Annotated in this window: 50 protein-coding genes (1 of these 50 running past the window's edge); 28 read left to right on the forward strand and 22 right to left on the reverse strand. The window is 64.4% G+C overall.

Features of this window, described 5'->3' with window-relative positions:
* Positions 1-43 precede the first annotated feature (43 nt).
* Positions 44-1873: a translational GTPase TypA gene (gene typA, locus DH08_RS25635; RefSeq protein WP_192181936.1), complete on the forward strand. Its 1830-nt coding sequence runs from the start codon at positions 44-46 to the stop codon at positions 1871-1873.
* 67 nt (positions 1874-1940) lie between these two features.
* Here typA and DH08_RS25640 read toward each other — a convergent pair whose 3' ends face one another.
* Entirely contained in the window at positions 1941-2867 is a 927-nt protein-coding gene (locus tag DH08_RS25640; protein ID WP_192181937.1) for an SMP-30/gluconolactonase/LRE family protein, read from the reverse strand.
* A 233-nt stretch (positions 2868-3100) separates the two neighbouring features.
* On the opposite strand from DH08_RS25640, the gene DH08_RS25645 reads away from it, so the two are divergent.
* Complete coding sequence (locus tag DH08_RS25645; protein WP_192181938.1) at positions 3101-4141, forward strand: LacI family DNA-binding transcriptional regulator; 1041 nt, start codon at positions 3101-3103, stop codon at positions 4139-4141.
* A gap of 15 nt (positions 4142-4156) precedes the next feature.
* Here DH08_RS25645 and DH08_RS25650 read toward each other — a convergent pair whose 3' ends face one another.
* The gene (locus DH08_RS25650) at positions 4157-5191 is read right to left on the reverse strand and encodes an L-idonate 5-dehydrogenase (RefSeq protein ID WP_192181939.1); all 1035 of its coding nucleotides are present in this window, start codon (positions 5189-5191) and stop codon (positions 4157-4159) included.
* 15 nt (positions 5192-5206) lie between these two features.
* Positions 5207-6127 carry a 2-hydroxyacid dehydrogenase gene (locus tag DH08_RS25655; RefSeq protein ID WP_192182084.1) on the reverse strand — a complete coding sequence of 307 codons (921 nt, stop codon included), beginning with the start codon at positions 6125-6127 and terminating at the stop codon, positions 5207-5209.
* A gap of 176 nt (positions 6128-6303) precedes the next feature.
* Here DH08_RS25655 and DH08_RS25660 point away from each other — a divergent pair, with 176 nt between their 5' ends.
* From DH08_RS25660 to DH08_RS25690, 7 genes are all read left to right on the forward strand, one after another.
* Positions 6304-7041, forward strand: a complete 738-nt coding sequence (locus DH08_RS25660) for an SDR family oxidoreductase (protein ID WP_210328886.1) — start codon at positions 6304-6306, stop codon at positions 7039-7041.
* The gene (locus tag DH08_RS25665; RefSeq protein WP_192181941.1) at positions 7010-7585 is read left to right on the forward strand and encodes a gluconokinase; all 576 of its coding nucleotides are present in this window, start codon (positions 7010-7012) and stop codon (positions 7583-7585) included. The genes DH08_RS25660 and DH08_RS25665 overlap by 32 nt, the downstream gene beginning before the upstream one ends.
* Before the next feature lies 1 nt (position 7586).
* Complete coding sequence (locus tag DH08_RS25670; RefSeq protein WP_192181942.1) at positions 7587-8474, forward strand: NAD(P)-dependent oxidoreductase; 888 nt, start codon at positions 7587-7589, stop codon at positions 8472-8474.
* A gap of 80 nt (positions 8475-8554) precedes the next feature.
* A complete protein-coding gene (locus tag DH08_RS25675) occupies positions 8555-10051 on the forward strand; it encodes a sugar ABC transporter ATP-binding protein (RefSeq protein WP_192181943.1) in 1497 nt (498 codons plus the stop codon).
* 18 nt (positions 10052-10069) lie between these two features.
* Positions 10070-11119 carry an ABC transporter permease gene (locus tag DH08_RS25680; RefSeq protein ID WP_192181944.1) on the forward strand — a complete coding sequence of 350 codons (1050 nt, stop codon included), beginning with the start codon at positions 10070-10072 and terminating at the stop codon, positions 11117-11119.
* 46 nt (positions 11120-11165) lie between these two features.
* A complete protein-coding gene (locus tag DH08_RS25685; protein ID WP_192181945.1) occupies positions 11166-12281 on the forward strand; it encodes an ABC transporter substrate-binding protein in 1116 nt (371 codons plus the stop codon).
* Between the two features lie 119 nt (positions 12282-12400).
* Positions 12401-12736 carry a hypothetical protein gene (locus tag DH08_RS25690; RefSeq protein WP_192181946.1) on the forward strand — a complete coding sequence of 112 codons (336 nt, stop codon included), beginning with the start codon at positions 12401-12403 and terminating at the stop codon, positions 12734-12736.
* A gap of 42 nt (positions 12737-12778) precedes the next feature.
* On the opposite strand, the gene DH08_RS25695 is transcribed toward DH08_RS25690, so the two are convergent.
* On the reverse strand, positions 12779-13402 hold the full coding sequence (locus tag DH08_RS25695) for a DUF1062 domain-containing protein (RefSeq protein ID WP_192181947.1): 624 nt from the start codon (positions 13400-13402) through the stop codon (positions 12779-12781).
* A 392-nt stretch (positions 13403-13794) separates the two neighbouring features.
* Between DH08_RS25695 and DH08_RS25700 the strand changes: the two genes are divergently transcribed.
* The gene (locus DH08_RS25700; protein ID WP_192181948.1) at positions 13795-14409 is read left to right on the forward strand and encodes a LysE family translocator; all 615 of its coding nucleotides are present in this window, start codon (positions 13795-13797) and stop codon (positions 14407-14409) included.
* A gap of 5 nt (positions 14410-14414) precedes the next feature.
* On the opposite strand, the gene DH08_RS25705 is transcribed toward DH08_RS25700, so the two are convergent.
* The 3 genes from DH08_RS25705 to DH08_RS25715 form a co-directional block, all read right to left on the reverse strand.
* Positions 14415-14738 carry a YciI family protein gene (locus DH08_RS25705; protein WP_192181949.1) on the reverse strand — a complete coding sequence of 108 codons (324 nt, stop codon included), beginning with the start codon at positions 14736-14738 and terminating at the stop codon, positions 14415-14417.
* Between the two features lie 167 nt (positions 14739-14905).
* Positions 14906-15301, reverse strand: coding sequence for a hypothetical protein (locus DH08_RS25710; protein WP_192181950.1), 396 nt, complete (start codon positions 15299-15301; stop codon positions 14906-14908).
* A 3-nt stretch (positions 15302-15304) separates the two neighbouring features.
* The gene (locus tag DH08_RS25715) at positions 15305-15868 is read right to left on the reverse strand and encodes a peroxidase-related enzyme (protein WP_192181951.1); all 564 of its coding nucleotides are present in this window, start codon (positions 15866-15868) and stop codon (positions 15305-15307) included.
* A 137-nt stretch (positions 15869-16005) separates the two neighbouring features.
* On the opposite strand from DH08_RS25715, the gene DH08_RS25720 reads away from it, so the two are divergent.
* Complete coding sequence (locus DH08_RS25720) at positions 16006-20805, forward strand: NAD-glutamate dehydrogenase (RefSeq protein WP_192181952.1); 4800 nt, start codon at positions 16006-16008, stop codon at positions 20803-20805.
* An 85-nt stretch (positions 20806-20890) separates the two neighbouring features.
* A complete protein-coding gene (locus DH08_RS25725; protein ID WP_192181953.1) occupies positions 20891-22267 on the forward strand; it encodes an MFS transporter in 1377 nt (458 codons plus the stop codon).
* A gap of 43 nt (positions 22268-22310) precedes the next feature.
* Here the strand turns inward: DH08_RS25725 and purH are convergent, their stop codons facing one another.
* The 6 genes from purH to htpX all read right to left on the reverse strand — a co-directional run bounded on the left by purH (position 22311) and on the right by htpX (position 29441).
* Positions 22311-23927, reverse strand: a complete 1617-nt coding sequence (gene purH / locus DH08_RS25730; protein ID WP_192181954.1) for a bifunctional phosphoribosylaminoimidazolecarboxamide formyltransferase/IMP cyclohydrolase — start codon at positions 23925-23927, stop codon at positions 22311-22313.
* A 192-nt stretch (positions 23928-24119) separates the two neighbouring features.
* A complete protein-coding gene (locus tag DH08_RS25735) occupies positions 24120-24755 on the reverse strand; it encodes a hypothetical protein (RefSeq protein ID WP_192181955.1) in 636 nt (211 codons plus the stop codon).
* A gap of 48 nt (positions 24756-24803) precedes the next feature.
* Entirely contained in the window at positions 24804-25187 is a 384-nt protein-coding gene (locus DH08_RS25740; protein ID WP_192181956.1) for a restriction endonuclease, read from the reverse strand.
* A complete protein-coding gene (locus tag DH08_RS25745; protein ID WP_192181957.1) occupies positions 25184-26902 on the reverse strand; it encodes a heparinase II/III family protein in 1719 nt (572 codons plus the stop codon). Before DH08_RS25745 ends, DH08_RS25740 begins: the two co-directional genes overlap by 4 nt.
* 146 nt (positions 26903-27048) lie before the next feature.
* A complete protein-coding gene (locus DH08_RS25750; protein WP_192181958.1) occupies positions 27049-28437 on the reverse strand; it encodes a transcription antitermination factor NusB in 1389 nt (462 codons plus the stop codon).
* The gene (htpX, locus tag DH08_RS25755; RefSeq protein ID WP_192181959.1) at positions 28428-29441 is read right to left on the reverse strand and encodes a zinc metalloprotease HtpX; all 1014 of its coding nucleotides are present in this window, start codon (positions 29439-29441) and stop codon (positions 28428-28430) included. Before htpX ends, DH08_RS25750 begins: the two co-directional genes overlap by 10 nt.
* Before the next feature lie 102 nt (positions 29442-29543).
* Here htpX and DH08_RS25760 point away from each other — a divergent pair, with 102 nt between their 5' ends.
* Positions 29544-29765 carry a DUF1674 domain-containing protein gene (locus DH08_RS25760; protein ID WP_192181960.1) on the forward strand — a complete coding sequence of 74 codons (222 nt, stop codon included), beginning with the start codon at positions 29544-29546 and terminating at the stop codon, positions 29763-29765.
* Between the two features lie 149 nt (positions 29766-29914).
* On the opposite strand, the gene DH08_RS25765 is transcribed toward DH08_RS25760, so the two are convergent.
* The gene (locus DH08_RS25765) at positions 29915-30580 is read right to left on the reverse strand and encodes an HAD-IA family hydrolase (RefSeq protein WP_192181961.1); all 666 of its coding nucleotides are present in this window, start codon (positions 30578-30580) and stop codon (positions 29915-29917) included.
* A gap of 170 nt (positions 30581-30750) precedes the next feature.
* Between DH08_RS25765 and DH08_RS25770 the strand changes: the two genes are divergently transcribed.
* Both DH08_RS25770 and DH08_RS25775 read left to right on the forward strand, forming a co-directional pair.
* Complete coding sequence (locus tag DH08_RS25770) at positions 30751-31620, forward strand: transglutaminase-like domain-containing protein (protein ID WP_192181962.1); 870 nt, start codon at positions 30751-30753, stop codon at positions 31618-31620.
* Between the two features lie 290 nt (positions 31621-31910).
* Positions 31911-33272, forward strand: coding sequence for a pilus assembly protein (locus DH08_RS25775; RefSeq protein WP_192181963.1), 1362 nt, complete (start codon positions 31911-31913; stop codon positions 33270-33272).
* A 304-nt stretch (positions 33273-33576) separates the two neighbouring features.
* Here the strand turns inward: DH08_RS25775 and DH08_RS25780 are convergent, their stop codons facing one another.
* Positions 33577-34326 (reverse strand): MOSC domain-containing protein, encoded by a 750-nt coding sequence (locus DH08_RS25780; protein ID WP_192182085.1) that lies wholly within the window; start codon positions 34324-34326, stop codon positions 33577-33579.
* Positions 34326-36281: an acetate--CoA ligase gene (gene acs / locus DH08_RS25785; protein WP_192181964.1), complete on the reverse strand. Its 1956-nt coding sequence runs from the start codon at positions 36279-36281 to the stop codon at positions 34326-34328. The genes DH08_RS25780 and acs overlap by 1 nt, the downstream gene beginning before the upstream one ends.
* Positions 36282-36584: 303 nt before the next feature.
* On the opposite strand from acs, the gene DH08_RS25790 reads away from it, so the two are divergent.
* A complete protein-coding gene (locus tag DH08_RS25790) occupies positions 36585-36857 on the forward strand; it encodes an usg protein (protein ID WP_192181965.1) in 273 nt (90 codons plus the stop codon).
* 162 nt (positions 36858-37019) lie between these two features.
* Complete coding sequence (locus tag DH08_RS37515) at positions 37020-37526, forward strand: GNAT family N-acetyltransferase (RefSeq protein ID WP_428339213.1); 507 nt, start codon at positions 37020-37022, stop codon at positions 37524-37526.
* On the opposite strand, the gene DH08_RS25795 is transcribed toward DH08_RS37515, so the two are convergent.
* Both DH08_RS25795 and DH08_RS25800 read right to left on the reverse strand, forming a co-directional pair.
* The gene (locus DH08_RS25795) at positions 37453-38487 is read right to left on the reverse strand and encodes an aldo/keto reductase (RefSeq protein WP_192181966.1); all 1035 of its coding nucleotides are present in this window, start codon (positions 38485-38487) and stop codon (positions 37453-37455) included. The genes DH08_RS37515 and DH08_RS25795 overlap by 74 nt on opposite strands.
* Positions 38488-38531: 44 nt before the next feature.
* A complete protein-coding gene (locus DH08_RS25800) occupies positions 38532-39713 on the reverse strand; it encodes an MFS transporter (RefSeq protein ID WP_192181967.1) in 1182 nt (393 codons plus the stop codon).
* A gap of 122 nt (positions 39714-39835) precedes the next feature.
* Between DH08_RS25800 and DH08_RS25805 the strand changes: the two genes are divergently transcribed.
* On the forward strand, positions 39836-40741 hold the full coding sequence (locus DH08_RS25805) for a LysR family transcriptional regulator (protein ID WP_192181968.1): 906 nt from the start codon (positions 39836-39838) through the stop codon (positions 40739-40741).
* 40 nt (positions 40742-40781) lie between these two features.
* Here DH08_RS25805 and DH08_RS25810 read toward each other — a convergent pair whose 3' ends face one another.
* Both DH08_RS25810 and DH08_RS25815 read right to left on the reverse strand, forming a co-directional pair.
* On the reverse strand, positions 40782-41831 hold the full coding sequence (locus DH08_RS25810) for an aldo/keto reductase (protein ID WP_192181969.1): 1050 nt from the start codon (positions 41829-41831) through the stop codon (positions 40782-40784).
* Between the two features lie 106 nt (positions 41832-41937).
* On the reverse strand, positions 41938-42600 hold the full coding sequence (locus DH08_RS25815; RefSeq protein WP_192181970.1) for a YggS family pyridoxal phosphate-dependent enzyme: 663 nt from the start codon (positions 42598-42600) through the stop codon (positions 41938-41940).
* A 147-nt stretch (positions 42601-42747) separates the two neighbouring features.
* Between DH08_RS25815 and leuS the strand changes: the two genes are divergently transcribed.
* Both leuS and DH08_RS25825 read left to right on the forward strand, forming a co-directional pair.
* A complete protein-coding gene (gene leuS / locus DH08_RS25820) occupies positions 42748-45372 on the forward strand; it encodes a leucine--tRNA ligase (protein ID WP_192181971.1) in 2625 nt (874 codons plus the stop codon).
* Positions 45359-45934: an LPS assembly lipoprotein LptE gene (locus DH08_RS25825; RefSeq protein WP_192181972.1), complete on the forward strand. Its 576-nt coding sequence runs from the start codon at positions 45359-45361 to the stop codon at positions 45932-45934. Before leuS ends, DH08_RS25825 begins: the two co-directional genes overlap by 14 nt.
* Before the next feature lie 221 nt (positions 45935-46155).
* Here the strand turns inward: DH08_RS25825 and fsa are convergent, their stop codons facing one another.
* Positions 46156-46812 (reverse strand): fructose-6-phosphate aldolase, encoded by a 657-nt coding sequence (gene fsa / locus DH08_RS25830; protein ID WP_192181973.1) that lies wholly within the window; start codon positions 46810-46812, stop codon positions 46156-46158.
* Positions 46813-46903: 91 nt separating this feature from the next.
* On the opposite strand from fsa, the gene DH08_RS25835 reads away from it, so the two are divergent.
* The 8 genes from DH08_RS25835 to DH08_RS25870 all read left to right on the forward strand — a co-directional run bounded on the left by DH08_RS25835 (position 46904) and on the right by DH08_RS25870 (position 55710).
* The gene (locus DH08_RS25835; protein ID WP_192181974.1) at positions 46904-49087 is read left to right on the forward strand and encodes a primosomal protein N'; all 2184 of its coding nucleotides are present in this window, start codon (positions 46904-46906) and stop codon (positions 49085-49087) included.
* 31 nt (positions 49088-49118) lie between these two features.
* A complete protein-coding gene (locus tag DH08_RS25840) occupies positions 49119-49814 on the forward strand; it encodes an aspartate/glutamate racemase family protein (RefSeq protein WP_192181975.1) in 696 nt (231 codons plus the stop codon).
* A gap of 95 nt (positions 49815-49909) precedes the next feature.
* Complete coding sequence (locus DH08_RS25845; RefSeq protein ID WP_192181976.1) at positions 49910-50305, forward strand: AGROH133_08824 family phage infection protein; 396 nt, start codon at positions 49910-49912, stop codon at positions 50303-50305.
* A 235-nt stretch (positions 50306-50540) separates the two neighbouring features.
* Complete coding sequence (locus DH08_RS25850) at positions 50541-51101, forward strand: F0F1 ATP synthase subunit delta (RefSeq protein ID WP_192181977.1); 561 nt, start codon at positions 50541-50543, stop codon at positions 51099-51101.
* Positions 51101-52630, forward strand: a complete 1530-nt coding sequence (gene atpA / locus DH08_RS25855; protein WP_006206552.1) for a F0F1 ATP synthase subunit alpha — start codon at positions 51101-51103, stop codon at positions 52628-52630. Before DH08_RS25850 ends, atpA begins: the two co-directional genes overlap by 1 nt.
* A gap of 33 nt (positions 52631-52663) precedes the next feature.
* The gene (locus DH08_RS25860) at positions 52664-53548 is read left to right on the forward strand and encodes a F0F1 ATP synthase subunit gamma (RefSeq protein WP_192181978.1); all 885 of its coding nucleotides are present in this window, start codon (positions 52664-52666) and stop codon (positions 53546-53548) included.
* Between the two features lie 69 nt (positions 53549-53617).
* Positions 53618-55189 (forward strand): F0F1 ATP synthase subunit beta, encoded by a 1572-nt coding sequence (gene atpD, locus DH08_RS25865; protein WP_192181979.1) that lies wholly within the window; start codon positions 53618-53620, stop codon positions 55187-55189.
* A 113-nt stretch (positions 55190-55302) separates the two neighbouring features.
* Positions 55303-55710, forward strand: a complete 408-nt coding sequence (locus DH08_RS25870) for a F0F1 ATP synthase subunit epsilon (protein WP_006206555.1) — start codon at positions 55303-55305, stop codon at positions 55708-55710.
* A 351-nt stretch (positions 55711-56061) separates the two neighbouring features.
* Here the strand turns inward: DH08_RS25870 and DH08_RS25875 are convergent, their stop codons facing one another.
* Positions 56062-56998, reverse strand: partial view of a mannitol dehydrogenase family protein gene (locus DH08_RS25875; RefSeq protein ID WP_192181980.1) — the 3' portion only. The gene runs 563 nt beyond the window's last position; 937 of the gene's 1500 nt are visible here — the last part of the coding sequence; its start codon lies beyond the right edge, outside the window — the gene reads right to left on this strand; it ends in the stop codon at positions 56062-56064.

Here is a 56998-nt window from a genome sequence, read left to right on the forward strand (position 1 = left end):
GCGCCTTTGGGCCTGCTGCCTGTAACGCTCCCGAGACCGTAAAATGAAAATTCGTAATATCGCGATCATCGCGCACGTCGACCATGGAAAAACCACCCTCGTCGACCAGCTGCTGAAGCAGTCCGGCTCCTTCCGCGACAACCAGCGTGTCGCCGAACGCGCCATGGATTCCAACGACCTGGAAAAGGAACGCGGCATCACCATCCTGGCCAAGGCGACCTCGGTCGACTGGAAGGACACCCGCATCAACATCGTCGACACCCCCGGCCACGCCGACTTCGGCGGCGAGGTCGAGCGCATCCTGTCGATGGTGGATTCGGCCATCGTGCTGGTCGACGCCGCCGAAGGGCCAATGCCGCAGACCAAATTCGTCGTCGGCAAGGCGCTCAAGGTCGGGCTGAAGCCGATCGTCGTCATCAACAAGATCGACCGGCCGGATGCCCGCCATGTCGAGGTGGTCAACGAGGTGTTCGACCTGTTTGCCGCGCTCGACGCCACCGACGAGCAGCTCGATTTCCCGATCCTCTACGGTTCGGGCCGCGACGGCTGGGTTTCGGAAAACCCCGAGGGCCCGAAGGACCAGGGCCTGGCGCCGCTGTTCGACCTCGTCATCAAGCATGTCCCGGCGCCGACAGTGCATCCCGGCCCGTTCCGCATGATCGGCACCATCCTGGAAGCCAATCCCTTCCTCGGCCGCATCATCACCGGCCGTATCGAGAGCGGCACGTTGAAATCCAACCAGCCGGTCAAGGTGCTGCACCATGACGGCACGCTGGTCGAAACTGGCCGTATCTCCAAGATCCTCGCCTTCCGAGGCCTCGAGCGCCAACCGATCGAGGAAGCGCAGGCGGGTGACATCGTCGCCATTGCCGGCCTGTCGAAGGGCACTGTCGCCGACACGTTCTGCGACCCGGCGGTGACCGAGCCGCTGCATGCGCAGCCGATCGATCCGCCGACGGTGACGATGTCGTTCCTCGTCAACGATTCACCGCTGGCCGGCACCGAAGGCGACAAGGTGACCAGTCGCGTCATCCGCGACCGCCTGCTGCGCGAAGCCGAAGGCAATGTCGCGCTGAAGATCGAGGAATCGCCCGACAAGGATTCGTTCTTCGTTTCCGGGCGCGGCGAATTGCAGCTGGCCGTGCTGATCGAGACGATGCGCCGCGAAGGTTTTGAGATCGCCGTGTCGCGTCCGCGCGTCGTCATGCAGAACGGCGACAACGGCGAATTGCTGGAGCCGGTCGAGGAAGTCGTCATCGACGTCGATGAGGAGCATGCCGGCATCGTCGTGCAGAAGATGTCGGAGCGCAAAGCCGAGATGGTCGAACTGCGCCCGTCCGGCGGTAACCGCCAGCGCATCGTCTTCCACGCGCCGACACGCGGCCTGATCGGCTACCAGTCGGAACTGCTGACCGATACGCGCGGCACCGCGGTGATGAACCGGCTGTTCCACGCCTATCAGCCCTACAAGGGCGAATTGCCGGGCCGCACCAACGGTGTGCTGATCTCCAACGAACAGGGCGAGGCGGTGGCCTACGCCATGTGGAACCTGGAAGACCGCGGCCCGATGGTCATCGACCCGGGCGTCAAGGTCTATCAGGGCATGATCATCGGCATCCACAGCCGCGACAATGACCTCGAAGTGAACGTGCTGAAGGGCAAGAAGCTGACCAACATCCGCGCCGCCGGCAAGGACGAGGCGGTCAAGCTGACGCCGCCGATCCGCATGACGCTGGAGCGCGCGCTGGCCTGGATCCAGGACGACGAGCTGGTCGAGGTGACGCCGAAGACCATCCGGCTGCGCAAGCTCTATCTCGACCCGAACGAGCGCAAGCGTTTCGAGAAGTCGGCCAAGGTGGTCGGCGCGGCGTAAGTTTTTTCGTCGAAGCATTTTCAGGGAGGGAGCACGCGCGTGCTCCCTCCCTTTGTTTTGTCTGGCGTCACCCCAGCGTTGAACCGTTTGCGGTGACGTAGACCGCGTACAGCGACGTCGTCGCGGTGATGAAGAGCCGGTTCCGGCGGGGGCCGCCGAAGGTTAGGTTGGAGACGGCCTCCGGGATGTGGACCTTGCCGATCAGCGTGCCGTCCGGGTCGTGGCAATGGACGCCGTCGCCGGCGCTGCACCACAGCCGTCCCTTGGTGTCGACACGGAACCCATCGAACATCCCGTTCGTGCAGGTGGCGAAAACCTCGCCGTCGCTCAGCCTGCCGTCATCGCCGACCTTGAAGCGGCGGATGTGGCGCGGCCCGTCCGGCAGATGCGAGGCGCCGGTGTCGGCGACATAGAGAAGCGTTTCGTCGGGTGAAAAGGCGAGGCCGTTCGGCTTGGCGAAATCGTCGGCGACTCGCGCCACTTTGCCGCTTGCCAGATCGGCCCGGTAGACGTGACAGCCGCCGATCTCCTCTTCGCCATACTCGCCCTCGTAGTCGTGCATGATGCCGTAGGACGGATCGGTGAACCAGATTGCGCCGTCGCTCGATACCACGACATCGTTGGGCGAATTGAAGCGTTTGCCTTCGAAGCGGTCGGCGATCACCGTCACCGACCCGTCGAACTCGGTGCGCGTCACCCGTCGCATCAGGTGCTCGCAAGAGACGAGCCGCCCTTGCCGGTCGACCGTGTTGCCGTTCGAATTGTTGGCGGGCTGGCGAAACACCGAGACGGCGCCGGAGGTTTCGTCCCAGCGCATCATGCGGTTGTTGGGGATGTCGGACCAGACCAGATAGCGGCCCGGTGCAAACCATGCCGGCCCTTCGTGCCAGCGTCCACCCGTCCACAGCCGTTCGACCCGTGCATGGCCGACGAAGCAGCTGCCGAAGCGCGGATCCAGCACCTCGAATCCCGTACCTTCGATTTCTCCGAACATTCCGATTGCCTCTCTGCAGCGTTTCACTTTCCCGGCGCCGCGCGCTTTGCTAATCCGGATCGACCTTCGCGGCGTGGTTGTTGTCAGATCGATGTGATATCGATAACATACCTAACGCAATCCGATTTCCAAGGGGGATGCATGAACGACGCCGGACGCCCGATGCTGCTGCCGTCCAGTGGCGCGGCGTCCGTCTGGATCAGGGCGACACCGGCAGCTTGCGAGGAACACTGATGGGCAGGGCAGCATCGCCGAGACCAGGGGAGAACCAGGCGCCGACGATGGCCGACGTGGCCGAGCGGGCCGGTGTTTCCGCCATGACCGTCTCGCGGGCGCTGAAGGAAGGCAGCCGGGTCTCCCAGGCGACACGCGAAAAGATCATGGCCGCCGTCAACGAGCTCGGTTACGTGCTCGATCAGTCGGCCGGCAGCCTGTCGTCGCGTAAGACCGGGTTTGTCGCGGCGATCGTTCCCTCGATCAACAATTCGAACTTCGCCGACACGGCGCGCGGCATTACGGACGAGCTGGAAAGCACCGGCCTGCAGCTGCTGCTCGGTTACACCGACTACACCGTCGAGAAGGAAGAGAGACTGATCGAAGCGATGCTGCGGCGGCGGCCGGAAGGCATCATCCTGACCGGCGGCGCCCACACCGACCGCGCCCGCCGGCTGCTGGAGAGCGCCGGCATCCCGGTGGTCGAAACCTGGGAATTGCCGGCCAAGCCCATCGACCAGGTGGTTGGGTTCTCCAACGAAGAAGCGATGGGGCTGCTCGTCAAGACGCTGGCAAGGAAGGGCTACCGCAAGTTCGGCTATATTGGCGGCACGACGTCGCGCGATACGCGCGGCAGCCAGCGGCGCGAGGGTTTTGTCAGGGCCATCGAGGAGCTTGGCCTGCCGCCGGGCCGGCTGGTTTCCTTCGGCGTGCCGCCGATCTCCATCGAGCAGGGTGGCCAGGCCGTCGTCTCCATGCTCAAGCGCTGGCCCGACACCGAGGCGGTGCTGTGCGTATCGGATCTTTCGGCCTTCGGCGCGCTGATGGAATGCAAGCGCCGGGGCATGCGGGTGCCGCAAGACATCGCCATTGCCGGCTTCGGCGACTATGAGGTTGCCGCCTTCTGCCATCCCGGCATCACCACCGTGAATGTCGATTGCTATGGGATCGGCCGCGAGGCGGCGCGCCGGCTGATCCAGCTTATCCGCGGCGGCGAGAAGCAGCGCGGGCAGGAAATCGTCCTGACCAGTTATCGCATCGTCGAGCGTGAGAGCACCTGATTTTGCTATCATGCTCTAGCTAAATGCGATCTGGACCTTCATCGATTTGTTGCGGTCGCCGGCGATCTCGAACGCCGCGACTGCCTCGTCCATCGGATAGATGCCGGTCAGCAGCGGCTTGACGTCCACGCGACGGCGATTGATCAGGTCGACGGCAAGGGCGAATTCGTCGTGGAAGCGGAAGCTGCCGCGCATCTCGATTTCCTTGGCGACGATCTGGTTCTGCGGCAGCGACACATCGCCGCCAAGGCCGAGCTGCACGAGCACGCCGCGCGGCTTCAGCACATCGAGCCCCGCCCGTACCGCGCGCTCGTTGCCGGAGGCCTCGAACATCACGTCGAAACTGCCCTTGTCGGCATTGTAGGCGGCGAGCTTGTCGCCGTCGGTGGCGACATTGATGCTGCGATCAGCGCCGATCTCCTTAGCCTTCGCCAGCACGCCGTCCATGACATCGGTGGCGACGATCTCGCGCGCGCCATGGGCGCGTGCGGCGAGGATGCACAGCGCGCCGATCGGGCCGCAGCCGGTGACCAGGACCCGTTTGCCAAGCAGCGAACCGGCGCGGTTCACCGCGTGCAGCGTGACCGCGAAAGGCTCGGCGAAGGCGGCCTCGTTGATGGAAACATGGTCGGCGATTCTGTGGCATTGCCAAGCCTCGGCGACCAAACGCTGGCGGAACGCGCCCTGGATATGCGGCATCGGCATGGCGCTGCCGTAGAAGCGCATGTTGAGGCATTGGTTCTGCATGCCTTGCAGGCAGTAGCGGCAGGCGTTGCAGGGCCGGCTGGGCGAGATGGCGACGCGGTCGCCGACGGCGAGGCTCGAGACGCCGGCGCCAAGCGCCTTCACCGTGCCGGCGACCTCGTGGCCGAGGATCATCGGCTCGCGAAGGCGGACCACGCCGAAGCCGCCATGGTTGTAATAATGCAGGTCCGAGCCGCAGATGCCTCCGGCCTCGACGGCGATCTCGACCTGTCCGGCGTCAAGGATGCCCGGGTCGGTCTCTTCGATCCGCAGATCCTTGGCCGCGTGGATGACGATCGACTTCATGGCCGCGATCCTTTCTCAAACCACCGGCGTCAGCAAGGACTGTCCGCTGAAATGGGCGGCAAGGTTGTCGCGCACGAGCTGGCCCATGGCCTTGCGGGTCTCCACCGTGCCGCTGGCGTGGTGCGGTTGTAGCACGACATTGGCAAGCTGCAGGAAGCGCTCGTCGATGGTCGGCTCGTTCCAGAACACGTCGAGCCCGGCGCCCTTGATGGCGCCGGTTTCCAGGGCGGCGAGCAAGGCAGTCTCGTCGACCGTGCTGCCGCGCGAAATGTTGATCAGGATGCCGTCCGCTCCGAGTGCGGCCAGAACCGCCGCATCGATGATGTGCCTGGTGCTGTCGCCGCCGGCGAGCGTCACGATCAGGAACTCGCTCTGCCGCGCCAGCTCGACCAGATCGCCGACGAAGGCATAGGGCAGGTCGTCGCGCGCGTGCCGGTCGAAATAGGCGATAGTGCAATCGAACGCGGCCGCGCGCCTGGCCACCGCGGCGCCGACTCGGCCCATGCCGACAATGCCAAGCTTTTTTCCGCAGACGCGCGTGACCAGCGGCATGTTGCCCTTGCGCCAGCTGCCATTGCGCACATGGGCGTCGGCCTGCGGGATCTTGCGCGCCACGGCGAGCAGCAGCCCGATGCCGATATCGGCCACGTCCTCGGTCAGCACGTCGGGCGTGTTGGTGACGCGGATGCTGTTTTCCCTGGCATAGGCAAGGTCGATGGCATCGGTGCCGACGCCATAGCAGGAGACGATCTCCAGCTTCGGCAGCTTTGCCATCAGCGCGGCACTCGCGCCAAGCTCGCCGCGTGTCGCGATGGCACGGATTGCGCCGGCGTGGCTTGCGATCAGCGCGTCCTTGTCCTCGACCTGCCACAGCTTGTGGACGCGATATCTCGCTTCCAGGTCCGCCATGTCCCAATCCGGGTAGGGGCCGGTCATCAAGATCTCGGTCACGGCGTCGTCTCCTCCAGCAGCGGCAATTTTTCCATTGACTATGTTATCGATAACATTCATGTCAATAGGCACTGGCGGTGGCGCGGCGGAAATCGTATCCGCTTCAGGCGACATGTCCTCAGGAGGAGCAGGTGAGCGGTTCTTTGTTCGATTTGTCCGGCATGCGGGCTTTGATTACCGGCTCGGGGCAAGGCATCGGCCTGGCGCTGGCGGAAGGGCTGGCGCAGCACGGCGCCGAGATCGTGCTCAACGGGCGCGGCGCCGAAAAGGTCGCGGCCGCCGCCGAGACGCTGACGGCCAAGGGGCACAGGGCGCTTGGCGTGGTCTTCGACGTGACCGATCATGCGGCGGTCGCCAAAGGTGTCGAGGAAATCGAAACCACCATCGGCGCGATCGACATCCTCATCAACAATGCCGGCATGCAGTTCCGCACCCCGCTCGAAGATTTTCCCGCCGACAAATGGGATGAATTGCTGCGCACCAACATTTCGAGCGTCTTCTTCGTCGGCCAGGCGGTGGCGCGGTACATGATCCCGCGCAAGCACGGCAAGATCATCAACATAGCTTCGGTGCAAAGCGAACTGGCGCGAACGAACATCGCGCCTTACACGGCGACGAAGGGCGCCGTGCGCAACCTGACGCGCGGCATGTGCGCGGACTGGGCCAAGCACGGGCTGCAGGTCAATGCCATCGCACCGGGCTATTTCAAGACGCCGCTCAACCAGGCGCTGGTCGACAATCCCGAGTTCTCGGCCTGGCTGACCAACCGCACGCCGGCCGGGCGCTGGGGCGATGTCGGCGAACTGGTCGGCGCGGCGGTGTTCCTGGCCGGCCCGGCCTCATCCTTTGTCAACGGACACACGCTCTATGTCGATGGCGGCATCACAACCTGCCTTTGAGGCTTCGCTCATCGTCGTGATGGGTGTCAGCGGCTGCGGCAAGACCAGCGTCGGCATCGACATCGCCGCACGGCTTGGCTTCGCCTTCGTCGAAGGCGACACGCTGCACCCGCGCGGCAATGTCGAGAAGATGTCGCTGGGCATACCGCTGACCGACGACGACCGCTGGCCCTGGCTCGATCTGGTGGGCGCCGCCTTGCGCCAAGCGCATGAGGAGAGAAGCGGGCTCGTCGTGAGCTGCTCGGCGCTGAAGAAAACCTATCGGGATCGGCTTCGCCATGCGGCGGGCGGGCCGGTGTTCTTCGTGTTCCTCGCGGGATCGCGCAGTGTCCTGCGGTCCAGGATGGCCGATCGTCGCGGGCACTTCTTTCCGCCGGCCTTGCTCGACAGTCAGCTGGCGGCGCTGGAAAATCCGGCCGGCGAGGAACTGGTCGTCACTGTCGACATCGATGCTCCGGTCGACAGGATCGTCGATCGGGCGCTGAACGGGCTTGGCGCCCTCGGCGCCGCATCCGCTGCCAGAACCAGGAAAGAGGCTCATTGAGATGAGTGAAGCACCAGCAAAGGTCGCCCTTGTCGGCGCCGGCATCATGGGATCGGCAATCGCCACCCGGCTGATCGAGACCAAGCAGGCAGTCACGGTGTTCGACCTCGACAAGGCCAAGGTTGCTGCGCTGACCGCGAAAGGCGCTGCCGCCGCCGCGTCGGTCGCCGAAGCAGTACGGGCGAACGATTTCGTCATCCTCAGCCTCAACCATGCCGACATCGTGCGTTCGGTGGTGTTCGGCGACGGCGGTGTCGCGATTGCTGCTTCGCCTGAAAAACTCTTGATCGACATGTCGTCGATCGATCCCGCCGACACCGCAGAAATGGCTGGCAAGCTCGCGGCCGAGACCGGCATGAAATGGGTCGACTGCCCGCTTTCTGGTGGCGTTCCGGGCGCGCTCGGCGGCCGCTTGACGGTCATGGCAGGCGGCGAAACGGCAGACTTCGAGCGCGCCCGCACGGTGATGCAGCACCTTTGCGCCAACTACACGCTGATGGGGCCAAGCGGCGCCGGGCAGACGACGAAGCTGATCAATCAGCTTTTTTGCGCGGTTCAGTTCCAGGCTGTTGCCGAGGCGGTGAAGCTCGCCGAAGCCGGCGGCGTCGATCCCAAGGCGATCCCCGCGGCCCTCAAGGGCGGGCGTGCCGATTCCAGCATCATGCAGGAGTTTATGGCCAAATTCGCCGCCCGCGATTTCTCGCCGACCGGCCGCATCGACAACATGCTGAAGGACCTGGATTCTTTGCAGTCCTTTGCGCTGAAGACCAAGACGCCGTTGCCGATGACAGGCCAGTTGGTCGAGATCCATCGCCTGCTTTGCGCGGCTGGCCTGGGGCCAAAGGATTCGGCCGAAATGATGCGCCTGCTCGACGGCAAGATCGGCTGATTGGGAGCCTCTGATTTTGTTGCTTGACGCTCAGAAATGTTATCGATAACATCATTTGGCGATCTTGGGAGGAACGCGTTTTGGCCGAAGAGAAACTGATCGAGTTCAAGTCGATTACCAAGGAGTTCGGCGGCACCCGCGCGCTCTCCGACGTGACGCTCGATCTGTGCAAAGGCGAGATCCTTGCCTTGCTCGGCGAGAACGGCGCCGGCAAGTCGACGCTGATCAAGACACTCGCCGGCATTTACCGGCCGGATGGCGGCAGCATCCTGTTTCGCGGCGAGCCCTATCATCACCGCCCGCCGCAGCCCAACCAGCGCCAGCCTGTCGCCTTCATTCACCAGGATCTCGGCCTGATCGAATGGATGACCGTCGGCGAGAATGTCGGCCTCGCCCAGGGATTTTCACTGCGCTCCGGCCTCATCGACTGGCGCTCCACAGAAGAGCGGGCCCGCGAGGCGCTGAAGCTCGTCGGCTGCGATTTTGATCCGACGACGCGGGTCCAGGATCTGACCCGCACCGAGAAATCGCTGGTCGCCATCGCTCGGGCTTTGGCGACAGAGGCCGATGTGCTGGTGCTCGACGAACCGACCGCCAGCCTGCCCGCCGACGAGGTCGACCGGCTGTTCGACGCCATCCGTCCGCTCAAGCAGCGTGGCGTCGGCATGATCTATGTCTCGCATCGGCTCGACGAGATTTTCCGCATCGCCGACCGTGTCGCCGTGCTGCGCGACGGCCGGCTGGTCGGTCAAAAGAAGGTCGCTGACACCAGACCGGACGAACTGGTCGAGATGATCGTCGGCCGCCCGGTCAGCCAGGTCTTCACCAAGGCAGAGACGCAGGCCGGCGAGACGGTGTGTGCTGTCCGCGACCTCGTCTGCGCCGGGGCCGGGTCGGTGTCGTTCGACGTGCGCAAGGGCGAGTTGCTCGGCCTCGTTGGCCTGCGCGGCGCCGGGCAGGAACTGGTCGGCCGGGCGCTGTTCGGCTGCCAGGGCTTTTCCGGTTCGGTGACGATCAACGGCGTCGTGCCCGATTTGTCGAGCCCTATCGCCGCCATGGGCTCCGGCGTCGGCCTGATCGCTCGTGACCGGACCGAGGAATCGATCGCCGCCTCGCTGTCGATCCGCGAGAACAGCTTTCTCAATCCCGGCGCCGGCAAGCGCGGCCTGTTCTCGTTCCTGGCGCCCTACAAGGAGGCCGCGCTGGCGCGCGAGATCGGCGGATCGGTCGGGCTGCGTCCCAATGATCCGAGCCTGCCGATCGAGGCACTGTCGGGCGGCAACCAGCAGAAGGTGGTGGTGGGACGCTGGCTGCATACCGGCCGCAAGCTGCTGATCGCCGAAGACCCGACCGCCGGCGTCGATGTCGGCGCCAAGGCCGAGATCTACCGGCTGATCGGCCGCGCCCTTGAAGCCGGCCTCGCCGTCGTCGTGGTGTCGACCGACTTCGAGGAGATCGCCCATATCTGCCATCGCGCTTTGGTGTTTTCGCGCGGCCGGATCGTGCGTGAACTCACCGGACCCGAACTGACCACGTCCGCGGTGATCACCGCGGCATCGGCTTCCGAAGCCGCCTGACTGTCCCGGAGGATCTCCATGCCATCGATCGAATCCAGCGCACTCGAGCCGACCCGCGGTGAAATCGCCAGCCTGCCGGTAAGGCGGAAGATCACCCGTCTGCTGCCGGTCTATGGCCTGGTGATCCTGACCGTGTTGCTGATCCTGCTGTTCTCCATCCTGCTGCCGAATACATTTCCGACGCTGCTCAATTTGCGCTCGATCATCTCCGACAAGGCGATCATCGCGCTGCTCTCGCTGGCGGCCATGATCCCGATGGCCTCCGGGCGTATCGACCTGACCGTCGGCTACGGCATCGTGCTGTGGCACATCCTGGCAATCAGCCTGCAGACCATGTTCGGCATTCCCTGGCCGCTGGCGGTGCTGATCGTGCTTTTGCTCGGCGCCGCGACCGGCTTCCTCAACGGCCTGCTGGTCGAGGTCGCCCGTATCGACTCCTTCATCGCCACGCTGGGCACCGGCACCGTGCTCTATGCGCTGGCGCTTTGGCACACGGGTGGCCGGCAGGTCGTCGGCGTGCTGCCGGAAGGTTTTTATGCGCTCAACGGCACGATGGTGTTCGGGCTGCCGATCACCGGCCTCTATGTGCTGGCAATCGCCATCGCGCTGTGGGTTATCCTCGAATATCTGCCGGTCGGCCGCTACGTCTACGCCATCGGCGCCAATCCGAAGGCGGCGGCGCTGAACGGCATTCCGGTGCGCCGCTTCGTCATCGGGGCCTTCGTCTCGTCCGGCTTCCTGACGGCGCTGACAGGCGTGCTGCTGGCGTCCAAGTTGCGCATCGGCCAGGCCAGCGTCGGGCTGGAATATCTTCTGCCGGCACTGGTCGGCGCCTTTCTCGGCTCAACCACCATCAAACCAGGGCGCGTCAACGTCTGGGGCACGATGACCGGCGTCATCATCCTGGCCGTCGGCATCTCCGGCATCCAGCAATTCGGCGGCTCATTCTTCGTCGAGCCGCTGTTCAACGGCGTGACGCTGCTGGTTGCCATCGGCATCGCCGGCTACGCCCAGCGCAAGCGCGGCGCGGCCAGAATTGTCCGCAAACCAGATCCGTCCGGAGGCTGATTACCGGACGGTCAGTCTGTTTCAAAAACCCAAGGGAGGAACCAACATGCAGCGCAGAACATTCCTGAAATCGTCCGTCGCCCTGATGGCGGTGGCCATCGCCGCACCGGCCCTGTTCGCCGGCCAGGCACGGGCAGACGCGATGGCCGACGCCATGGCGGTCGTGCAGAAATACGCCCAGAAGGTCACCGCCTGGGACGGTCCGACCACCGGTCCGAAGGCGCAGGAAGGCAAGACCATCGTCGTGCTCGCCGGCGATCTCAAGAATGGCGGCATTCTTGGCGTCACCACCGGTGTCGAAGAAGCGGCCAAGGCGATCGGCTGGGAGGTTAAGGTCATCGACGGTGCCGGCTCGATCGGCGGCCGCACGGCGGCCTTCGGCCAGGCGATGGCGCTGAAGCCGAGCGGCATCGTCATCAACGGCTTCGACGCGGTCGAACAGGCGCCGGCGCTGGAACAGGCGAAGGCCGCCGGCATTCCGCTGGTTTCCTGGCATGCCGGGCCAGTGATCGGACCCGACGACAAGAACGGCGTGTTCGCCAATGTCTCGACCGACGCGATGCAGGTTTCCACGGCCGCCGCCGACTGGGCCTATGCCGATGCCAAGGGCAAGCCGGGAGTCATCATCTTCACCGATTCCACCTATGCCATCGCCATCGCCAAGGCCGACAAGATGAAGGCAGAGATCGAGCGGCTGGGCGGCAAGGTGCTCGAATATGTCGACACGCCGATCGCCGAGACGTCGCAGCGCATGCCACAGCTCACCACCTCGCTGCTGCAGAAATACGGCGATGCCTGGACGCATTCGCTGGCGATCAACGACCTCTATTTCGACTTCATGGGACCCTCGCTCGCCGCGGCGGGCAAAGCCGGCACCGACGCGCCGATCAATGTCGCCGCCGGCGACGGTTCGGAATCGGCCTATCAGCGCATCCGCGCCGGCCAGTTCCAGAAGGTCACGGTCGCCGAACCGCTCAACCTGCAGGGCTGGCAACTGGTCGACGAGCTGAACCGCGCGATCGCCGGGGAAAAATGGTCCGGCTATCTGTCGCCGCTGCATGTCGTGACGGCCGACAATGTCGAATTCGACGGCGGGCCGAAGAACGCCTTCGACCCCGACAACGGCTATCGCGACCAGTACAAGAAGATCTGGGGCAAGTAGGCATCCACCGGCGCGGGCGCATGACAGGCGCCCGCGTCCCTACCCAAATCCAACCGGTCCGACAGGCCGTACGGTTGTTCGCCGTACGGCCGCGGAATTCTGTCGTGCAAGGAGAGACCATGATCGTCCGCTATGCCCTGTTCGAGGGCGAGATTCATCCCGGCAGCGAGGCCGAGTTTCGTCGCTTCGTGAAGGAGAGGCTGGTGCCGCTGTGGACGCAGTTTCCCGGCGCGCAGGAAATCCGCGTCCTCGATGGCACGGCCCGCGACGAAGGCGCGCCAGTCTACGCAATGGTCCTCGCGATCCGCTATCCCGACATGGCCACGTGCGAACGGGCGCTTCAATCCTCGGTTCGGTTCGAGAGTCGCGAAGTGACCGGCGAGCTGTTGAAGATGTTCACCGGCCGCGTTCACCACCATGTCTTCGACATGAACGAATACGCGCCGGCGGGATGACCCTGCCGGGCGATCCGGCCGCGTACTCCCGTGCTTGCCGGCTCATCGGCCTGCGGCCGTCATGATGGCTTGCCGGTCGGGTTCGCTGGACAGATCGATACGGACCACCGTTCCGGTTCGGACCGGCTTGCGCAGAGCCTTTGCGCCGTCCGAGTCGACGGTCAGCAAGCGCCGCTCCTCCAGGGCCTGAAGGCGCGACCTGGAGATGTCGAGCTCGCCGGCGAGCAGGCGGTCAAGTCGCAACGACGTCATCGTTTCGAGGGTGAGCCGAAGTTCGAGCGCGGTTGCGGCTTTCGGTCCATCGCCGAGCCTCTGCTTGTGAACGGCGACATCTGGAAATTCCTCGATGCGCCCGACCTGGCCTCGCAGGGCCACGACATCGAAAGCGTGTTGGCGGGCGAGTGCCGCGTCGTTGCTCTCCAGCGCCTGCAGCAGGGCCGGTTCGATGTCGCGGCGATTGCAGCGCTCCAGAATGCCGAAATTCCAGGAATTGTCGCAATCGATGCAGCGGTAGACAAGCCAGGCGTCGATGCGCTTGCCGTTGGCGTTGACGCGGAATTTGCCGCTGCATTGATACGGCTTGGTGCCGCAGCGGTTGCAGTTGATGAAAGGTCGAGGCGCGATTTTGGGCGTGATCGCCCAGCGGATACGCAAGTAAGAAGACATGCCGATAAGCCCTTCCCGTCGGGAAGTTCGTCAGACCGGCGATGTCGAGAGCCCATGCGGGCACGGCGTGGCGAGAGGCTGCGGCGATTGGAAAACAGGCGTCACGGGCGGCTTGCGCGCGACAGCGGTTCAGCAGTGCCAAACCGGTCTCGAACCGCCACCCTGAGGAACACATGAAATGAAAACAGGCATCGCGGATGCGGTGCCACGCACTGTGTCGGGGGAGTTGACGAGACCGGCGGTTACGTAGGCAAAGTGAAACTCGAAAATCGTGTCGGGGCGGCATTTCTAGCCTTTGGGCGGGTGGTCCAGCAAGTCTCTCCTTGCGGCGCTACCGTCGCCGGGCCAGTTGAGCTAGTTATGGGCCGAACGTTTCAAACAGAGATCCCGCCATGCAGCTCACGTCGCTCCTGATATTTGCCGCCGCTCTATTCGTCGCTGCCGGCTCACCCGGACCGTCGATCGCCGCCCTTGTGGCGCGGGTGATCGCCAAGGGGTTTCGCGATGTGTTCCCGTTTCTGCTCGCCATGTGGATCGGCGAAGGCATCTGGCTGTCGCTGGCGGTGTTCGGGCTGGCGGTGGTGGCGCAGACCTTCCATTTCGCTTTCGTCATCGTGAAATGGATCGGCGTCGCCTATCTCGTCTATCTGGCCTGGAAGATGTGGACCGCACCGGTCGAGGCGAAGGAAGGCGAGATGCCGCGCGAGGATTCACCGGCAAAGCTCTTCCTCGCCGGCATGGCGGTGACATTAGGCAATCCCAAGATCATGATGTTCTATCTGGCGCTGTTGCCGACCATCATCGACCTCGCCTCGGTCAGCGTCGTCGGTTGGGTCGAGCTGACAGCGACCATGGCCGTGGTCCTGGTCGCCATCGATCTTGCCTGGGTGCTGGCCGCCGCGCAGGCCCGCAAGCTGCTCAAGAGCAAGCGCGCGATGAAGATCGCCAACCGCATCAGCGCCGGCACCATGGCCGGCGCCGCTGCTGCAATCGCCGCGCGCTCCTGAACACGTCACGTCATTTCGATGATCGGCGCGATCTCGACGCTGAAGGCCGGATCCATCAGGATCGGGCAATCCTTGGCCTTGGCGACGGCATCGTCGATGTCCTTCGCTTCGACGATCGTGTAACCGGCGGTCGGATTGCTGCCGCCATTGTTCTCGACCTTGCCGCCGGGCAGCACCATCTTCGACATGCCGACCGGATTGCCGCCGTCGACCACGGCCGAGCCGAGCTTGCCGTACCAGCCGGTCCAGGCGTCCATTGCGGCTTTCCGCTCGGCCTCGTCGGTCGGCATCTTGCCCGAGCCATGGTAGACATAGAGAAACTTCGCCATGTTCTCCTCCCTTGATCAGCGGCATCGAACCGGCATGCGGTCATGCCGCCCGCCGATCATCGGACCAAACAGGCGAACACGCAACGGGAATGCTTAATCGCAATATGCAAAATGGTGAGCAGCTAGACTTTGTCCAACAGGTTCATGCTATCCGACGTGCCTACCTTTCAGCCGGCGAAACATCCCAAGACGCCGCAAGCTGTGCATCGTACACCGACGTAAAGCCAGCGAACGCCGCCACGTGCCGGATAAATGGAGAAGCCGACGCCAATATTTGTGGCTTCGGAATCGCATTCGATGCACACCCGGCGCTCCGGCTTGGATTCGTCCCAAAACTCCTCACTGTCACAGATAAGATGTTCTAACCCGCAGGCCGTGCATGTCCGTCGCGCCACGCCTTCATCATCGTCGGCATCGAGAAGAAACGAGGTGGAACCGCATTTACATCGCGCGAGCCTGAAGTCGTGGACCTCATAGCCTTCGGTTGCGTAGGCGCTCAGGTATTCTGCGATATCGTTCGGTTCGCTGCCAATCCACCACTCGCCAGAAGTGTCTATCGCCATCGGTCACCGCGCCATGGCGTGGTAGTCGTCGTTGGGCCGCATGTCGATTGCCGCCGCCACCCGGTTCGACATGTTGAAGAAGGCGGCGGTCGAAGCGATGTCCCAGATGTCGCGGTCGGAGAAACCGGCCTTTCGCAACGCTGCCCGGTCGGCCTCGACGATCTTTGCCGGCTCTTCGGTCAGCTTGACCGCGAATTCGAGCATGGCGCGCTGCCGGTCCGACAGGTCGGCGGCGCGGAAGTTCATCACCATCATTTCGCCAAGCGTCGGGTCGCCGGAAAGCTGGCGCACGGCCGCGCCGTGCGCGGTCAGGCAGTAGTAGCAATGGTTGATCGAGGAGACGACGACCGCGATCATTTCGCGCTCCAGCTTCGACAGGCCGGAGTCGCCCAGCATCAGATCGTTGTACGTATCGGTGAAGGCGCGCAGCTTCTTCTCGTCGAAGGCATAGGACAGCAGCACATTGGGAACGAGGCCGAGCTTCTCCTCGCATTTGGCGAAGTAGGCTTTTGTCGTCTCGCTCAGCTCCGCCTGCGCAAGGTCGAGCGCCATAATCTTGCCGGTCATCGGCATTCCTCCTCATGCATTCGACGGTCAGTTTCGGCCCTGCGATATTTCTTCGCAAGCCGTCAAACCTTTGTCGCCAAATACCGGTCATCTGCTACCATAGTCGCAAAAGCATATGACGGGAGGGATTTGACACCATGGCCAGCCTCAAAACAGCAAGCCAGTCGAAAAAGGCGAGTCCGGCCAAGAAGGATGCGGCAAGGGGGGGCGAAAAAACCGGCAAGCTTGCCGATTACCTGCTTGCCCGGGCACCGGCCGAAGACGTCGCCGCCTATGATGCCGCCGACCTCGAACGCGCCGCCGATCTGGCCGGACGCGCCGTCGCCAGACACAGGAAGGGCGACTGCGTCGTCGCCATAGACGTCGAGTCCGGGGTCGTGCGCCAGGGCCGGCCGCTGACGGTCATCACCGTCGTCAACGACAACATGCCGTTCCTTTTCGATTCGATCCTCGGCGAGATCACCGAGGGTGCCGGCGAGCCGCTGCTGGTCACCCATCCGGTCGTCGTCGTCAGGCACGGCAAGAGCGGCGTCGATGAAATCCTCGGCGATGGCGGCTTTGCCAAGGGCGATCTCAGCCACGACCGGCTGAGCGTCGTCCATGTCCATATCGGTCGCATGTCTGCTGACCAGGCCGAGGCTTTGGCCGGACGGCTGAGGAAGCTGCTTGGCCAGGTGCGCGCCGCAGTCACCGACTGGAAGCCGATGCTGGCCCGCCTCGACCAGGCAATCTCGGAGTTCCGCTACGCGCCGGTGCCGCTCGACAAGGCGCATGTCACCGAGGCGATCGCCTTCCTCGAATGGCTGCGCGACGACAATTTCACCTTCCTCGGCATGCGCGAATTCAAATATACCGGTGGCGAGAAGAGCGGCACGCTGGAGCGCGCCGAGAAGCCCGGCCTCGGCATCCTGTCCGATCCGGACGTGCTGGTTTTGAGGCGCGGCACCGAAGCGGTGACGACGACGCCCGAGATCCGCGCCTTCCTGCATGGACCGGAGCCGCTGATCGTCACCAAGGCCAATGCCAAGTCTTCGGTGCATCGCCGTATCTATCTCGATTACATCGGCGTCAAGACCTACACAGCCAAGGGTACGCTTTCGGGCGAACTGCGCATCGTCGGCCTGTTCACTTCGACCGCCTACACGCGCTCGGTGATGAAGATCCCCTATCTCAGGTCGAAGGCCGAGACCGTCATTACCAAATCCGGCTTCAATCCCGGCGATCACTCCGGCAAGGCGCTGATCAACGTGCTGGAAAGCTATCCGCGCGACGAGTTGTTCCAGGTGCCGATTCCGATCCTCAGGAAGCACGCCGAGGCGATCCTCGGACTGATCGAACGGCCGCGCGTCAGGGCGCTGGTGCGCGCCGACCAGTTCGACCGTTTCGTCTCGATCCTCGTCTTCGTGCCGCGCGACCGCTACGACAGCGTCGTGCGCGAGAAGGTCGGCACGTACCTCAAGACGGTGTTCGAAGGCCGGCTGTCGGCCTATTACCCGGCCTTCCCGGAAGGCGGGCTGGCGCGCGTGCATTTCATCATCGGCCGCTCCGGCGGCAAGACGCCGAAGGTCGAGCAGGCGACGATCGAAGCGGCAATCCGCGACATCGTGCGCACCTGGGACGACGCGCTGCGTGAAACCGCGGCCGAGACCGGCACGGAAGCGGCGCTCACCGCGATCGCCGCGCGCTTTTCGGAAAGCTATCGCGATAGTTTCCCGGCAGCGGTGGCGCTGGCCGATGCCGGGCGGATCGCCAGGATCAGTGCCGCCAATCCGATCGCTATCGACTATTACCGGCATGCCGACCAGCAGCCGCACCAGGCGGCGCTGAAGATCTATCACCATGGCAGCCCCGTGGCGCTGTCGAGGCGGGTGCCGGTGCTGGAAAACATCGGCTTCCGCGTCATCAGCGAGCGCACCTTCGAGGTCGGTGAGGAAGCGACCGACAAGGTCTTCATCCACGACATGGAGCTCGAGAACAGCTACGGCAAGCCGATCGACCTCGGCGACGGCGGCGGGCTGTTCGAGGACGCCTTCCTGTCGGTCTGGCGCGGCGACATCGACAATGACGGTTATAACGGCCTGGCGCAGACCGCCGGCCTGTGGTCGGGCGAAGTCACCATCCTGCGCGCCTATGGCCGCTATCTGCAGCAGGCCGGCATCCCGCAGAGCCAGGATTTCATCGCCGCAGCGCTCAACCGCTATCCGGATATTGCGCGCGGCCTGCATGCGCTGTTCGTCGCCCGCCTCGGGCCGACGGCCGAGACGGAAGGCGTGGTGGCGGCCAAGCACCTCAAGGCCAAGATCAGGGATGCGCTGGAGGAGGTGCCCAACATCGATGACGACACCATCATCCGCCGCTACCTCAACCTGATCGAAGCTTCGCTGCGCACCAATCATTTCGTTGCCGATACGAAAGCAAAAGGCCAGTCGCTGGCGATCAAGCTCGACTCGCAGGTGGTCGACGGGCTGCCGGCGCCACGGCCGTGGCGGGAGATCTTCGTCTATGGCTCGGAGGTCGAAGGCGTGCATCTGCGCTTCGGCCCTGTCGCGCGCGGCGGCCTGCGCTGGTCGGACCGCGCCCAGGACTACCGCACCGAGGTGCTCGGCCTGGTCAAGGCGCAGCAGGTCAAGAATGCCGTCATCGTGCCGGTCGGCGCCAAGGGCGGCTTCTATCCGAAGAAGCTGCCGACGAGCGCCGGCCGCGACGCCATCTTCGAAGCCGGAACCTCGGCCTACAAGAACTACGTCTCCAGCCTGCTGTCGATCACCGACAACATCGGCATCGACGAGGTCATTCCGCCGGCCGGCGTGATCCGGCGTGACCAGGACGATCCCTATTTCGTCGTCGCCGCCGACAAGGGCACGGCGACCTTCTCCGACACCGCCAATGCCATCTCGGAGAAGCACGGCTTCTGGCTCGACGATGCCTTCGCCAGCGGCGGTTCGGCCGGCTACGACCACAAGAAGATGGGCATCACCGCCAAGGGCGGCTGGGAAGCGGTGAAGCGGCATTTCCGCGAGATGAACCGCGACATCCAGACCGCGCCCTTCACCGTCGTCGGCGTCGGCGACATGTCGGGCGATGTGTTCGGCAACGGCATGCTGCTGTCGCCGCAGACGCGGCTGATCGCCGCCTTCGACCATCGCGACATCTTCATCGATCCCGATCCGGACATGGCGGCCTCGATGGCCGAGCGCCAGCGCATGTTCGCTTTGCCGCGCTCGAGCTGGCAGGACTACGACAAGACCAAGCTGTCGGAAGGCGGCGTCATCGTCTCGCGCAGCCAGAAGTCGATCACGCTGCCGGCGGCGGCTGCCGCGGCCATCGGCCTTGGCAAGACCACCGCGACGCCGGTCGAGATCATGAACGCCATTCTCAAGGCGCCGGTCGATCTTTTGTGGTTCGGCGGCATCGGCACCTATCTCAGGGCCTCCACCGAAACCAATGCCGATGTCGGCGACCGCGCCAATGACGCCATCCGCATCACCGCGCTCGACGTGCGCGCCAAGGTCATCGGCGAGGGCGCCAATCTTGGCGTGACGCAGCGGGCGCGCATCGAGTTCGGGCTTGCGGGCGGCCGCTGCAATTCCGACGCCATCGACAATTCGGCGGGCGTCAACTGCTCCGACGTCGAAGTCAACATCAAGATCGCGCTGGCTTCGGCCATGCGCAAGGGATCGCTGACCCGGCCGGCGCGCAACAAATTGCTGGCCGAGATGACCGATGAGGTCGGCTCACTGGTGCTGTCCAACAACTACCAGCAGACGCTGGCGCTTTCGATGGCGCGCAAGCGCGGGCTCGCCGATATCGCGCATCAGAGCCGCTTCATGTCGGCGCTCGAAGCACGCGGTCTGCTCGATCGCGCCGTCGAGACGCTGCCGTCGCCGGCGGCGCTTGCCGAGCGCGAGGCGCGCGGCGAGCCGCTGACAAGGGCCGAGCTCGGCGTGCTGCTCGCCTATGCCAAGATCGTGCTGTTCTCCGACATCGTCGCCAGCGACGTGCCGGACGATGTGCATTTCGACCGCGACCTGATGGGCTATTTCCCGGACCGGATGGCGAAGAAATACGCCGCCGAGATCCACGGCCACCGGCTGCGCCGCGAGATCATCACCCGCGTCCTGGCCAACGACCTGGTCAATCGCGGCGGACCTTCCTTCGTCAACCGGCTGCAGGAAGCCACCGGCCGAACCGCCGCCGACGTGGTGCGCACCTTCGCCGTGGTGCGGGACGGTTTTGCCCTGCCGGCGCTCTATCGCGAGATCGACGCGCTCGACAACCAGATCGACGGCCAGGTGCAGCTCGATCTCTATCAGGCGATTAGCCGGCTTATCTTCGTGACAAGCGGCTGGTATCTTAAGAACGATGCCGGCACGGCCGCGCTCGGCCAGCGGATTGCCGAGCTGCAGGAGGCGCGCAAGGCACTGGAGCCAAAACTCGCCTCGCTGCTGCCCGCCTTCTCGCGCGAGCGGATCGAGGCGCGGCGGCATGGTCTGTTCAAGGCCGGCGCGCCGGAGAAGCTCGCCGCGCAGCTGGCGCTGACCGATGTGGCGGAACTGATCCCCGACATCGCGCTGACGGCCAGGACGGCCAATGCCGATATCGTCGCCGCCGCCAAGGCCTTCTTCGCCGTCAGCGACGCCTTCCGCATTCCGCGAGTCGAAGATGCGGCGCGCTCGATCACGCCCTCCGACTACTACGACCAGCTCGCTCTGTCGCGCGCGACCGACACGATCGGCGCGGCCAGGCGCGGCATAGCGGTGGCGGCGCTCACCGGCCATGCCAAGGCGGCCGACCCGGTGGCGGCCTGGCTGGAGGCCGGTGGCGAGCGGGTCGGGCGCATCCGCGAGCGGCTGCAGGCGCTGACCGAGGGCGGCGACATCACCGTGTCGCGGCTGTCGGTGGCGTCAGGGCTGATGAGCGATCTGACGGGGATGTGAGCCAGATCGGGCGAGATTGCTGGCAGGAACTACGCTATAGAGCTACACGGCGCCCTGCTTCGGGCGCCGTTCTGCGGGAGGGGACATGACCGAGGTGGCAGTGCAGCGGGCATCGGGACGCGGCATCTGGGGATGGATGCTGTTCGACTGGGCGGCGCAGCCGTTCTTCACGGTTGTCACCACCTTCATCTTCGGGCCCTACTTCGTCTCACGCATGGCCAGCGATCCGGAGACGGGCCAGGCGGCCTGGGGTTACGGCATAGCAGCGGCGGGCCTGGCTATCGCCGTGCTGTCGCCGATCCTCGGCTCGATCGCCGACCAGACCGGACCGCGCAAGCCGTGGATCGCGTTCTTCGCTGCGATCAAGATCACCAGTCTGACCCTGCTTTGGTTCGCCGCGCCCGGTTCGAACCTATTCCTGATCGTGGCGCTGTTCTCGATCGCCTCCGTCGCGGCGGAGTTCTCGACGGTGTTCAACGATTCCATGATGCCGCGCCTGGTGCCGAAGAGCGAGATCGGCCGCATCTCGAACATGGCCTGGGGCCTTGGCTATCTCGGCGGCATGATCGCGTTGATCTTCGTCGTCGCCTGCATGGCCGGTTCGCCGGAGACCGGCAAAACCATCGTCGGCCTCGATCCCATCTTCGGGCTCGATCCAAAGCTCGGCGAGGATGCGCGGGCCACCGGACCGCTCTCGGCCGGCTGGTACTTCCTGTTCATCCTGCCGATGTTCTTCTTCACGCCGGACGCCATCAGGGGCATTGCGATCGGGCCGGCAGTGCGCGGGGGTCTGTCGGAACTGAAGTCGACGCTCGCCGAAGTGCGCCAGCGCAGCGGCATCTTCCGGTTCCTCATTGCCCGCATGATCTATCAGGACGGCGTCAACGCGCTGCTGGCACTGGGCGGCACGTTTGCGGCGGCAATGTTCCATTGGTCGATCACCGAGATCGGCATGTTCGGCATCATCCTCAATGTCGTCGCCATCGTCGGTTGCCTGGTTGCCGCCCGTCTCGATACGGCGCTTGGCTCCAAGACGATCGTGCTTATCTCGCTCGTCCTGCTCAGCATCGCCACCATCGGCATCGTCTCGACCGGCCCGGGCTATACGCTGTTCGGCGCCTGGATGATGCCCGAAACCGATAGCGGCGGATTGTTCGGCACGCCGGCTGAAAAGGCCTATATCTTCTACGGCCTGCTGATCGGGCTTGCCTTCGGTCCGGTGCAGGCCTCATCGCGCTCCTATATGGCGCGTAGCGTCACCGCCGCCGAATCGGGCCGCTATTTCGGCATCTATGCGCTGGCCGGTCGAGCGACCAGTTTCGCCGCACCCTTCATGGTGGCAACCATCACCTTGGCCAGTGGCTCATCGCGGCTCGGCATGGCGGCCATCGTGCTGTTCCTGGCCGCTGGCATGGCGATATTGATCAGGACGCCATATCCGGCCGACCAGCCAGTGGAGTGAGCCCTTTTTCTTCTCTCCCGCAAGGGGAAAGAAAGAGCGCGCCTCAATGCCGGAAATGCCTCACACCCGTAAACACCATGGCGATGCCATGTTCGTCGGCGGCGGCGATGACGTCGTCGTCGCGCATCGAGCCGCCCGGCTGGATGACGGCGGCGGCGCCGGCTTCGATCGCCGATAACAGTCCGTCGGCGAAGGGGAAGAAGGCATCGGAGGCGACGACCGAGCCCTTGGTCAGCGGTTCCGCCAGCCCGGCCGCCTCGGCGGCGTCGAGCGCCTTGCGGGCGGCGATGCGCGAGGAATCGACGCGGCTCATCTGGCCGGCGCCGATGCCGACGGTGGCGCCGTCCCTGGCGTAGACGATGGCGTTCGACTTGACATGCTTGGCGACGCGGAAGGCGAATTTGAGATCGGCCATCTCGGCCGGCGTCGGCGCGCGCTTGGTTACCACCTTCAGTTCGAGGTCGTCGACCACCGCATTGTCGCGGCCCTGGACGAGCAGTCCGCCGGCGACGGATTTGACCGTCGTGCCGGCGGCGCGAGGATCAGGCAGGCCGCCCGCGACCAGCAGGCGCAGGTTCTTCTTGGCGGCGACGATGCGAACCGCTTCCTCGGAGGCGTTGGGCGCGATGATCACCTCAGTGAAAGTCTTTACGATCTCCTCGGCCGCTTCGGCGTCGAGGATGCGGTTCATGGCGACGATGCCGCCATAGGCAGAGACCGGGTCGCAGGCCAGCGCCTTGGCATAGGCCGCCTTCAGCGAAGCCCCCTCGGCGACGCCGCAGGGGTTGGCATGCTTGATGATGGCGACCGCGGCCGAGCGGGCCGGGTCGAACTCGCCGGCCAGTTCGTAGGCGGCGTCGGTGTCGTTGATGTTGTTGTAGGAGAGCTGCTTGCCCTGCAACTGGCGGGCGGTGGCGACGCCCGGCCGCTTGTCGCCGTTGACGTAGAAGCCGGCGCCCTGGTGCGGGTTCTCGCCATAGCGCATCACCTCGACCAGCCGGCCGCCGAAGGCGCGCCATGTCGGATGTTCGATCTCCAGCGCCTCGGCGAACCAGCCGGAAATCGCCGCATCGTAGCTGGCGGTACGGGCGAAGGCCTTGGCCGCCAGCTTCTTGCGGAAATCCAGTGACAGCGAACCGATATTCATCTCCAGCGCGTTGAGCACCGAGGCATAGTCGCCGGGGTCGGTGACGATGGCGACATACGCGTGGTTCTTGGCCGAGGCGCGGATCATCGCCGGGCCACCAATGTCGATGTTCTCGACGATCGAAGCATAGCCGGCGCCGGAGCGGCGGACCTCCTCGAACGGATAGAGGTTGGAGACGACGAGGTCGATCGGCTCGATGCCGTGGGTCCGCATCGCGCTGGCATGCTCGGCGTCGTCGCGTATGCCGAGCAGGGCGCCATGCACAGACGGGTGCAGCGTCTTGACGCGGCCGTCCATGATCTCGGGAAAGCCGGTCAGCTCGGAGACGTCGCGCACGGCCATGCCGGCTTCGGCGATCGCCTTCGCGGTGCCGCCGGTGGAGACCAGCTCGACTCCGGCCGCGGCGAGCGCCTTGGCGAAATCGACGAGGCCGGTCTTGTCGAAGACGGACAGCAGCGCGCGGCGGATCGGGACGAGGTCGGGCGCTGGAATGTTTTTGCTGGCGACGGCCATGGGCTGGCGGCCTTTCACGGCTGGATTGGGAAGCGTGACCGGGCCGTAGCATATGAGGCCCGGAAATCAAGCGCGCAGCTGCGGTCTGCCTTGCGTGGTTGAATGCTGAGCATTGCAATTTGATAGTAGGGCAGCCTCGCACCTCCCTCGGCGTGATCTCCGTTCCATCTCCAATTGACTCATCGCGACCACTCAGCTCTTCAACCGGTGCAGTCGCTGTTCCAATCGTTTGATGATTTTCTTGTCTGTTAGGGGAATATAAAATATTGAATGTTCGATCTTTTGGACGAATTCCCCCTGAATGAGTTGGCCGTTTTGGAAACTTTCCACCAGATACATCGTCACGGCATCGCCGGCTATCGCATCAACATAAAAATAGCGAAGGGAGTGATAGACGAAGTAGAATTTCCCAACCTCCACACGTTTGCCGCCTAATGGGAGACCGAATAAGTCGGTCACGAATTTCTGCCCTGTGAGAATATTTTCGTAAGATACCTGTCCGGAGACCGCCGAAATATCCACCCGCGCATCGGAATCGATAACACGCGCACGGGTGCGGATCACTTCAATGTCGACAGCAGCGACAATGCCCGGCAAGATGAAGTATTTATCTGGCGGAGTTATTTGTCGACGCACGTCGATACGCCGAGTGAATAAGGGGTTGTCCATAGATGGCTGGGATCCGAAGGATTCCACAAGGCGGGCCAGATTGTCACCTCCCTCGACAATTGTACGCTCAAGATAATACGTCATCTGGGATGGCTCACTTGGCAAATCTATTTTCGAACCATCCTGGTACTCTAAAGTCACTCGCGTGACGCGGTGCACGTCAGTTTCGCCTAGCTGCTCAATTTTTGGCTGAACGGTAAATGGCGGCTACCCATCACCAGCCAATACGGTTATGGGTGGTAACCTCAGATGCTCGTTTTCAAAACTAAGCTTGAAAAGCTCGATACCATGGCGCCGAGCTACCTCGATTGCACCTCGTTGATATCCTGTTGTACTAACAAACACCGCTTTGTTGACCTTTGCATCAGACGCCTTGGTTACAAAGGCATCCATCAGCTCGACTGAAATGGGTCTCTTTTTATCTTTGACCTCAAATGCCATCAATATTTCATAAAGACCGACTCGAATGACTGCGAGGACGTCAAACTGTCTGCGTTCAATCTGGACGTTCCACTGAACCTCCGAGCCCTCCATCGTCAGGCGATTTATCGCTGCGGTGATAAGTTCGATATACTTGTCGTCGGAAATCATAATTGATAGCCGGTGGCGATCGTGCGTGTCAGCTGCCAGTGAACCTCCGATATCTCGGAGGCCTTGAAGGCCAGCACGATCTGGCGGCTGCGGCGCGGGCCGCCGAGGCCGGCGAAATAGATCGATTCCTCGACCTCCGGCACGACCTCCTTACAGGTGAAGACCCAGGTGTCGGTCTGATCGCCGGTCAGCACCAGCCGGTCATGCTCGTCCTGCAGCAGATCTACATCGGGATGGATGTGGAAGCGCACCGTGACAAAGTCGCGGCCGTTGTTGCGGATCGCAGCACCGCCGGGGCGCAGGAAGCGGTCCCTGCCGGTCAGTACATTGCCATTGTTCGCCAGCGTCAGCTCGCGCTCATGCAGGAAGCCGAAGCGCGCGGCATAGCCGTCGTGGCGGGCGATGAAGCCCTGGCTGCCCTTCTGGTCGGTGCGTTTGCAGGGCGCATGCTGCGGACCGCCGATCAGCGGCGAGCCCAGGAGATCGTTGACGCGCAGCGAATGGCTGAAACGCGCCGACGAGGTGTCGTTGATGGTGGCGGTCGAGTGCGCGGCCGTGGCGCGGGCCAGTGGCCGGAATTCGGCGGCGCCGTAGGTGTCGATGCCGGCATTGACGACATAGTGCTGGCGGCCGGAGGAGAGTTCGAAGGCGAGGCAGCCGGCATGCGCGGCGTTGGAAACATCGATGGGCGGCGGCAGGCCGGTGTCGGCGATGACGGTCACGCCGCCCATCGACAGGCGCTCATAACCCGAATGCGGCGCATGCAGCAGCGGCGCGCCGACAGTGTCGTCGTGGCGCAGGATGGTGGCGATGCGGTCGTGGATGGTAGCGCCCATGCCGTTGAAGCGGGCGAGGCTGCCGTCCTGGTGGCGAAAGAAACGCAGCGCCGGCAGCATGCGGTCGATGGCGCCCATCAGCGCCGGCGGCGGCGTCTCGGCCTGGTTGGCGTAGGTTTGGCGCAGCGGAAGGAGGTCGGCGAGAAGTTCGAGCACCGTCATCGGGTTGCGCGAAATATGGCCGCCATCCGGGAGGATCTGGCGCTCGAGCTCCTCCGCCAGGTTGCGGGTGGCGTTGCGCAGCGCCGATGCCGGCGCTGGCAGGGATAAAGCGGCGAAGGCGAGCGCGATACGGGCGCGCAGCCTGTCCTTGCCGTCGGGCATTTCGCGCGCCATCGACCGGAGATAACGGATCTGCATAGCGAGCGATTTCAGGAAGGCGCGATAGAAAGGAAATTCGGCACCTTGCAGCACCACTGACGAATGCTGCAGCCAGGCAATGACCCGCTTGGCCGTCGTGCCGGGTTCCCAGGCGATGCCCGAAATCTGGTTGCCGTGTATGGCGATCCAGTCGGAAACCAGCGCGCGGGCATTGGCGGCGGCAAGCTCGGTGCCGGCGGCGCGCATGTGGCGCAGCCAGCGAAAACCGTGCAGCGTCTTTTGCCAGCCGCGATTGGGCACGGCGATCTGGAACGGCGACTTGCCGCCGGTCTCGACCATATGGCCCGACAGCGGATAGCGGCCGTAATAGATCTCGAGCGCGATCTGCGGATCGGCGAGCCTCAGGTCCGGTGGTGCGATCAGGACGCGTTCGGGCGTACGGCCGGAATAGCGCCAGCGATAGATCGGCCCGGCACGCAGGCGCCGGCGCGTCTTGCGCCAGAACTCCCTCGCGACAAGCGTCCAAAGACGCGTCGTGCTGCCGGCAGCAAGTGCCAAATCCCCTCCTGGTCGTCCATACCCAAGGACAAGCTTATATGATTCAAGAACTTATGCGAAGGTGGATTTCGCCATGGTGAAGGAGTTCACGCTGCCGCGGCCTGATTCTCCTTAGAAAAGTCAGCAAATTTTAGTGAAAAACGACTTTAGCCGACCCGGCGCATGCGGGCGGCGAAGAAGCCGTCGAGACCGGAAATCCCAGGCGTTTCAAGCATCAGATCGGCGGGCGTGGTGCGCAGCGTGCCTTGCGGCGTCAGGAACGCATCGATGCCGGCAAACTCGCCAGGCCGAACGGGATCGTCGACGACATCAGCCGTGCCAGCAAGGAAGGCGCGGTAGAGATCCTCGCCTTCGATCGGGTCGAGCGAACAGTTGGAAAAGACGATCCGCCCGCCGGGTTTGACCAGGCTGACGGCGCGGGCGAGCAGCCTTGCCTGCAGCCCGGCGAGCTTTTCGACATCGGCCATGGTCTTGGTCCACGGCACGTCGGGATGCCGCCGCACCGTGCCGGTCGAGGAGCAGGGCGCGTCGAGCAGAATTGCGTCGAACAATTCCTCCGGTTGATAGTCGAGCAGGTCCGCCTGGACGATCTCGGCGGAGAGGCCGAGCCGCTCGAGATTCTGCGTCAGCCGCGCCAGCCGGCTTTTCGATGTGTCGACCGCGGTGACATTGGCGCCGGCAAGAATGAGCTGCGCGGTCTTGCCGCCGGGGGCGGCGCAAAGATCGGCGACACGAAGCCGTCCGACATCGCCGAACAGCCGGGCCGGCAGGCTGGCGGCAGCGTCCTGCACCCACCAGGCACCGTCGGCGAAGCCGGGCAGGTCGGGGACGGAGGCACTGAGTTTTTCCACGCGCACCGTGCCGGTCGGCAGCACTATGCCGCCGAACCGTTCGGCCCAAAGTGCCGGATCGGACTTGACGGTGAAATCGACCGGCGCCTCATGGCGATGGGCAGCCAGGATCTGCCCGGTCCTGTCGGCGCCATAGGCCGCCTTCAACCGATCGGAAAACCATTTTGGCGCTTCGTCGGTGGCGGCAAGAGCGGCGGCCAATTCGACCTCTTTCGAGCGCGCGAGCGTGCGCAGTACGCCGTTGACCAGGCCGGAAAAGCGCAGCGTGCGCGGGTCGGACTTGGCGTGGGTGACGGCAAGGTCGACGGCGGCGCTGTCGGGAATGTCGAGGAACAGGATCTGCGCCGCTGCCACATGCAGAATATGCGACAGCACGGTGGCATTGGCCGGCAGCGGCTTTTCCAGGCGCCGCGCCAGCAGGCCCGCAATCGTCATGCGATAGCGCAGTGCGGTGACCAGTATGGCGCGCACCAGCGCGCGGTCGCGCAGGTCGAGCGCCTTGTATTGCGGATGGCCATTCTCGTGATCGGTCAATCCGTCGAGCGGCGTGCGCGCATCGATGACGGCGGCGAGCAGGCGCGCCGCCGCCTTGCGCGCGGCAAGGCCGGCTACCGTCTCGCTGCCTGCGTTGTCTTCACGATCGCCTGGTGTCCGCTGCCGGCGTTTGGCGCCGCTCACGACCACGGACCTTTGGGTCCGGTCGGGTTGCGTCCCCACGGGTTGGACTTCGGCCGCGGCGGCTCAGCCGGCTGCTCCTGCTCAGCTTGCTTGCCCCACGGTCCCGCCGATGGCTGCTCGTCCGCCTGGCGTGGCGTCGGCGCCTGGCGCGGCGCTGCCTGCGACGCACCGCCGCGCGCCATCGCCTGCAGGGCGGCGATGCGGTTGTCGGTGTTTGGATGGGTGGAGAACAGATTGTCCATGCGCGCGCCGGAAAGCGGGTTGATGATGAAGAGATGGGCCATGGCCGGGTTGCGCTCGGCATCCGGGTTGGGGATGCGTTCGGCGCTGCGGGCGATCTTGTCAAGGGCCGAAGCCAGCCAAAGCGGGTTTCCAACGATCTCGGCACCGCGCCGGTCGGCCTCGTATTCGCGGGTGCGGCTCACTGCCATCTGCACGATCATGGCGGCGAAGGGCGCCACTAGCATGGCCACCAGCACGCCGACGAAGCCGAACGGGTTGTTGTTGTCGCGGCTGCCGCCGAAGAAGAAGGCGAAATTGCCGAGCATCGAGATGGCGCCGGCAAGCGTGGCGACGACGGTCATGGTCAGCGTGTCGCGGTGCTGCACATGGGCAAGCTCGTGCGCCATAACCGCCGCGACCTCCTCATGCGACAGCCTCTGCAACAGCCCGGTCGAGGCCGCCACCGCGGCATTCTCGGGATTGCGGCCGGTGGCGAAGGCATTGGGCTGCGGGTTGTCGATCAGATAGGTTTTCGGCATCGGCAGTCCGGCCCGTTGGGCGAGCGCCTGGACGATGGCGTAATATTCGGGCGCATTCTTCTCGTCGACTTCGACAGCGTGGTTCATCGACAGCACCATCTTGTCGGCGTTCCAATAGCTGAACAGATTGGTGCCGGCGGCGATCAGCAGCGCGATCATCATGCCGCCCGTGCCGCCGATCAGAAAGCCGACGCCCATGAACAAAGCCGTCATCGCGGCAAGAAGCATGGCGGTGCGAAGGGTGTTCATCGGCTGCTCCGTCCGTGGCGGCGAAAAGGGGTCGATCCAAGCGGGTTCATCGCTATATGATGGGAAACACCTGCCCCTGTTTCAATCCGTCGGGACTATCGCATGACCGACCAGACCATCAAAACCGACGCCGGCCCGGATCGCGATCTATCGCAAAAACCACTGACGCCGGCGGCCAGCCGCGCTCTGGCGGAAGCGCGGGCAAGGCGCGAGGCATATCGCGAAAAGGAAGCGGCGCTGCCGAAGGAAATCGGCGGCCGCGGCGGCAAGGAACCCGGCCGCTATGGCGACTGGGAGGTGAAGGGCCTGACCAGCGACTTTTAGGGGTGGGCTGATATTCAGCCGGCCTGCAAATGGCGGCTTCCTGCGCTTCCGGTGCTCACGTACTTCAAGTACGCTCCGCTCCGGTTCTCGGAATCCACCATTTTCGACTCGACCTGACCTGAATCTCAACCCACCCTTGAAATCTACCCTTAAGCCGCGGCCAGCTCCGGTGCGGGAGCGATCCAGCCGCGATCGTCGACGACGATGCCGAGCCGGTCGTAAGAGGCGATCGCCATATGTGGCGTCTGCAGCGGGTGGCCGTGCGTGGCGCTGATCACCATGACTGTGGCTTCGGCCGCCTCGGCCGCGGCAATGCCGGCCGGGGCGTCCTCGAAGACCAGGCAATCGCGCGCGTCGACGCCGAGCCGTTTGGCGGCCAGCCGGAAGCAATCGGGCGCCGGCTTGCCGCGGGTGACGTCCTCGGCAGCGACTATGACGGCTGGTATCGGGATGCCGGCTGCCTTCATGCGCAGCAGCGCCAGCTCGCGCGGCGCCGACGTGGCGATGGCCCAGCGTTCGGGCGGCAGCGACTTCAGAAAGGCGACAGCGCCGGCGATCGGCAGGATGCCATCGAGGTCGGCCGCCTCGGCCTGCAACAGCGCGTCAGCCTCGCTTACCGGGTCGACGCCTGGAAGATTGAGCCGGCCGATGGTCTCGATCGCCCGCACGCCATGGATTGTCGGCAGGAAGGCGGCGACGTCGAGGCCCTGGCGCTGCGCCCACTGCGTCCACACCCTTTCGGCGGCGGCAATGGAGTTGATTACCGTGCCGTCCATGTCGAACAGAAAGGCCGCGAATTTTCTGCCTGCAAACATCTGATATCCTGGGGGTCGTTTTCGGGAGGGGCAAAGCTGTGGCCGACCGTAGCCTCATGGCTGGGCCATGGGAAGGCGCAAGGTCGCATTTTGACCCGTCCAGGGGAACCATTGGCCTGCCTGCTGCGTTCAAAAAGCTGTCTTTCAAAGAGACCGAAGGGGGAACCGCGATGCTGATCAGGCTCGGCTACGAAATCGCTATTGAAAGTGTTGCAGCCACGCCGGTCATTTCGCTGCTCGACATCCACAAGGACAGGCAGGCCGACATCAAGCGGCAGACCCGCGTGCTGACGTCGCCCTCGGTGCCGACCAAGGTTTACTATGACCTTTTCGGCAATGCCTGCCGGCGCTTCACGGCGCCTGGCGGCGGCTTTCGCATCCTCTATGACGCAGTCATCGAGGACAGCGGCGAGGTAGACGAGGTCAACATGCTGGCCAGGGAAACACCGGTGGCGGAATTGCCGGACGAGGTGCTCGGCTATCTGCTGGGCAGCCGCTATTGCGAGACCGACCATCTCAGCGACCTCGCCTGGCAGCTGTTCGGCAACCTTCCGCCGGGCTGGGCGCGGGTGCAGGCGATCGTCGACTATGTCCACAACCGCCTGTCCTTTGGCTACGGCTATGCGCGCTCGACCCGCACGGCGGCGCAGGCGCATGAGGAGCGCGTCGGCGTCTGCCGCGACTTTGCCCATCTGGCGATCACGCTCTGCCGCTGCATGAACATCCCGGCCCGCTACGTGAACGGCTATCTCGGCGATATCGGCGTGCCGGTCGATCCGGCGCCGATGGATTTCTCGGCATGGATGGAAGTCTTCCTCGACGGCAAGTGGTACACGTTCGATCCGCGCCACAATCGCCCTCGAATCGGTCGTGTCGTCATCGCGCGCGGCCGCGATGCCACCGACGTGCCGCTGCTGCACAGTTTCGGCCCGCACCGGCTCAGCCTGTTCAAGGTCTGGACCTATGAGCAGGAGCGTAACCTGTTCAGTCCGCCCCATCATGGCGTCGACAGAACCGTCAGCGCCCAAATGCTGGCCTGACGACGCCGTCCGCGCCCGAGATCGACGGGTGATCCGCTTCGGGACAGTCGGTCTGTGCCGGACCGGGACCGAAAAGCGCCACGGGCGGGATCATGGTAAGCACTTCGTAAAGGAAGTTGCGGCTCGGGTTTTCTGTTTACCGGCCGTTCACCTTGCCCGACTTCGAAGCCGAGTGAAAACAATGGCTTGGCAGGAGATGGCGGCTTTTGCCGTCGCGGCAGCGCCATCCGGCCGGATTCCTGCAACTCCCCTCATGCGGTTTCGAGGCCGCGGCAGGTGGAGGCGGAAAGATGCGGCAGTTCAGGGGTTTTGTTCAGGCGTCCGGCGGCTTTGCCAGGGATCGTGGCGGAAACTTCGCCATCGTCTTCGGCTTTGCGGCGTCGGTGCTGGCGCTGGGCGTCGGCTTCGCAGTCAACGTCTCCCAACTCTACAACGCCAAATCGAGCCTGCAGGGCGTCGTCGACGCGGCGGTCACCTCGACGGCACGCGATCTCACCACCGGCGTCATCAAGGAAGCCGATGCGAACAAGTCCGTGCAGGCCTTTCTCGATGCCAACAGCGCGGCCGGCATCCTGCAGGCCGACCAGATCGTTCTCGACAAATTGACGGTCGACAAGACGGCCAAGACCGTCCGGGCGGACGTCCATGCCGACGTCACGTTCTATTTCCCGCTGTTCAGCATGGGCGACATGCAGCGCGTGGGCGTCTCCACCACGGCACTTTATTCGGACAAGACGATCGAGGTGGCAATGATGCTCGATGTGACCGGATCGATGGCCGGTCAAAAGATAAAGGACTTGAGGGCCGCCGCCGCAAATGCGGTCGACAGCTTCCTCGACAATCAGAACCAGGCCAACCCCAGGGTGCGGGTGTCGATCGTGCCCTACGCCAATTCGGTCAATGCCGGTTCGCTTGCGGAAAGCAGCGTCTATGTCGAAACCAAGGCCGGCCAACGCAAACAGGCTCCGGGCAATGACGACCCGAAATATGTCGCGGCCTCGTCACGCCCGGACAATTGCGCCACCGAGCGCAAGGGCACCTATCAATATTCGGACGCCGGTCCCGACGTCAGCATGGTCAATCGCGACTATTTCCTGTCGGACTTCGCAAAGAGCAGCCGCACGGCAGCTTGCCCGGCCGCTGCCCTGATGCCGCTGACGGCGGATGCCGATGCGCTGAAGAATGTCATCAAGACCTTTGCCGCCTCGGGCGGCACTGCCGGCCATATCGGCGTGCAATGGGCCTGGTACATGCTTTCCGAGAACTGGGGCAGCGTGATGATCGCTTCGCAGCGGCCGGCAAAGATGGACCCGAGAAAGGTCGCCAAGATCGCGATCCTGATGACCGACGGCGAGTTCAACCTGTCCTATTTCGACGCCAGCAGCGTCGGCGAGGTCTACAACGACGCCGGCAAGGAACCGACCCGCACCGCGGCAAAGACACTGTGCGCCGCCATGCGCGACCAGGGCATCGAAATCTTCACCATCGGCTTCGACCTCCAGGAGAAGAACGCCAAGGCGACGCTGCGGGATTGCGCGAGCGCCGACACCGGCAGGATCAAGCACTTCTATCAGGCGGCCAACGGGGCCGAGCTCAACGCAGCATTCCTTGAAATCGCACGCAACATCGAGACGCTGACGATCAAGCGCTGATCCGCCGACTTCGGGCAGGTCGTGGGAACGGAAAAGGCCGCCGCTTCTTTCGAAGCCGGCGGCCTTCCGTGTTTCCGTCCATGGCGCGGTCTCTGGCGGTGATGCTGTCGCATCACCTGCCGCGCTTCTCGCGCCTTAACGGGAAGACTGCTTCCCGAAAGTGCAATCCGCTGAGGCCACGTTCTGGAAAACGAAATCACTCGACATCGGATCACCTCCTTTCGATCTGTTGAACACACCCTCATGATGGGGTGCGTTGCAGCAAAAGACAAGACGCAGGTTTGAAAAAGCCAGAGGCGCCTTGTCAGACGAACCGCATCGGCGCGCCCACCTCGACCCGCCCCGGCCGGTCGACCGTGCAGTAGACGCCGAGATTGTGGGCGTTGTGGCGCACCAGGTTGCGCAGGATTCCGGGATCGTTGTCGAAACCGTCCTGGGCGATGATGGTGAAGCCGCAGCGGCGGCACGGCTCGGAGATCGTCAGCAGCAGGTCGCCGATCGCTAGCTTGCGGCCGATCCATTCCGTTTCGGGGAACGAGCCTTCGACCGGCTCCATGTCGACGACGATGTTGGGGCGGAAGCGGCGCGGGTCGGCGGCACCTTCCGGATGCAGTGCCTTCAGCCGCGCCAGCGAGGCGGTGGTCAGCAGATGGATGGGGTTCTTGACGTAGCGCTCCGCGGTCAGCGGGCCGGCATAGTCGGGCGCGGCGTTTTCGCGGCGGAACGGCCGGATCGAAGCTTCAAAGCCGAGAAAGGCGGAGATGGCGCGGTCGCTTTCGGCGCCGGGTGCAGCCAGCCAGTCGCCGTCGGGGAGGGCGATCTCCAGTTCGCGGTTGTTGGTCAGCCGGGTGCGGATCAACGGCACCTTGTGCCATTTCGCGTCGCGGTCGGGCCGTGCGATCTCATTGTCCGATCGATCGACGAGGCCGAACATGCGGTCTCCGTCGATGCTTTCGGGGCCGACCGGGATCGCATCCAGGCGCTCGCCGGCGAGCGAACTCGCCGGATAGCGCCAGAGTTGGGCAACCGCACCCAGGGCAGCCTTGTCCTGTATCATGCCTTCTTGTTCTGCCGGTTGGCGACAAGGTCGTCGACGACGGCCGGATCGGCCAGCGTCGAGGTGTCGCCGAGCGCGCCGAAATCGTCCTCGGCGATCTTGCGCAGGATGCGGCGCATGATCTTGCCGGAACGGGTCTTGGGCAGGCCCGGCGCGAACTGGATCTTGTCGGGCGTGGCGATGGCGCCGATCTCCTTGCGGACATGGTCGACCAGTTCCTTGCGCAGCGCCTCGCTCGATGCCTCGCCGGCCATCAGCGTGACATAGCAGTAGATGCCCTGGCCCTTGATGTCGTGCGGGTAGCCGACGACGGCGGCCTCGGAAACCTTGTCGTGACTGACCAAAGCCGATTCGACTTCCGCCGTGCCCATGCGGTGGCCGGAGACGTTGATGACGTCGTCGACGCGGCCGGTGATCCAGTAGTAGCCGTCTGCGTCGCGGCGGCAGCCGTCACCGGTGAAGTACTTGCCCCTGTAGGTGGAGAAATAGGTCTGCACGAAGCGCTCGTGATCGCCATAGACGGTGCGCATCTGGCCCGGCCAGGAATCGGTGATGCAGAGATTGCCGTCGGCCGCACCCTCGAGCACCTTGCCATCGTTGTCGACCAGCTGCGGCTTGACGCCGAAGAAGGGCCGCGTCGCCGAACCCGCCTTGAGGTTGGTGGCGCCGGGCAGCGGCGTGATCAGGATGCCGCCGGTCTCGGTCTGCCACCAGGTGTCGACGATCGGCACCTTGCCGTTGCCGACAACGTTGAAATACCACTCCCAGGCTTCCGGGTTGATCGGCTCGCCAACCGAGCCCAGCACGCGCAGCGACTTGCGCGAGGTCTTGGTGACGTGGCTGTCGCCGGCGCCCATCAGCGCGCGCAGCGCCGTCGGGGCGGTGTAGAAGATGTTGACCTTGTGCTTGTCGATGACTTCCCAGAAGCGCGACTGCGACGGGTAGTTGGGCACGCCCTCGAACATCAGCGTGGTCGCGCCGTTGGCGAGTGGCCCGTAGACGATGTAGCTGTGGCCGGTCACCCAGCCGACATCGGCGGTGCACCAGTAGATGTCGCCGTCATGGTAGTCGAAGACATATTGGTGGGTCATCGAGACATAGACGAGATAGCCGGCGGTGGTGTGCAGCACGCCCTTCGGCTTGCCGGTCGAGCCCGAGGTGTAGAGGATGAACAGTGGATCCTCGGCCTTCATCTTCTCCGGCTTGCAGTCGGCCTTGACCGTCGCCACCTCGTCATGGTGCCAGAGGTCGCGGCCCGCCACCCAGTTGATCTTGCCGCCGGTGCGGCGCACGACCAGCACCTTCTCGACCCTGGTGCCGGCCTTGGCGGCGATCTCGATCGCCTTGTCGGTATTTTCCTTCAGGGGCACATGCTTGCCGCCGCGCAGACCTTCGTCGGCGGTGATGACGAAGGTCGATTTGCAGTCGTCGATACGGCCGGCCAGCGCGTCGGGAGAGAAGCCGCCGAAGACCACCGAATGGATGGCGCCTAGCCGCGTGCAGGCGAGCATCGCATAGGCCGCTTCCGGGATCATCGGCATGTAGATGGTGACGCGGTCGCCCTTCTTGACGCCGTGCTTCTTCAGCACATTGGCGAAGCGGCAGACATGCGCGTAGAGCTCGTTGTAGGTGACCTTCCTGTCGTCATAGGGATTGTCGCCTTCCCAGATGATGGCGGTCTGGTCGCCGCGCTTCTTCAGGTGCCGGTCGATGCAGTTGTATGAGACGTTGGTCTCGCCGTCCTCGAACCATTTGATCGAGACCTTGCCGTCGAAGGAGGTGTTCTTGACCTTGCTGAAAGGCTTGAACCAGTCGATGCGCTTGCCGTGCTTGCCCCAGAACTTGTCCGGGTTCTTGACGCTGTCGGCATACCATTTGAGGTAGGTGTCGTTGTCGATCAGCGCGTTCTTCTTCCACGCCGGCTGGATGCGATGGACATGAACCTCGGACATTTTTACTTCCCTCCCGAAACCAACGCGCCGGCTTGGGCGCCGGCGCCATCGCGGCGAAGCGGCCGCGAATTCGCGCGCATTATTAACAGTTCCACGATGACGGCAATATTAGACGTTGGATTCGCGCGGCGGGATGCCGCAGGGGCATTGTCCGGCGCTGTCAGCACTCGACCATGGTCGCTGCTAACTGCATGTTTTCGCGCGGAAAACCCGGATACGATCAGGAAAAATCAATAGACAGTTAAATAACAAGGCGCACAATCTGATGTCGGGAGGAAAGGAGAATCGACCCAGGGGGCTGCAATGCATGACCATTCCGAAATGGACCTGATGCTCAAAGGCTATGGCTTGACCACGGCCAAGATTCTTTATCATTTTCCCGATCATCCGCATCTGCTGCAGAGCTACATCTGGCAGGACTACGACATCGCCCCGAAATTCCCGGTGCTGATCCGCTTCATCGAGTTCTGGAAGACCAAGCTCGACGGCCCGCTGCATTCGGTGACCTATACGCACCAGAAGCTGATCGCGCCGAATGAGTGGCGCAAGGTCGACGGCGAGTTCGTGCTGCACTAGGGTCAAAACCCGATGTTCGACCGATAAGTCCGGCGGTCCGTCGAACGCCGGCCGTTGGACAGACGGATGCTGAGCATGTCCTCCACCTTCATTGTCAGGCGCGCCATGCTGGAGGACGAGCCCGGGGCGAGTGAGATGCTGCGTGAGTCCTACCCCGGCTCGATGCGCACATCGTACGATCCGGCCGTTCTTGATGCTGCGCTGCCTTTGATCACCCGCGCAAACCCGGCGCTGCTTTCTGCCGGCACCTACTATCTCGCGGTAGACGACATCGACATTGCTGTTGGCGGCGGCGGTTGGTCGTGGGAACGGCCCGGAAGTTCTGAAGTGACACCCGGACTCGCGCATATCCGCCATTTCGCCACTCGTCCCGAATGGTTGGGCCGCGGGGTTGGGAGCGCGCTTTACGGCCGGTGCGAAGAAGATGCACGGTGGTCGGGCGCGCCGTTTCGAATGCCACGCAAGCCTCAACGCGGAGGGGTTCTATTCGGCGTTGGGCTTCAGGTCGATGGGGCGGATCGAAGTGCGCATCGGCCCTGGGCCGATGTTGCCCTGCATCCTGATGGAACGAGCCATTTGACAGCGAAGGGTACGGTCACACCGCCGGCAGGCTCAACCGGGCAAAACCTTCCTGACGGCGATAGGGGAAGTAGGGATAGGGCGCGGTGACTTCGCTTGCCGCGTCGAGTTTCTTGATCTGCTCTGGCGTCAGCGACCAGCCGACGGCGCCGAGGTTCTGGCGCAATTGCTCCTCGTTGCGGGCGCCGATGATGACCGATGAAACGGTCGGGCGTTGCAAGAGCCAGTTGATGGCGATCTGCGGCACGGTCTTGCCGGTTTCGGCAGCCACAGCGTCGAGCGCCTCGACCACCTTGAAAAGGTGTTCGTCCTCGACCGGCGGCCCAAAGCTCGCGGTATCGTGCAGCCGGCTCTTTTCCGGCAAGGGCTGGCCGCGGCGGATCTTGCCGGTCAGGCGGCCCCAGCCGAGCGGGCTCCACACCAGCGCGCCGACGCCCTGGTCGAGGCCGAGCGGCATCAGCTCCCATTCATAGTCGCGCCCGACCAACGAATAATAGACCTGATGGGCGACGTAGCGCGGGTAGCCGTGCCTGTCGGCGAGGCCGAGCGATTTCATCACCTGCCAGCCGGAGAAATTGGAGACGCCGACATAGCGCAATTTGCCGGTGCGCACGAGGTCGTCCAGCGTCGACAGCACCTCCTCGATCGGCGTGCCGGCATCGAAGGCATGCAGTTGCAACAGATCGATGTAGTCGGTGCCGAGACGCTTTAGCGCGCTCTCCACCGCCTTGATCAGCCGCGATCGCGAGGAACCGTAGTCGGCTGGCCCATCGCCCATCGGCAGCGAGGTTTTCGTCGAGATCAGCACGGCGTCGCGGCGGCCCTTGATGGCCTGCCCGAGCACCTCTTCGGAAGCGCCATTCGAATAGACGTCGGCGGTGTCGAAGAGATTGACGCCGGCCTCGAGGCAGATGTCGACCAGCCGCCGTGCTTCGCTGGCGTCGCTGTTACCCCAGGCGCCGAACAGCGGCCCCGAGCCGCCGAAGGTGCCGGCACCGAATGAAAGCACGGGGACCTTCAGGCCCGATGCGCCAAGATGTCGATAGTCCATTTTCTTGCTCCTTGTGAGGTCGAAGGGGTGTTGTTCGAGGATCGTCACGAGCGGGCGGATGCCGGTTCGCCAAGCGCCGGGTTGTGATCGAGGCGCAGCGCCAGTGCGGCCACGCCGAGCGCCGAAAGCGGCAGCAAGGCCGCGACCCAGGTGACGGCGCCGAGGCCGGGGCCGTGGGCGATCACCACGCCACCCAGCCACGCGCCTGCGGCGTTGCCGAGATTGAAGGCGGCGATGTTGAAGGACGAGGCGAGGCTCTGGCCAGCGCCGTCGGCCTTTTCCAGCACCCACATCTGCAGCGGCGCCACGGTGGCAAAAGCGGCGGCGCCGAGCAGGCCGACATAGAGGACGGCCGTCACCTGATTGTGCAGAGTGAGGGTCATGGTGGCGAGCACCAGTGCCAGCAGGACGAGGCTACCGAGCACGGCCGGCACCAGCCAGCGGTCGGCTGCCTTGCCGCCGATGAGATTGCCGGCAATGAGGCCGCCGCCGAAGACGAGCAGGATCGGCGACACCGCCGCCTCGCCAAAGCCGCTGATCTCGGTGAGCAACGGGGCGATGTAGGTGAAGACGGCGAACACGCCGGCATAGCCAAGCACGGTGGTGGCGAAGCCGAGCAATACCGGTGCGCGGGCAAGGACGGCGAGATCGGCGCTGAGCTTGCTCTTCTCCGGCTCCGCCTGGCCGCGCGGTACCAGAAGGAGAATGATGGCGAAGGCAGCGAGCCCGACCAAGGTCACCGCCCAGAAGGTCGCGCGCCAGCCGAGGGCCTGGCCGAGCCAGGTGCCGAAGGGAACGCCGAGGATGTTGGCGATGGTGAGCCCCGTGAACATCAGGGCTATCGCCGACGCCTTCTTGTTGGGCGCGACCAGCCCGGTCGCCACGACCGAGCCGACGCCGAAGAAGGTGCCGTGGGCAAAGGCGGTGAGCACGCGGGCGCCCATCAGCGTCCAGTAGTCGGGGGCTAAAGCGCAGGCGAGATTGCCGATGGTGAAGATCGCCATCAGCACCAGAAGCACGGTCTTGCGCGGCCAGCGGCCGGTGGCGATGGTCAGGAGCGGTGCGCCGATGACGACGCCCAGCGCATAGCCGGAAATGAGCTGGCCGGCGGCCGAGATCGAGACACCGAGATCGATGCTGACGTCGATGAGCAGGCCCATGATGACGAATTCGGTAACGCCGATGCCGAAGGCGCCGGCGGCAAGGGCATAGAGAGCAAGAGGCATGGCGATCGTCCTGTTGGTCGCGGAAGGACGCCTGTCGCCGCGTCCCGACCTGGAAGATCGTGTCGCAACCAACTGTGAACCAGTCTTGCTTTGGGCATACTTTCTGTGAAATAGATTCACGAATGGCGAGGCCGGAGATAAACCGATCTGGAGAGATCGAAGTGTTCGTCCGCGTCGTCGAGGCGGGCAGCTTTTCGGCTGCGGCGCGGGCACTGCGCATGACGCCGTCGGCGGTGAGCAAGCTGATCGCGCGGCTGGAGGCCCGGCTTGGCGCACGCCTCATCAGCCGCTCGACGCGGCGGCTGCAGCTCACACCGGAGGGCATTGCCTTCCATGACAGCGGCGTGCGCATCCTGGCCGACATGGCGGCGGCCGAGCGTGAGACGGCGGCGGGCGCTGCGCCGCGTGGCCTGCTGCGGGTCAACAGCTATGTACCCTTCGGCCAGCACCGGCTGATCCCGCTGCTACCGCGCTTCCTCGAACGTTATCCCGAGATCTCGGTCGACCTTGTGCTGACCGACCATGTCATCGACCTGATGGAGGAGCGCGCCGATGTCGCCATCCGCGCCGGGCCGCTCGGCGAATCGCGGCTGGTGGCGCGCAAGCTCGGGCAAAGCCGGACAGTCGTGGTCGCCGCGCCGTCCTATCTCGAACGGCATGGCACGCCTCGGACATCAGCCGATCTCGACCGCCACAACCGGATGGGCTTCCGCTTCTCGCGCCATATCGACGGCTGGCCCTTTGTCGATAGAGCCGGCCTGTCGACAGTCGTCTCGACCACGGGAAACGCACTGGTCGGCGACGGCGAGGCGATGCGGCTAATGGCGCTTGCAGGCGCGGGCATCGCCCGGCTGGCGCGTTGGCATGTGGAGCAGGACATCGCCGCCGGGCGGCTGGTGCCATTGCTGGAGGCGTTCAATCCCGGTGATGAGGAGCTGACGCACGCCGTCTATGTCGGCCAAGGCAAGCATCTGCCGGCGCGGGTGCGGGCCTTTCTCGATTTTCTGGTCGAGACCGTGCGGCTCTGAAGGACGTTCGGGAGCCGATGGCTCTCGGGATGGCTGTTGCTTACGCCTTCGGTGCGAACGGCGCCGGGCGGCGGCCTGCCGCCTGCCGCTCCAACATCCAGCCGGGATATTCGGCTGGCAGCGCGCTCACCTCGTCCAGCCTGGCCAGATCGTCGGCGTCGAGCTTCAGCTCTGTCGCGGCAAGGTTCTGCTCTAGCTGCTCCATGCGGCTGGCACCGATGATGACGCTCATCACGAAGGGTTTTGCCAGCACATAGCCGAGCGCCACCGTGGCGACGCTGACATCATGCCTTTTGGCAACCCCGCGCATGACAGCGACGGCGGCCCAGGCGCGGTCCTCGTTGACCGGCGGGAAATTGAAGGAGGCGCGGCGGCCCTCGCCATTGCCGGGCGCGCCGGGACCATACTTGCCGGAGAGCAGGCCGCCGGCCATCGGCGACCAGACCATCAGGCCGAGTTTTTCCTCGGCGAGCAGCGGCACGATCTCGCGTTCGAGGTCGCGGCCGGCGATGGAATAATAGGATTGCACGGTCTCGAAGCGGGCAAAGCCCTTGCGCTCGGCGATGCCCAGCGCCTTGGCGATACGCCAGGCCTGCCAGTTCGAGACGCCGACGTAACGCACCTTGCCACTGGAGACGAGATCGTCGAGCGCCCGCAGCGTCTCGTCGATCGGCGTCACCGCATCGGTGCCGTGCAGCTGGTAGAGGTCGATATGGTCGAGCTGCAGCCGCTCGAGACTGGCATCGACCGAATCCATGATATGGCCGCGCGAGGAGCCGCGCTGGTTCGGGCCGCCGCCCATGGCGCCGTGGACCTTGCTGGCGATAACCACGTCCGACCTGTTGACGCCGAGATTTTTCAGCGACTGGCCGAGCAGTTTTTCGGACTCACCGAACGAATAGACGTCGGCCGTGTCGAAGAAATTGACGCCCGCGGCTATGGACCGGCCGACGATCTCGTCGACACCCTTCTGGTTCAGGCTGGCGATCAGGCCCCATTGGGCGTTTTCGCCGGCGGCGCCGAAGGTCATGGTGCCGAGGCAAAGTTCGGAGACGAACATCCCCGTATTTCCGAGTTGATTGTAGCGCATGGTGGCGGCTCCGGGAGATTTGGTGATGACGTCCGAAAAATAGGAACGGTACGTTCCGTTTCAAGCGCTGGCGCAATTGCACTGTTGGGATTGGCTCAAGCTTCTGCTAGCGGCTGCCGAAGATGGCGGAGCCGACCCTGACGCTGGTGGCGCCGAAGGCGATGGCCGTCTCGTAATCGCCGGACATGCCCATCGACAGTTTTGCGACACCGGCTTCCTTGCTGAGCTTCTCCAGCAGGGCAAAATGCGGGCCGGGATTCTCGTCGGCCGGCGGGATGCACATCAGGCCTTCGATGGCGAGGCCGTGAACCTCGCGGCAACGGGCGACGAAGGCGACGGCCTCGCGCGGCTCGATGCCTGCCTTCTGCGGCTCCGAGCCGGTGTTGACCTGCATGTGGAGCCTTGGTGTCCGGCCCTGCCGGGCGATCTCCTTGGCAAGTTCGACCGCGATCTTCTCGCGATCGATCGTCTCGATGACGTCGAACAGGGCGACTGCTTCCTTCGCCTTGTTCGACTGCAGCGGACCGATGAGGTGCAGTTCGATTTCCGGGAATGCTGCCTTCAGCGCCGGCCATTTGGCTTGTGCTTCCTGCACGCGGTTCTCGCCGAAGACGTGTTGGCCGGCCTCGATCACCGGACGGATATCGGCGGCTTCGAAGGTTTTCGACACCGCGACCAGCGTCACCGCACCGGCATCTCGCCCGGCCTCGCGCTCGGCGGCGGCGATCCGCACCTTGACGGCAAAAAGCTGTTCGACGGCGTTCGCCATGCCTAAATCCTGCCTGTCTTTATCGCTCTCGGCCGGATCGCCGCAGTTGACGGGTCCGGCAATCCATGGTGAACACCGCGACGACATTTTCCCTGGCCGCCGGCCATGTTCGGTGGCTCGTGCCTGCTTTTAAGTGAAAAACATCCAATGGCAACCGAACGATACAATCCGCGCGCGTCAGAGCCCAAATGGCAGAAGGCCTGGGACGCCAAGAAGCTGTTCGAAGCTCAAAACGACGACCCGCGCCCGAAATACTATGTGCTGGAGATGTTCCCCTATCCGTCGGGGAAGATCCATATCGGCCACACCCGCAACTACACGATGGGCGACGTGGTGGCGCGCTACAAGCGGGCCAAGGGGTTCAGCGTGTTGCACCCGATGGGCTGGGACGCCTTCGGCATGCCGGCCGAGAACGCGGCGATGCAGAACAAGGTCCATCCCAAGGACTGGACCTATGAGAATATCGCCGCCATGCGCGAGCAGCTCAAGGTCATGGGCCTGTCGCTCGACTGGGCGCGCGAATTCGCCACTTGCGACGTCGACTACTACCACCGCCAGCAGATGCTGTTCCTCGACTTCGTCGAGAAGGGGCTGGTGACGCGCAAATCTTCCAAGGTCAACTGGGACCCGGAGGACATGACGGTGCTCGCCAACGAGCAGGTGATCGACGGGCGCGGCTGGCGCTCGGGCGCGCTGGTCGAACAGCGCGAGCTGACGCAGTGGTTCTTCAAGATCACCGACTATGCGCAGGACCTCCTGGATTCGCTCGAAGGCCTCGACGAGTGGCCGGAGAAGGTCAAGCTGATGCAGCACAACTGGATCGGCCGCTCGGAAGGGCTGCTGATCCGCTGGCCGCTGGCGGCACCGATTGCCGACGAGCATGAGCTGGAAGTCTATACGACGCGGCCCGACACCATCTTCGGCGCCTCCTTCATGGCGGTCGCCGCCGACCATCCGCTGGCGAAGAAGGCCGCGGAAGACAATCCGGCTTTGGCCAAGTTCATCGAGGAGGTCCGTCACATGGGCACCTCGGTGGCGGCGCTGGAGACGGCCGAGAAGAAGGGTTTCGACACCGGCATCCGCGTCGTCCATCCGTTCGACGACAATTGGACGCTGCCGGTCTATGTCGCCAATTTCGTGCTGATGGAATACGGCACTGGCGCTATCTTCGGTTGCCCGTCCGGCGACCAGCGCGACCTCGACTTCGCCAACAAATACGGCCTGCCGGTGGTGCCGGTGGTGATGCCGGAAGACGCCGATGCGAAAACCTTCCAGATCATCGAGGAGGCCTATGACGGCGACGGTGTGATGATCAATTCGCGCTTCCTTGACGGTATGACGCCGACGAAGGCGTTCGACGAGGTGGCGAAGCTGCTCGAGCAGAAAACCATCGGCAACCGGCCGATGGCGGAGCGCAAGGTGAACTTCCGCCTGCGCGACTGGGGCATTTCGCGCCAGCGCTACTGGGGCTGCCCGATCCCGATGATCCATTGCGAGGATTGCGGTGTGGTGCCGGTGCCGAAGGCCGCTCTGCCGGTCAAACTCCCCGACGACATCGAGTTCGACCGGCCGGGCAACCCGCTCGACCGCCACCCGACCTGGCGGCATGTCAACTGCCCGCAATGCGGCAAGGCGGCACGGCGCGAAACCGACACGATGGACACGTTCGTCGATTCGTCCTGGTATTTCGCCCGCTTCACCGCGCCCTGGGCCGACGATCCCACCGACCCGCGGGCGGCCAATGAATGGCTGGCGGTCGACCAGTATATTGGCGGCATCGAGCATGCGATCCTGCATCTGCTCTATTCGCGCTTCTTCACCCGTGCCATGCGCGAAACCGGCCATCTCGACCTAGCCGAGCCGTTCAAGGGCCTGTTCACGCAAGGCATGGTGGTGCACGAGACCTACCGCGTCGGCAGCGCGTCCAACGGCCGCTGGCTGTCGCCCGGCGAGGTCAGGCTGGAGGATGTCGACGGCAAGCGCCGCGCTATCGAGATCGCCACCGGCGATGAGGCCGTGATCGGCCCGCTGGAGAAGATGTCGAAGTCGAAGAAGAACACGGTGAGCCCGGAAGAGATCACCGACGGCTACGGCGCCGACACCGCGCGCTGGTTCATGCTGTCGGATTCGCCACCCGAGCGCGACGTCGAATGGACCGACGATGGCGCGGCCGGCGCGCACCGCTTCGTCCAGCGCGTCTGGCGACTGGTGTCAATGGCTGCCGAGTCGCTGGCCGGCATCCAGCCGGCGGCGGCGCAGGACGGTGAGGCGGGTGCCGTTTCCAAAACCGCGCACAAGATCCTGAAAGCGGTCGGCGAAGACATCGAGAAGCTCGCCTTCAACCGCGCAATCGCCCGCGTCTACGAGCTCGCCAATGCCTTGACCGCGCCGCTCAACGAAGTCGCGGAAGGCAAGGCCGATCCGGCACTGAAAGGCGCTTGCCGAGAGGCGGTGGCGATCCTGGTGCACCTGGTCGCGCCGGTCATGCCGCATCTGGCCGAGGAGTGCTGGGAGACGCTCGGCGGCGCCGATATGGTCGCCGAACGGCCGTGGCCGGTCTACGATCCGGCGCTGGTCGTCGACAACGAAATCGTGCTGCCGGTCCAGGTCAACGGCAAGAAGCGCGGCGATTTGACAATTGCCCGCGACGCAGACCAAGGTGCCGTCGAAAAAGCGGTGCTGGCCCTCGACTTCGTGCAGAAAGCGCTCGAGGGTAAGGCGCCCCGCAAGGTGATCATCGTGCCGCAGAGGATCGTCAATGTCGTTGCCTGAGCTTGGAAAGACGACGCGTTTTCTGCGCCGTGCAGCACTGTGCGGCCTGGTCGCCTCGGCCGCGCTGGTTTCGGCCTGTACGGTGCGTCCGCTCTATTCGAACGCGCCGCTCACCGCCGGCTCGACCGTCGGCGCCGCCGCCGAACTGGCGTCGATCTCGATCAAGCCGGTCAAGACCCGCTACGCCCAGCAGGTGCGCAACAATCTGATCTTCGGGCTCGGCCAGGGCGCGGGCGAGCCGGCTTCGCCGGTCTACACGCTCGATCTCGGCGTCAGCGAGCTGGTCGAATCGGCAGCCCTCGTGCAGATCCAGACCGACGAGGACGAGCCGACGGCCGGCACGGTGACGCTGACCTCGAACTATGTGCTGACCGACGCCAGGACCGGCGCGGTGATCGCAACCGGCAAGCGCTCGGTGCCGTCATCGTTCGACAGGCCAACCCAGGAATACGCCTCCTACCGGGCACAGCTCGACGCGGAAAACCGCGCCGCGCGCGAACTGGCGGAACTGCTGCGGCTTTCGGTCGCCCAGGATCTGGTCAAGCACGGCAAGAAGGCCTGAGAGACCATTTGGAAACTCTACTCCGGCGGCCATCTGATGGCGTTTTCTGCGCTTCCGGTGCTCACGGACCCAAAAGTCCGCTGTGCTCCGGTTCTCGAAACCACCACCATATGACTCGCCAGAGCGAATTTCGAAACGGTCTCTGAGCGTTTCCTACTTGGCTGTTCGCAAGAAAAAGGCCGATTGCTCGGCCTTTTTTCACAAATTCCGGTGGCTCGGTATCAGCCGATCTTCTGGCCGGTCTTGGCCCAGTCGGCGAGGAAGGCTTCGAGGCCCTTGTCGGTCAGCGGGTGCTTGACCAGCGCCTTCAGCGTCGCCGGCGGCGCTGTGATGACATGCGCGCCGATCAGTGCGGCCTGCTTGACGTGGTTCACGGTGCGCACCGAAGCCGTCAGGATCTCGGTCGGGAAATCGTAATTGTCGTAGATCTGCTTGATCTCGGCGATCAATTCCATGCCGTCCGAGCCGGTGTCGTCGATGCGGCCGACGAAAGGCGAGATGAAGGAGGCGCCGGCCTTGGCGGCCAGCAGCGCCTGGTTGGCGGAGAAGCACAGCGTCACGTTGACCATCCGGTTCATCTGCGTGCGGATCGTCTTGCAGGCCTTCAGCCCGTCCAGCGTCAGCGGCACCTTGATGCAGACATTGGGCGCGATCTTGGCCAGCACCTCGGCCTCCGCCATCATGTCCTTGAATTCGGTGGCCACCACTTCGGCCGAGACCGGACCGTCGACGATGTCGCAGATCTGCTTGGTGACATCGGCGATCTTGCCGCCGGACTTCAGGATCAGCGAGGGATTGGTGGTGACCCCGTCGAGCAGGCCAAGATCGTTCAGCTCACGGATTTCCTTGACATCGGCGGTGTCGACAAAAAATTTCATGATGGGGTCTCCTGAAGATTTTCATGTGCATGCCATGCACATTCGGGGTCGGTCTTTGCTCTAGACCAAAGTCGGGGCAAGGTCACGCCTCATGGAAGAAGATTCGCCCTTTGTCGCAGCCGCGCCCGTGTTGGTGCCGATGCCCGCCGAGCGGCCCTACACCTATGCGGTGCCGATGGGCATGCGCGTGGTGCCGGGCTCGATCGTGCGCGTGCCGCTGGGGCCGCGCCAGGTTGCCGGCATCGTCTGGGACGGCGTCGTCGAAAAGGTCGACGCGAAGAAATTGCGCCCGATCGAACAGGTCTTCGACTGCCCGCCGATCGACCGCGCGATGCGCCGCTTCGTCGACTGGATCGCGCAATACACGCTGTCGCCGCCCGGCATGGTGGCGCGCATGCTGCTGCGGGCGCCGGAGGCCTTTGACCCGGAACCGTGGATCGAAGGGCTGCAGCGCACCATGCTCCGGCCCGACCGGATGACGGAGGCGAGGACGCGCGTGCTGGAGACGGCCGAAGGCGGGCTTGCCTGGACACGCTCGGGGCTGGCGCATGCCGCCGGCGTATCCTCGACCGTCATCGACGGGTTGCGAGCGCAAGGCGTTTTTGAGACCGTGATGATCCCGCCGCGACCGGTGGTCGCAGCGCCCGATCCCGCCTATGCCCAGCCAGCGCTGATGCCGGACCAGGAGGATGCGGCCGTGATGCTGCGCGCAGGCGTCGCAGCCGACGCGTTCGGCGTCACCTTGATCGACGGCGTCACCGGCTCCGGCAAGACGGAAGTCTATTTCGAGGCGGTGGCGACGGCACTCGACAAGGGCAGGCAGGTGCTGATCCTGCTGCCGGAAATCGCGCTGACGCATGCCTTCCTCGAACGCTTCCAGGATCGTTTCGGCGCCAAGCCGGCGGAGTGGCATTCCGACCTGACGCCCAGGATGCGCGAACGGGTCTGGCGGCAAGTGGCTGAAGGCGGCGTGCGTGTCGTCGCCGGCGCGCGCTCGGCGCTGTTCCTGCCGTTCCGCGACCTCGGGCTGATCGTCGTCGACGAGGAGCACGACCCCGCCTACAAGCAGGAGGATCGCGTCTTCTACAATGCGCGCGACATGGCCGTGGTGCGCGGCCATATTGGCGGCTTTCCGGTGGTGCTCGCCTCGGCGACGCCGTCGGTCGAGAGCCGGGTCAATGCAAGCCAGGGCCGCTACAACAGGGCGGTGCTTTCGGGGCGCTTTGCTGAAGCCGCGCTTCCCGACCTGAAGACCATCGACATGCGCCGCGCGCCGCCGGCACGTGGCGGCTTCCTATCACCGCTGATGCTCGACCATATGAAGCGGACACTGGAGCGGCAGGAACAGTCGCTGTTGTTCCTCAACCGGCGCGGCTACGCGCCGCTGACGCTGTGTCGGGTCTGCGGCCATCGCTTCGGCTGCCCGGTCTGTTCGGCCTGGCTGGTCGAGCACCGCTTTCGTGGCCAGCTTGTCTGCCACCATTGCGGGCACAATGAGAAGCGGCCGGAAGCTTGCCCGGAATGCGGCACGCTCGACCATCTGGTCGCCTGCGGACCGGGCGTCGAGCGCATCGCCGAAGAGGTGGTCGCGCATTTCCCCGACGCCCGTACCATCGTGCTGTCGTCCGACCTGATGGGCGGGGTGCGGCGGCTGCGGCTCGAACTCGAGGCCATCGCCAATGGCGAGGCCGACATCGTCATCGGCACGCAGCTGGTCGCCAAGGGCCACAACTTCCCCAACATGACACTGGTCGGCGTCGTTGACGCCGATCTCGGCCTTGCCAATGGCGATCCGCGCGCCGCCGAGCGCACCTTCCAACTGCTCAGCCAGGTGACGGGGCGCGCCGGCCGTACCGGCAAGAAGAGCCTTGGCCTGCTGCAAACCTTCCAGCCCGAGCATCCGGTCATGCGGGCGATCGTCTCGGGCGATGCCGAGGCGTTTTACGAGCGCGAGATCGCCGAGCGCGAGCGGGCGGCCCTGCCACCCTTCGGCCGGCTCGCCGGCGTCATCGTCAGCGCCGTGACGCGGGCGGAAGCGGAGGGCCATGCGCGGGGCCTGCGCCGCGCAGCACCTCAGGCCAGCGACCTGTTCGTGCTCGGCCCGGCTGAGGCGCCGCTGTCATTGCTCGGCGGCCGCCATCGCTTCCGCCTGCTGATCCAGGGCGAGCGGCGCGCCGACATGCAAGGTTTCATCCGCGCCATGCTGGCCGAAGGGCCGAAGCTGCGCGGCTCGGTTCGGGTGCAGGTCGATATCGATCCGCAGAGCTTTTTGTGAGATTGATCATGCAAATCGGAGGGCGGATCAGATGAAAACCCTGGGCCTGCTCGGCGGCATGAGCTGGGAATCGACCGCGATCTATTATCGCCTGCTGAACGAGATCGTGCGCGAGCGGCTGGGCGGGCTGCATTCGGCGAAGCTGCTGCTCTGGTCGTTCGACTTCGCCGAGATCGCCGAGCGACAGCATCACGGCGATTGGGACGGCGCCGGCGTGCTTCTCGTCGAAGCCGCGCGCAAGCTCGAAGCCGGCGGTGCGCAGGGGCTGCTGGTCTGCACCAACACCATGCACAAGCTGGCGGATGAGGTGCAGGCGGCGGTGTCCATCCCGCTGATCCACATCGCCGATGCCACGGCGGTCGCGGTCAAGGATGCCGGCGTCAGGCGTCCGGCGCTGCTGGCGACGCGGTTCACCATGGAGCAGGATTTCTACAAGGGCCGGCTTGCCGACAAATACGGCCTGCAGCCGGTGGTGCCGGACCAGGCTGGGCGCGACATGGTGCATCGCGTGATCTATGACGAACTCTGCCAGGGCGTCGTCAGCGGGCCATCGAAGGCGGCCTATATCGACGAGGTCGCCCGCTTGCGCCGCGATGAAAAGATCGACGGCGTCATCATGGGCTGCACCGAGATCACCATGCTGATCGGCCAGGGTGATTTCGACATTCCGGTGTTCGACACCACCCGCCTGCACGCCGAGGCGGCGATCAAATTCGCGCTCTCCTGATGCGAGCTTCCTAAATTGCCGGCCGCCATCTGGCGCATGGGTTCTCGTTCGCTAGAATACCCGCAATTTCAAACAGGCATTTACGAGGGGACAAGATGGACTTTGTGTTTCCATGGCCGACGAGCCAGGGCGAGTGGCTGGCTTGGTCGAGCGCCGTCGTGACCTTGGCTCTCGGGCTTGTGCTGTTCCTGGCGCCGAACCTCGCCTTCCGGATACTCAGGCTGCAGGTCAAGCCCGAGAAAGCGGCGGCGATTGCCGAAGGGCGCGGCCGCATGTCGGGCTTCTATCTCGGCGTCAGCCTGTGCTGCATTTTGCTGGCGCAGCCATGGCTCTACATGGCGCTCGGCTTCTCCTGGCTGTTCACTGCCTTCGGCCGCTTGCTGTCGATGATGTCGGACGGCGCCAACACGCCTTTCAACTGGGCGTCGATCGTTGTGGAACTGGTGCTGGCGGCGCTGCCGCTTGCCTTTGTCTTCGGCTTTTTGCCCTGAATCCAACGGCTTCGCTCGAACTCTTTCGCCGGATGCGACAAAAGTGCCTGAAAACCATGCGGAACGACGCATTGCGGTCTTAAAAGGCCTGTGCTAGACGGCAATCGACTTTCGGCCGGGGATAGCGGAAGCCGCGCCTCCGTGCTTGGAAAAATGCAGTAAGGTCAAAGATTTAGCCAGAGTTCTCACTCGCGCCAACAATCTGCGGCCTGTCAGACAAGAGAAAAGACGGTCCGTGGCCCAATCGTCATCGCCAATCTCAGGTGTCGCAGAACGCTACGCGGGTTCGCTGTTCGAACTCGCCCAGCAGGCAAATTCCGTCGCCAAGGTCGAAGCCGACCTCAACAGTTTCGAGGCGATGCTGAATGGCAGCGACGACCTGATGCGCCTGATCAAGAGCCCGGTGTTCTCCAGCGAGGACCAGGCCAAGGCGATCGCGGCGATCGCCGACAAGGCTGGGATCACCGGGTTGACCGGCAATTTCCTGCGCGTCGTCGCCAAGAACCGCCGGCTGTTCGCCGTGCCGGGCATGATCAAGGCGTTCCGCCAGATCGCCGCCGAGCATCGTGGCGAGGCCGCTGCCGAGGTGACGTCCGCGCATGAGCTGACCGCGGCCCAGCAGACCGAACTGAAGGCGGCGCTGAAAAGCGTTGCCGGCAAGGATGTGGCCATCACCGTCACCGTCGATCCGTCGCTGCTCGGCGGGCTGGTGGTCAAGATGGGCTCGCGCCAGATCGATACGTCATTAAAAACCAAACTCAATTCGCTCAAGCTTGCACTGAAAGAGGTCGGCTGATGGACATCCGCGCCGCGGAAATTTCCGCAATTCTGAAAGACCAGATCAAGAATTTCGGCAAGGAGGCCGAGGTCTCCGAAGTCGGCCAGGTGCTGTCCGTCGGTGACGGTATCGCCCGCGTCTACGGCCTCGACAATGTCCAGGCCGGCGAAATGGTCGAGTTCCCCGGGGGCATCCGCGGCATGGCGCTCAACCTCGAAGCCGACAATGTCGGCGTCGTCATCTTCGGCGCCGACCGCGACATCAAGGAAGGCGACACCGTCAAGCGCACCGGCGCCATCGTCGACGTTCCGGTCGGTCCGGGCCTGCTCGGCCGCGTCGTCGACGCGCTCGGCAATCCGATCGACGGCAAGGGTCCGATCAAGGCGGTCGAGCGCAAGCGCGTCGACGTCAAGGCGCCCGGCATCATCCCGCGCAAGTCGGTGCATGAGCCGATGTCGACCGGCCTCAAGGCCATCGACGCGCTGATCCCGGTCGGCCGCGGCCAGCGCGAGCTGGTCATCGGCGACCGCCAGACCGGCAAGACCGCCATCATCCTCGACACGATGCTGAACCAGAAGTCGGTGCACGACAACGGTCCCGAGAAAGAGAAGCTCTACTGCGTGTACGTCGCCGTCGGCCAGAAGCGCTCGACCGTCGCGCAGTTCGTCAAGGTGCTGGAAGAGCGCGGCGCGCTCGACTACTCGATCATCATCGCCGCTACCGCGTCCGACCCGGCGCCGATGCAGTTCCTGGCGCCGTTCGCCGGCTGCACCATGGGCGAATATTTCCGCGACAACGGCATGCACGCGCTGATCAGCTATGACGATCTGTCGAAGCAGGCCGTTGCCTATCGCCAGATGTCGCTCTTGCTGCGCCGCCCGCCGGGCCGCGAAGCCTATCCGGGCGACGTGTTCTACCTGCACTCGCGCCTGCTCGAGCGCGCCGCCAAGCTCAATGACGACAATGGCAACGGGTCGCTGACCGCGCTGCCGATCATCGAGACGCAGGCCAACGACGTGTCGGCCTACATCCCGACCAACGTCATCTCGATCACCGACGGCCAGATCTTCCTGGAAACCAATTTGTTCTTCCAGGGCATCCGTCCGGCGGTCAATGTCGGCCTGTCGGTGTCGCGCGTCGGTTCGTCGGCCCAGATCAAGGCGATGAAGCAGGTCGCCGGATCGATCAAGGGCGAGCTCGCGCAGTACCGCGAAATGGCGGCCTTCGCGCAGTTCGGCTCCGATCTCGACGCCGCCACGCAGCGCCTGCTCAACCGCGGCTCGCGCCTGACCGAACTCCTGAAGCAGCCGCAGTTCTCGCCGCTCAAGGTCGAGGAGCAGGTCGCGGTGATTTTCGCCGGCGTCAACGGTTACCTCGACAAGCTGGCGATCAACCAGGTCGGCAAGTTCGAACATGGGCTGCTCAGCCACATGCGCTCGGCCGGCAAGGACGTGCTCGATGGCATCCGCAAGGAGAAGGCGCTGTCGGATGATCTGCGCGCCAAGCTGAAGGCGGAAATCGACGCCTTCGCCAAGACCTTTGCTTGAACGAAGCCGGACGCACTGGATCAGGTTTGAAGCATGCCTTCATTAAAAGACCTTCGTAACCGTATCGCCTCGGTCAAGGCGACGCAGAAGATCACCAAGGCGATGCAGATGGTCGCCGCGGCGAAGCTGCGCCGCGCGCAGGAGGCTGCGGAAGCGGCGCGTCCCTATTCCGAGCGGATGGGCGCGGTTCTGGCCAACATCACCCAGGCGGTCGGCGGCGGTGGCGATGCCCCAGCGCTGATGACCGGCACCGGCAAGGACGACGTGCATCTGCTCGTCGTCTGCACTGCCGAGCGTGGCCTGTGCGGCGGCTTCAACTCGCAGATCGCGCGTTTCGCCCGGGATCACATCCGCCGGCTTCTGGCGGACGGCAAGCAGGTCAAGATCATCTGCGTCGGAAAGAAGGGTTTTGACATCCTGCGCCGCGACTATGCGTCAATGATCATTGAGCGTATCGATCTGCGCGAGGTCAAGACGCTCGGCTTCGTCAATGCCGATGCGATTGCCCGCAAGGTCATTCACCTCTTCGACGAGGGCAGCTTCGACGTCTGCACGCTGTTCTATTCGCAGTTCAAGTCGGTGATCAGCCAGATCCCGACCGCGCAGCAGATCATTCCGGCCGGTGTGGCCTCCGCTTCGGCCGCAGCGGCGGACGGCGGCAATGCCGTCTACGAGTATGAGCCGGAGCCGGGCGAGATCCTCTCCGACCTCATTCCGCGCAACATCTCGGTGCAGGTCTTCCGCGCGCTGCTCGAAAACGCAGCCGGAGAGATGGGTGCCAAGATGAGCGCCATGGACAATGCGACGCGCAACGCCGGCGACATGATCAACAAACTGTCGATCACCTACAACCGCCAGCGGCAGGCGCAGATCACCAAGGAATTGATCGAAATCATTTCGGGCGCCGAGGCGCTCTAGGCACGCTCGCAAGAAGGTCATCGACCTTCCGGCGTGCGAAAAACAAAGAGACGAAAAAGGGCAAAGACGATGGCGAAAGCAGCGACCCCGAAGACGGCGGCCCCCAAGGCGGCAGCGCCGGCAAAGGCTCCGGCAGCAGCAGCGAAGGCGGCTCCGGCCAAGAAGGCGGCAGCGCCGGCCAAGGCCGCCGCGGCCAAGGCACCAACCGTAACCATCAAGAAGACGGGCGCGGTCGGCAAGGTTCGCCAGGTCATCGGCGCCGTCGTCGACGTGCAGTTCGGCGAGCATCTGCCGGCGATCCTGAACGCGTTGGAGACGGTCAATGTCGGCAACCGCCTCGTGCTCGAGGTCGCCCAGCATCTCGGCGAGAACACCGTGCGCTGCATCGCCATGGACTCGACCGAAGGTCTGGTCCGCGGCCAGGACGTCTATGACACCGGCGCGCCGATCACCGTGCCGGTCGGCCCGGGCATGCTTGGCCGCATCATCAACGTCATCGGCGAGCCGGTCGACGAAGAAGGCCCGGTCGATGGCATCGAAATGCGCGCCATCCACCAGCCGGCTCCGACCTATGTCGAGCAGTCGACGGAAGCGCAGATCCTGGTCACCGGCATCAAGGTTCTCGACCTTTTGGCGCCCTACGCCCGCGGCGGCAAGATCGGCCTGTTCGGCGGCGCTGGCGTCGGCAAGACGGTGCTGATCCAGGAACTGATCAACAACGTCGCCAAGGCGCATGGCGGCTTCTCGGTGTTTGCTGGCGTTGGCGAGCGTACCCGCGAAGGCAACGACCTCTATCACGAGTTCATCGAGTCCGGTGTCAACAAGAAGGGCGGCGGTGCCGGTTCCAAGGCGGCCCTCGTCTATGGCCAGATGAACGAGCCGCCGGGTGCGCGTGCTCGCGTCGGCCTGACCGGTCTGACCGTTGCCGAATATTTCCGCGACCAGGGCCAGGACGTGCTGTTCTTCGTCGACAACATCTTCCGCTTCACGCAGGCAGGCTCGGAAGTGTCGGCGCTGCTCGGCCGTATTCCTTCGGCCGTGGGCTATCAGCCGACTCTCGCCACCGACATGGGCGCGCTGCAGGAGCGCATCACCACGACGACCAAGGGCTCGATCACCTCGGTGCAGGCGATCTACGTGCCGGCCGACGATCTGACCGACCCGGCGCCGGCGACCTCGTTCGCCCACCTCGACGCGACGACCGTGCTCAACCGCGCGATCTCGGAAAAGGGCATCTACCCGGCCGTCGATCCGCTTGACTCGACCTCGCGCATGCTCGACCCGATGGTCGTCGGCGAAGAGCACTACCAGGTCGCCCGCCTGGTGCAGTCGATCCTCCAGCGCTACAAGTCGCTGCAGGACATCATCGCCATCCTGGGCATGGACGAGCTGTCGGAAGAGGACAAGCAGACCGTTGCCCGCGCCCGCAAGATCGAGCGCTTCCTGTCGCAGCCGTTCTTCGTCGCGGAAGTGTTCACGGGTTCGCCGGGCAAGCTGGTCGACCTCGCCGACACCATCAAGGGCTTCAAGGGCCTCTGCGCCGGCGACTACGATCACCTCCCAGAAGCCGCCTTCTACATGGTCGGTGGGATCGACGAAGCGGTCGAGAAGGCACAGCGCCTGGCAGCTGAAGCGGCGTAATCGAGAGAATAGGGAGTAGGGGATAGTGAGTAGGGAATAGCAAGTGTGTGATCGGGGACGTTCATGCCCCTTTCACTACTGACTACTCACTATTCCCTATTCGCTAATTGATCATGGCTGAAGCTTTCCAATTCGAACTGGTCTCGCCGGAGCGCCTGCTGGTGTCCGAGCAGGTCGAGTCCGTCGTCATTCCGGGCGCCGAAGGTGAGATGACCGTCATGGCGCATCACGCGCCGGTCATGACCACGATCAAGCCAGGCGTCGTCACGGTGAAGACCGCCGCCGGCAAGGAAGAACGCTACGTGGTGTTTGGCGGCTTCGCCGACATCGTTCCGGCCGGCTGCACGCTGCTCGCCGAATCGGCGGTCGCCGTCGGCGACATCGACCGCACCGACCTGGCACGCCGTATCCAGGAAGCCAGGGAAGACGCCGCCGACGCCAAGGACGACGAGGCCCGCAGCAAGGCCGAGCAGTTCCTTAGCCAGCTCACCACGCTGGAAGGCGCCATCCTGCCGGCTTGAGGCGGGTGCTCGTCCCAGGCGACGCGCAGACCCTGGCACCCATGCTATGACGACATTGGCGGCGCAGAACGAGCGTTCCGTAGCGATCTTTCGCGCCCCCTCTGTCCTGCCGGACATCTCCCCCACGGGTGGGGAGATTGGCCGTCACCGCGGCTTTCGCCAATCTCCAACGTTGCAGAAATAGCGCCAGGCATCAGAGCTGCCGATCTCCCTCCTCGTGGGGGAGATGTCCGGCAGGACAGAGGGGGGCGCTGTCCCGCCGGCGTCGGACACGTTTGGGGACTATGCCCTGACGTCACGGCTCTGATCCCCGGACCTCCGCAATCCGATTTGAGTCGGCGCCAAGTCGCCCTATGGCGTATCGCTTTGTATGCCGAGCGCGGCCAGCGCAAGAATCGGGCCGCCTTGCCGCAGGTGGACGAGATGCGTGGCCACGAACTCGATCAGCGTCCGGCGCTCGTCGTGGTCGTTGGCGAAACCGGCGACGTCGAACACCGCCGCCACCGTCGCTTCCGTTGACTGGTTCCGGCCAAAGAGCGCTGCCAATGGCGCATCGAGCGGATCCGTGAAATGGCCTTCCGGCAAAGACCTGCCGCGCGCTTCGCATGCCGCGATCCAGGCTGCGACAACCAGCGACAGATGCGCGGGCAAGGCACCGGCATCCAGGCACTCGATGGCCGACGCGACGATGCGCTGCGGCAATTTCTGGCTGCCGTCATTGGCGATCTGCGCCGTTCGGTGGGCAAGCGCGGTGTTGGAAAAACGCTCGGCGAGCTCCGTCGTATAGGCGCTTGTGTCGAGCCCGGCATCCTCGGGTAGCGTCGGAATGGCTTCGGCCCAGAGCCTGTCGACGAACTGCCGGATCGCCGGATCGGCGAAGGCGCGGTCGACCGTCGCGTGGCCGCTAAGCAGGCCGAGATAGGCGATCGCCGAATGCGCGCCGTTGAGCAACCTCAGCTTCATGTCCTCGAAGGGCCCGACGTCGCCGACCATGGTGGCGCCGAACTTTTCCCAGGCCGGTCGGCCTGCTGGGAAGTCGTCCTCGATCACCCATTGGCAGAATGGCTCGGTCATCACCGGCCACGCGTCCTCGACGCCCAACTCCCCTGCGATCCTCGCCCGGTCGGCGTCGGTGGTCGCCGGCACGATGCGGTCGACCATGCTCGACGGGAAAGCGACCTCGTCAGCGATATGGCGGGCGAGGTCGGCATCGCCAGAAGCGGCATCATGCAGCGCGGCGAACTCGACCAGCAGCCGGTGCAGCGTGGCGCCGTTGGCCGGGAGATTG

Source organism: Mesorhizobium amorphae (genome assembly GCF_014843845.1).
GTDB lineage: Bacteria > Pseudomonadota > Alphaproteobacteria > Rhizobiales > Rhizobiaceae > Mesorhizobium > Mesorhizobium amorphae_A.

What these genes read in the sequence shown, in the direction of transcription:
- typA (WP_192181936.1), top strand. Translation starts at nt 44, where the DNA reads ATGAAAATTCGTAATATCGCGATCATCGCGCACGTCGACCATGGAAAA.
- DH08_RS25640 (WP_192181937.1), bottom strand. Translation starts at nt 2,867, where the DNA reads ATGTTCGGAGAAATCGAAGGTACGGGATTCGAGGTGCTGGATCCGCGC.
- DH08_RS25645 (WP_192181938.1), top strand. Translation starts at nt 3,101, where the DNA reads ATGGGCAGGGCAGCATCGCCGAGACCAGGGGAGAACCAGGCGCCGACG.
- DH08_RS25650 (WP_192181939.1), bottom strand. Translation starts at nt 5,191, where the DNA reads ATGAAGTCGATCGTCATCCACGCGGCCAAGGATCTGCGGATCGAAGAG.
- DH08_RS25655 (WP_192182084.1), bottom strand. Translation starts at nt 6,127, where the DNA reads ATGACCGGCCCCTACCCGGATTGGGACATGGCGGACCTGGAAGCGAGA.
- DH08_RS25660 (WP_210328886.1), top strand. Translation starts at nt 6,304, where the DNA reads ATGCGGGCTTTGATTACCGGCTCGGGGCAAGGCATCGGCCTGGCGCTG.
- DH08_RS25665 (WP_192181941.1), top strand. Translation starts at nt 7,010, where the DNA reads ATGTCGATGGCGGCATCACAACCTGCCTTTGAGGCTTCGCTCATCGTC.
- DH08_RS25670 (WP_192181942.1), top strand. Translation starts at nt 7,587, where the DNA reads ATGAGTGAAGCACCAGCAAAGGTCGCCCTTGTCGGCGCCGGCATCATG.
- DH08_RS25680 (WP_192181944.1), top strand. Translation starts at nt 10,070, where the DNA reads ATGCCATCGATCGAATCCAGCGCACTCGAGCCGACCCGCGGTGAAATC.
- DH08_RS25685 (WP_192181945.1), top strand. Translation starts at nt 11,166, where the DNA reads ATGCAGCGCAGAACATTCCTGAAATCGTCCGTCGCCCTGATGGCGGTG.
- DH08_RS25690 (WP_192181946.1), top strand. Translation starts at nt 12,401, where the DNA reads ATGATCGTCCGCTATGCCCTGTTCGAGGGCGAGATTCATCCCGGCAGC.
- DH08_RS25695 (WP_192181947.1), bottom strand. Translation starts at nt 13,402, where the DNA reads ATGTCTTCTTACTTGCGTATCCGCTGGGCGATCACGCCCAAAATCGCG.
- DH08_RS25700 (WP_192181948.1), top strand. Translation starts at nt 13,795, where the DNA reads ATGCAGCTCACGTCGCTCCTGATATTTGCCGCCGCTCTATTCGTCGCT.
- DH08_RS25705 (WP_192181949.1), bottom strand. Translation starts at nt 14,738, where the DNA reads ATGGCGAAGTTTCTCTATGTCTACCATGGCTCGGGCAAGATGCCGACC.
- DH08_RS25710 (WP_192181950.1), bottom strand. Translation starts at nt 15,301, where the DNA reads ATGGCGATAGACACTTCTGGCGAGTGGTGGATTGGCAGCGAACCGAAC.
- DH08_RS25715 (WP_192181951.1), bottom strand. Translation starts at nt 15,868, where the DNA reads ATGACCGGCAAGATTATGGCGCTCGACCTTGCGCAGGCGGAGCTGAGC.
- DH08_RS25720 (WP_192181952.1), top strand. Translation starts at nt 16,006, where the DNA reads ATGGCCAGCCTCAAAACAGCAAGCCAGTCGAAAAAGGCGAGTCCGGCC.
- DH08_RS25725 (WP_192181953.1), top strand. Translation starts at nt 20,891, where the DNA reads ATGACCGAGGTGGCAGTGCAGCGGGCATCGGGACGCGGCATCTGGGGA.
- purH (WP_192181954.1), bottom strand. Translation starts at nt 23,927, where the DNA reads ATGGCCGTCGCCAGCAAAAACATTCCAGCGCCCGACCTCGTCCCGATC.
- DH08_RS25740 (WP_192181956.1), bottom strand. Translation starts at nt 25,187, where the DNA reads ATGATTTCCGACGACAAGTATATCGAACTTATCACCGCAGCGATAAAT.
- htpX (WP_192181959.1), bottom strand. Translation starts at nt 29,441, where the DNA reads ATGAACACCCTTCGCACCGCCATGCTTCTTGCCGCGATGACGGCTTTG.
- DH08_RS25760 (WP_192181960.1), top strand. Translation starts at nt 29,544, where the DNA reads ATGACCGACCAGACCATCAAAACCGACGCCGGCCCGGATCGCGATCTA.
- DH08_RS25765 (WP_192181961.1), bottom strand. Translation starts at nt 30,580, where the DNA reads ATGTTTGCAGGCAGAAAATTCGCGGCCTTTCTGTTCGACATGGACGGC.
- DH08_RS25770 (WP_192181962.1), top strand. Translation starts at nt 30,751, where the DNA reads ATGCTGATCAGGCTCGGCTACGAAATCGCTATTGAAAGTGTTGCAGCC.
- DH08_RS25775 (WP_192181963.1), top strand. Translation starts at nt 31,911, where the DNA reads ATGCGGCAGTTCAGGGGTTTTGTTCAGGCGTCCGGCGGCTTTGCCAGG.
- acs (WP_192181964.1), bottom strand. Translation starts at nt 36,281, where the DNA reads ATGTCCGAGGTTCATGTCCATCGCATCCAGCCGGCGTGGAAGAAGAAC.
- DH08_RS25790 (WP_192181965.1), top strand. Translation starts at nt 36,585, where the DNA reads ATGCATGACCATTCCGAAATGGACCTGATGCTCAAAGGCTATGGCTTG.
- DH08_RS37515 (WP_428339213.1), top strand. Translation starts at nt 37,020, where the DNA reads ATGCGCACATCGTACGATCCGGCCGTTCTTGATGCTGCGCTGCCTTTG.
- DH08_RS25795 (WP_192181966.1), bottom strand. Translation starts at nt 38,487, where the DNA reads ATGGACTATCGACATCTTGGCGCATCGGGCCTGAAGGTCCCCGTGCTT.
- DH08_RS25800 (WP_192181967.1), bottom strand. Translation starts at nt 39,713, where the DNA reads ATGCCTCTTGCTCTCTATGCCCTTGCCGCCGGCGCCTTCGGCATCGGC.
- DH08_RS25805 (WP_192181968.1), top strand. Translation starts at nt 39,836, where the DNA reads ATGGCGAGGCCGGAGATAAACCGATCTGGAGAGATCGAAGTGTTCGTC.
- DH08_RS25810 (WP_192181969.1), bottom strand. Translation starts at nt 41,831, where the DNA reads ATGCGCTACAATCAACTCGGAAATACGGGGATGTTCGTCTCCGAACTT.
- DH08_RS25815 (WP_192181970.1), bottom strand. Translation starts at nt 42,600, where the DNA reads ATGGCGAACGCCGTCGAACAGCTTTTTGCCGTCAAGGTGCGGATCGCC.
- leuS (WP_192181971.1), top strand. Translation starts at nt 42,748, where the DNA reads ATGGCAACCGAACGATACAATCCGCGCGCGTCAGAGCCCAAATGGCAG.
- DH08_RS25825 (WP_192181972.1), top strand. Translation starts at nt 45,359, where the DNA reads ATGTCGTTGCCTGAGCTTGGAAAGACGACGCGTTTTCTGCGCCGTGCA.
- fsa (WP_192181973.1), bottom strand. Translation starts at nt 46,812, where the DNA reads ATGAAATTTTTTGTCGACACCGCCGATGTCAAGGAAATCCGTGAGCTG.
- DH08_RS25835 (WP_192181974.1), top strand. Translation starts at nt 46,904, where the DNA reads ATGGAAGAAGATTCGCCCTTTGTCGCAGCCGCGCCCGTGTTGGTGCCG.
- DH08_RS25840 (WP_192181975.1), top strand. Translation starts at nt 49,119, where the DNA reads ATGAAAACCCTGGGCCTGCTCGGCGGCATGAGCTGGGAATCGACCGCG.
- DH08_RS25845 (WP_192181976.1), top strand. Translation starts at nt 49,910, where the DNA reads ATGGACTTTGTGTTTCCATGGCCGACGAGCCAGGGCGAGTGGCTGGCT.
- atpA (WP_006206552.1), top strand. Translation starts at nt 51,101, where the DNA reads ATGGACATCCGCGCCGCGGAAATTTCCGCAATTCTGAAAGACCAGATC.
- DH08_RS25860 (WP_192181978.1), top strand. Translation starts at nt 52,664, where the DNA reads ATGCCTTCATTAAAAGACCTTCGTAACCGTATCGCCTCGGTCAAGGCG.
- atpD (WP_192181979.1), top strand. Translation starts at nt 53,618, where the DNA reads ATGGCGAAAGCAGCGACCCCGAAGACGGCGGCCCCCAAGGCGGCAGCG.
- DH08_RS25870 (WP_006206555.1), top strand. Translation starts at nt 55,303, where the DNA reads ATGGCTGAAGCTTTCCAATTCGAACTGGTCTCGCCGGAGCGCCTGCTG.